This window comes from Microvirga sp. 2YAF29 (assembly GCF_052114605.1).
Classification (GTDB): domain Bacteria; phylum Pseudomonadota; class Alphaproteobacteria; order Rhizobiales; family Beijerinckiaceae; genus Microvirga.
Window position 1 is genome coordinate 1 of the sequence record NZ_JBFRFB010000012.1, and the last position, 57,671, is coordinate 57,671.

Consider the following 57,671-nt stretch of genomic DNA (forward strand, 5'->3'; position numbering starts at 1 on the left):
TCAAAGAGCAAGCGGGAACGGCCTCGCGGCGTGTGGCCCGAGGTTTGTTCAGTCGAGGGAGGGCGCGAGGAGGCGTCCGGCTCGTGTGTGTGTTTGTGTTGAGAACCTGACGGCTCCCCGCGCACGGCTTTTTTAGGCGTACACCGCGTCTTTCAGCGGAGGGCCTCCTGTCAGCGGGCTTGCGAAGCCCACAGCAGGACCGTGCCCGATCCCACAATCACGACGCCTCGCGAGCGCGCCCCTCGGTGGATCAGGCTGGGGAAGGGTATAGCCAAGGTTAGGACAGCTGTCAAGAACAAAGAGTGAACATAACGTTGCATGTCCCACTCGCACTCCTTGTCATCCCCGCGCAGGCGGGGACCCAAACCACAGTGGGTGCAGTTCCGGCCGTCGCGCTTTGTCTGGCCCCGTCGGGGGTCTCTGTCCGCTGAGTTCACGTTGGAAGTGCAACACCTGCTAAGGTGTTGCTGCGATGGGACAAACTTACGAGCACTTGAGCCTGCACGAGAGGGTGAAGATTGAGCTGTGGCTTACGGCGGGCCATTCGCTGCGCTGGATTGGCAGCAGACTAGGCCGCTCAGCTTCCACCATCAGCCGGGAGCTGCAGCGCAACGCCAGGCCCACCAAACAATGGCGCGCTTCCTATGATGGCGGACGCGCCCACACCCTGGCCTTGCTACGACGGCGCTGGAACGCCCGCTTCAAGCTGGCGCGTGATCAGGGTCATCAGCCATGAGTCCATCTATCGCTTCGTCTATCACCGCTCGGCCCAGAAGGATTACTGGCATCGCCTGCTGCCCCGTGCCAAAAGCCGACGGGGGCGCTTAGGCCTGCGCGGCGGATCGCCGGCAAGCTTCATCAAGCATCGCCTCGGCCTGGCGCACAGGCCTCAGGAGGCGGCCAGCCGTCAGGTGGAAGGCCATTGGGAGGCCGACCTCATGGCCTTCTCGCGCTATGGCCAATATGTTCTCGTCCTGCATGAGCGCCGGTCGCGGCTGCTGATCGTTGACCGGCTGCCCAACAAGACAGCGCTTGCCGTGCTGGAGCGGCTCCATCGCCATCTGAGACGATGGCCCAAAGCATTGCTTCAGTCCTTGACCTTCGACAATGGAACCGAGTTCGCCCTGCATTATCGGCTCACCGAACGGCTGAGCCTGCCCACCTTCTTTTGTGATCCGCATGCGCCCTGGCAGAAGGGCGGGATTGAGAATGCCATTGGACGGCTCAGGAAAACCCTGCCGCGCAAGGCCGATCTGGCCATGCTCTCGCAAGAAGAGCTGGCTTGGTTGGTGGAGGCCTACAACACCACACCGCGAAAATGTCTTGCCTTCGCCACCCCCAAGGAGATCTTCTCACAGGCTCTCAACCGTGTTGCGCTTCAACCGTGAATCCACCTTCCCGCCTGCGCGGGAATGACAGCGTTGAGATCCGGGTTTTTATTCTTCACGCGATCCCGGATCGGCTCTACCGTCCGGGATGATGCTTCGGCGGCGATGCTCACCGCCGTTACCGGCTTCATGCCGGTGATTGCGATCAGAGCACCCGATCTTCAACCCCGTCTTCAGGCTGCGACCGGCGAGAGCTTCTCCGTTACTTCCCGCGCCCTCCGCCGCTGCAGCCACCAGATCAGTCCCGCCAGCGCGAGTGCCGGGATGTAGACCCACATGGCGGAGGGCCGCCCCGGTGCGGGCTGGATGACGCTGACGATGGTGTGGCCGGGCTCCAGGCCGACGCGCTTGGCGTAAGATCCGAAACCGACATTGCTGATGGTCAGCTTGTCGCCAAGACCTGCCACCGTGATGCCGGCGGCGCGCAGGCGCTCCTGCGGCGTGGGCTTCTGCTCACCGAGATTGATGCTCACCGTCTTGCGCACGTCGTCGCCCTCGATGGTCATACCCTCCACCACGAAGGCGAGGCGCTGATCGGCGGGTGCGCGAGCGACCTGGTTCATCAGTTCGGTTGCAGGCAGCTCGAAGGTTGCCGGATGAACCTGGTTGACCCACCAGTCGGGACGGAACAGGGCAAAGCAGACGACCAGCAGAACGGCGCTTTCCCACAGGCGGCTTCTCGTTGCGAAATAGTTCATGGTCGCGGCCGAGAAGAGCAGCACCGCCGCCATGTTGGTCGCGATCACGATGCCCGCATCGAACCAGTTCTCGATACCGATGAGCAGCATGGCCGGGTTGAAGATGAATACGAAGGGCAGAACCGCGGTGCGCAGTGAATAGAGCGCACCCTGGAAACCTGTCGCGATGGGATCCTCGCGCGAGATCGCAGCCGCCGCGAAAGCCGCAAGGCCCACGGGTGGCGTGATATCGGCCATGATGCCGAAGTAGAACACAAACATGTGCACCGCGATCAGCGGAATCGCGAGCCCCGCCTGCGCGCCGAGCTCCACGACGACGGGCGCCATGAGGGTCGCCACCAGGATATAGTTCGCGGTGGTCGGAATACCCATGCCGAGCACGAGGCTGATGAGGGCGATCAGCATCAGCATCACGATCACGTTGCCGCCGGAGATGAACTCCACGAACTCGGTCATCATGAGTCCGAGGCCAGTGAGCGTCACCGTGCCGACGACGATGCCTGCCGTCGCCGTCGCGATGGCGATGCCGATCATGTTGCGCGCGCCGAGCGCGAAGCCGTCCATGAGATCGGCGGCGGCAGCACGCGCCGCCACCGGGATCGATTCCTTGCGGAACAGCGCGAGCAGCGGACGGCGCGTGGCCAGGATGCCGATGATCGAGACTGTCGCCCAGAAAGCCGAGAGACCCGGCGACATCTCCTCGACCATCAGGCACCACAGAAGGACGACCAGCGGAATGAGGAAGTCGAGGCCAGTGCGCGTCACGTCCCAGGCGCGCGGAAGCTTGATGATGGGAGTGTTGGGATCGTCGAGTTCGAGATCCGGGAAGCGTGCCGCATAAGCGACCGTGACGAGATAGATCACCACGCCCGCAGCCGCGAGGATCCACGGAGCGCTGGCACCGAACGCGGCCTGCGCGCCGAGCACGCCGTAATAGAGCAGGCAGAGCACGACCACGGACCCCGACAGGCCGAGACCCGTGCGCAGCAGACGGGTCTTCGCTGGAGTGGGCTCGCGCGGGATCGGCTTCGCGCCGATCTTCAGAGCTTCGAGATGCACGATGTAGAGCAGCGCCACATAGGATGCGATCGCGGGCAGGAAAGCATGCGTGACGATTTCCGAATAGGGAATGCCCACATACTCGACCATCAGGAACGCGGCTGCGCCCATCACAGGTGGCATGATCTGACCGTTGATGGAGGATGCGGCTTCGATGGCGCCGGCCTTCACGCCGGACAGGCCCGTGCGCTTCATCAGCGGAATCGTGAAGATGCCGCCCGACACCACGTTCGACACGGACGAGCCGGAAACGACGCCGTTGAGCGCGGATGACACAACAGCCACCTTCGCGGGGCCGCCGCGCAGGTGGCCGAGAAGCGCGATGGAGATCTGCATCATCCAGTTGCCCGCGCCCGCCTTGTCGAGCAGCGTGCCGAACAGGACAAAGAGGAACACAAAGCTGGTGGAGACGCCGAGCGCGATACCGAACACGCCTTCCGTCGTCAGCCATTGATGCTGGAGAAACTTCGATATCGAAGCGCCGCGATGCAGCAGCACGTCGGGCATGTAGGGGCCGCCGAAGGTGAAGCCGATGAAGACCAGTGCCACGATGACCATGGGCAGGCCGAGCGAACGGCGGGTGGCTTCGAGAAGCAGCAGGATGCCCGCGCCTGCCGTCACCAGATCCATCGTGGTCGGCTGACCGGGACGCGCGGCAAGCTCGCGATAGAAGAGAAAGAGATAGGCGCCCGCGAATGCGCCTGCGAGCGCCAGCACCCAATCGAGGGGCGGAACATAAGCGCGCGGCGAGCGCTTGAAGGCGGGATAGGCCATATAGGCCAGGAAGAGCCCGAGACCGAGATGGATGGCTCGCGCTTCCGTATCGTTGAGAATGCCGAAGCCCAGCGTGAACGGCAGCGGCGAGGCATACCAGAGCTGGAACAAGGACCATGCGATGGCAACCGTCGTGATCAATGCGGCTGTGAAACCGGTCGGCTTGCGGCCTCCCGTATCGGCTTCCGCGACGAGTTGTTCGAGCTCGGCGGAGGGGGCGAGTGAGGCTTTCTCGGTGGTCGACATGGTCATGTCCTCGGACTTCTCAATAAGGCAAAGGGGGCAGCATGCGCCGCCCCCGTTCTCAAAGGCTTCTCGTGAGCGCCGGCTTAGTTCAGCCAGCCCTTTTCCTTGTAGTATTTCGCAGCACCCGGATGGAGCGGAGCGGACAGGCCGTCCTTCACCATCTTGGCCGGGTCGAGACCGGCGAAGGCAGGATGCAGCGACTTGAACTCGTTGAAGTTCTCGAACACCGCCTTGGTCACATTGTAGACGGTCTCATCCGGCACCTTCGCCGAGGTCACGACGGTCGCGAGCACACCGTAGGTTTGCACGTCCTGCGGGTTGTTGCTGTAGAGCCCGCCCTTGATCGTGGCTTTGGCGTAATAAGGCTTGTCGGCAAGCAGCTTATCCACGGCCGGACCGGTGATCGACACGAGCTTCGCGCCGCAGGTAGTGGTCGGGTCCTGGATGTTCGCGGACGGGTGGCCCACGCCATAGAAGAAGGCGTCGATCTTGTTGTCGCAGAGCGCAGGGCCGTGCTCGTCGGCCTTCAGCTCGGAGGCGAGCGAAAAGTCGGAGAGCTTCCACTCCTTGGCGCCGAGCAGCTCTTCCATAGAGGCGCGGGTGCCGGAGCCCGGATTGCCCACGTTCACGCGCTTGCCCTTCAGATCGTCGAAGGTGGCGGCGTTGGCTTCCTTGCGGGCGAGCACCGTGAAGGGCTCGGGATGCACGGAGAAGACCGCGCGCATGTCGCCGAAGGCGTTGTCCTTGAACGCGCCCACGCCCTTCATCGAGTTGTACTGCACGTCGGACTGGGTGAGGCCGAAATCGAGTTCGCCCGCCTTGATGGTGTTGACGTTGTAGGCCGAGCCGCCGGTTGATTCCACCGAGCAGCGGATGCCGTGAGCCTTGCGGTCCTTGTTGACAAGGCGGCAGATCGCTCCGCCGACGGCATAATACACGCCGGTCACGCCGCCTGTGCCGATTGTGGCGAAGTTCTGCTGCGCCTGTGCCGGCAGGGCCGTGAAGGTCAATGCGGCCGCAGCGGCACCGAGCAGGGTCTTGTTCAACACTTTCATTCGTCTTCCCTCTTGTTGCGTCCGGCTTTGGGCCAGACTTGAAGTCAGTCCGGAGATCGGCTCCCCGTTGCCGCCCTTTCTCGAAAGAAATCAGGCGGCTTTCAATCTCGTGCCTTCGAGCGCCGCATCCACGGCGTCTCCCAGTCGCTCGACAATCGTATCGATGACAGCTTCATCGACGATGAAGGGCGGGGCAAGCAGAACGTGATCTCCCCGCGCTCCGTCGATGGTGCCGCCCATGGGATAGACCATGAGGCCGCGAGCCATCGCCTCGCGCTTGATGCGCGCATGAAGTTTCTGTTTAGGGTCAAAGGTCGCTTTGGTCGAGCGGTCCCCCACCAGCTCGATGGCCATGAAGAGCCCGCGCCCCCGGATATCCCCAACATGCGCGTGGTTTCCGAAGCGGTCGCCCAGCCGCTGCCGCAGGCGCGCGCCCATTATCCCAGCGTTAGCCAGCAGGCCGTCACGGCGGATCACGTCCTGCACGGCGAGCGCTGCGGCGCAGGCCATCGGATGGCCGAGATAGGTGTGGCCGTGCTGGAACAGGCCCGAGCCGTTCGCGAAGGAATCGAAAATATGCTGTCCCAGCAGCACGGCCCCGATGGGCTGGTAGCCGCCGCCGAGTCCCTTCGCGATCGTCATGATGTCCGGCGCAATGCCCTCCTGCTCGCAGGCATGGAGCTTGCCCGTGCGGCCCATGCCGCACATGACTTCATCCAGAATGAGAAGCACGCCGTAGCGGTCGCAGATCGCGCGGATGCGCTTGAAGTAATCCGCCACCGGCGGCACGGCCCCCGCCGTGGCGCCGACGACGGTCTCGGCCACGAAGGCCATCACCGTGTCCGGGCCGAGTTCCAGGATCTTGTCCTCCAGCGTCTGCGCGGCGCGGGCGGCATAGGCCTCGTCGCTTTCGCCGGCCTCCTGGTAGCGGTAGGCGAAGCACGGGTCGATGTGATGGGTCTCGACGAGAAGCGGCCTGAACTGGGCCCGTCGCCATTCGTTGCCGCCGGCGGCAAGCGCGCCGAGCGTGTTGCCGTGATAGCTCTGGCGGCGCGCGATGATGTTCCGGCGCTCCGGCTTTCCGCTTTCCACGAAATATTGCCGCGCCATTTTCAGCGCCGCCTCGACCGCCTCCGAACCGCCCGAGACGAAATAGACATGCGACAGACCGGCCGGCGCACCCTCGATCAGCCGATCCGCCAGTTCTTCCGCCGCTTGTGTGGTGAAGAAACTGGTATGCGCATAGGCGAGCTTATCGGCCTGCGCCTTCATGGCGGCGGTCACATCGGGATGGCCGTGCCCGAGACAGGAGACTGCTGCACCGCCGGATGCGTCGATATAGGAACGCCCTTCCGCATCGAAGATTTCGACACCTCGGCCCCCCACGGCAACCGGCAAGGTTCCATGAATTTGGCGATGAAGGATGCGGGTCATCGGTTTCTCCTGCCGTGCTGCGGCGACCAGTGAATGTTGAAGGCGGCGAGTTGGTCTTCCGTGCGCTTGAGCGCCTCCAGCGACCTGTCTCCGCCACGTCCGGCGATGAGGGCAGCCAGGACTTCGCTCACAACGAAGCAAGGCGTCATGGTGTGGAAGAACGACAGGCTGTCGGTGGGGATGAGGATTGTGGACCTCGCCGCCTGCGCCAGCGGCGACACGGGGCTGTCGGTCAGGGCGACGATGGGAATGCCCTGCGCATGCGCATAATGCACGGCCTCGACGGTCGCCCGCGAATAAGGCGCCACGCTCACCGCGAAGAGAACATCGTCGTTTGTCGCGTCCCGAATGGCATCGCTGCCGATACCCGCGACGGCATCGAGCATCACCGCCTTCTCACCGATGAGGGAGAGAACATAGCTCAGGTGCCACGCCACGGGATGCGCCGAGCGCAGGCCGAGACAGTAAATCCGGCGGGCATCGGCCAGAAGAACCGCCGCCTCCACCAGCCCATCGAGAGCAGGCCCCTCGCCGAGACGGGCGATCTGCTGTGAAAGGGAAGTCATCATCTCGGCGGCAAGCGCTCGCTCGCCCTTCATCTTCTGGGTCGCGACCTGGGCGCCTGCCCTGCCGGCAAATCCAGCTCCACCCGTCCGAATGGTTTGGGCATGGACCTCTTTGACGTCATCGTAGCCGCTGAAGCCGAGCTTCTGCGCCAGCCGGGTCATGGTGGCAGGCTGCACGCCCGCCTGCCGGGCCTGCTCGCGCATGGAGAGCAGGGCGACGTCGTCCGGATGATCCAACACGTAGCGCGCCGCCGCCTGCAATTGCACCGGCATGCTGGCGTAAGCATCGACGATCTGATCGGCCAAGGCGGCAATATCCATGAAAGGCAGAGTAGCGATCTTTACGCATGGCGCAACAAATGTTTTATTTGGTCTTAAGTTGAAACAATTGATCTACATGAGGGAGCCTATGGGGTACCCCGAGCGCTTGCCACCGGTTGCCATCGCGGTCGCTCCCAATGGGGGGCGCCGCACCAAGGCCGACCACCCTGCCCTGCCGATGACCCCGCGCGAACTGGCGGAGACCGCGTCCGCCTGCTTTGAGGCGGGAGCCTGCATGATCCATGTGCATGTTCGGAATGCCGAGGGCGGCCATCTTCTCGATGCGGCGGCCTATCGCGATGCCATCGCCGCAATCCGTCAGGCCGTCGGCGACCGTCTTCTCGTTCAGATCACGAGCGAAGCGCTCGGCATCTATGAGCCGGACACCCAGATGGACGTCGTGCGCGCGGTGAAGCCCGAGGCGGTATCCCTGGCTTTGCGCGAACTTGCTCCCGACGAGGCGTCGGAGCCGGCTTTCGCGGAATTCCTCACCTGGCTCCGCCGCGAGCGTGTTGTGCCTCAGATCATCCTGTACTCGCCCGATGAGGCCATGCGCCTTGCTGGCATGCAGCAGCGCGGGCTCGTGCCGTTCGCGCAAATTCCGGTGCTCTATGTTCTCGGCCGCTACACTGCGGGCCAGACATCCCATCCCGCCGACCTGCTCCCGTTCCTTGCTCCCGACATGCCAGGTTTCAAGGATTGGATGGTCTGCGCCTTCGGTGGCTATGAGACGGCCTGCGTGGCGACCGGCGCCTTGCTCGGCGGGCATATACGGGTCGGATTCGAGAACAACCTCGACCTTCCCGACGGCACGAGAGCCGGCTCGAATGCGGAGCTGGTTCGCAGCGTTGCGAGCGCGCTCAGCGCCTGCGGCCGTTCGCTCGCCAATGCCGACGAGTTGCGTCAGTCGTGGTTTGAATGCTTCCGATGAGGATCTTGCCTACTCACTGACAAGATTTCCTTCGTAATCGCAGAGCAGCGCTCATGCTGCCTGCCATTGCTCTCCATCTTCCCGAACCAGTCCTTCACCCTGCAACTTGAGAAGATGCGCGGCGACATTCCGTTCAGCGGCCTGACGCAGCCATGGATGGGTCTTGGAATAGAGGCGATCCACCAGATCCCAGGTTGAGGCGGGACCGTTGCGCAAGGCCTGAAGAATGGCCTTCTCACGCTTCACGCGATACGCGATAAGGTCCTCCACATACGGCTTCGGGTCCGCGAGCGGTGGCCCATGTCCCGGCAGATAGAGCCGGTCGTCGCGCGACAGCATGAGATGGAGACTCGCCACATACGCCGCCATGTCGCCACCTGGCGGAGAGACGATGCTGCTCGACCATGACATGATATGATCCGCAGTCAACACGGTCCCGCCGGGAAGGGCGAAGCACAAGTGATCGCTGGCATGTCCGGGCGTATGAAGCGCGGTCATTCCCAGAACGATGTCGCCGTGATGAATGGGGATGTCAGGCGTAAACGCGGGCTTCTCGCTGAGATGAAACCCATAGGTCGGCGCGCCCGTCCGATCCTTTAGACTGTTCGTTGCGCCGAAATGATCGGAATGGGTGTGGGTGAGGACGATGGCGGAGACCTGTCGGCGCGTCGCGCTCAGGATTGCGTCCACATGGCTCTCATCATCGGGGCCGGGATCGACCACGACGAAGCCGTCGTCGCGTTCAAGCAGGTAAGTGTTGGTGCCATGATAGGTCATCATGCTGGCATTGCTCGCGACGATGCGAGAAATCCCCGGCCCTATCGGCAACGCCACTCCCCGCATCGGTTCCGGCTCAGTGAGAAATGCCATCCGCCGCTACCTGCAAGAGTGTCGTCTGGAGGCCAGACGACGGAATGATCTAATGCTGCCGCGCAATGGCCTGTCCTATATCGGCAAGAAGTCCCGCACGTTGCGCCACCTGTCTGGCATTGGCGTCACTCGCGTTGCCCTGCAATGCACGCGCCATCACGCCATGAAGAATGGCCGACAGCCGGAAGAAGGACAAAGCCAGGAACACGTTCCAATCCGGCAAGCCTGAGCGGCCCATGGCCGTGCAGTATCGTTCGACGATCTCTTCTTCCTTCGGAATACCGAGCTCGTCGAGATCGAGGCCGAGAATGCCTCGGCTATTTGGAACGCCTGCATCGATGCGATACGACATGCACAGGTAAGCGAGATCGCTCAACGGATGCCCAAGCGTCGAAAGCTCCCAATCGAAGATGGCGGAGACCTTCGGCCTGTCGGCGACAAAACAGAGATTGCCGTGGCGGAAATCGCCATGGGCAATCGTGGTCTCGTCGGGCACGCCCTTGTGCTCACGAAGCCAATCGGCAAGCCATGTGAGCGCTGGCAACTCGCCCGCGCTCAACGATGATTGGTACTGGCGGCTCCAGCGTTCGACCTGTCGGGCGACGTAACCGCCCTTGGGACCGAAATCCCCGAGGCCCACTGCCTCGAAATCGACCGAGTGAAGTTTCGTGAGCGCATCCACGGATGCGAAATGCAGCTGCCTGCGCTCATCCGGCGCAACACCATCCATCGCGGCATTGTCGAAGATCCGCCCTTCGACGAACTCCATCACATAAAACGGAGTGCCTATCACCGCAGCATCGTCGCACAAGGCGACGACCCGCGCGACGGGAACATCAGTGGGTCCGAGGGCCGAGACAACCCGGAACTCCCGCTCGACATCGTGCGCCTTGTTCAGCAACTGCCCCGGCGGTTTCTTGCGCAGGACGAGCCGCTTTCCATCCGCTTCGATCAGGAAGGTCGGATTGGATTGGCCGCCCTGGAACTGACGGATGCTTAAGTCGCCGTGAAACTCCGGGACCGCACCGGTCAACCAAGCCTTAAGCGCATTCTCATCGAAGCGGTGCGCGGGAATGACGGGAGCGAGGCTCACCATGCTTTGCCCGTCCCTTAACTGATCGTCTCGCCGCCATCGGCGACGATCACTTGGCCCGTGATATACGCGGAAGCGGGAGAGGCCAGGAAATGCACGATGCCTGCGATGTCCTGCGGCTCGCCGAACCGCCTCAGCGGCGTGCGGCTTTCCATCTGCGCACGCCGGACGGGATCGTTGACCAGTTCCTTGGCGAAGTCGGTATTCACCACGCCCGGCGCGATCGCATTGACGCGAATGCCCTTCGGTCCCCATTCGACAGCGAGGTTTCGGGCAAGCGCCGCTTCTGCGGCTTTCGACATGCCGTAGGCGCCGATGGTCGCCGATCCGCGTAAAGAGGCGATGGAGGAGAGGATGACGACGGAGCCGCCGCCTCGTTCCGCCATTCGCGGCAGCACCATGTTGCAGAGCCAGACCGTGCTCTGCACGTTGACGGTCATGATCTTGGTGAACAGCTCGTCCGTCAGCAGGGCTGCAGGCCCATAGACCGGGTTCGTGGCGGCATTGCAGACAAGAATGTCGATGCCGCCCCAAACCTCGTTCACGTGAGCAATGAGGCCCTCGACCTGTGTGCGGTCGCCCACATGGCAGGCCTTGGCGATGGCCTCGCCTCCGAAAGCCCTGATCTCTTCGACGACCGCATCGCACGCATTCTGCTTGCGGCTCGAAATGACCACCTTGGCGCCGCTTTGGGCGAGCTGGATCGCGGTTGCCCGCCCGATCCCACGGGAAGCGCCGGTGATGAGGGCGACCTTGCCTCTGACGTCGAACATGGTTTCTTCCTGACTATCGGTAGGCATACAGTTCCATCTTCGCAATCGATTCACGATGAACCTCGTCCGGCCCATCGACGATGCGCAATGTGCGCGCCTTGGCATAGGCGAAGGCGAGGAACGTGTCCTGGGAGACACCCATCGCCCCATGGGCCTGGATCGCGCGGTCGATGATGTTGCAGGCCATCTCGGGGGCGACCACCTTGATCATGGCGATCTCGCGCCGCGCCGCCTTGTTGCCCACGGTGTCCATCATGTGCGCCGCCTTGAGCGTGAGCAGGCGCGTCGTCTCGATCTCGCAGCGCGAGCGCGCGATGAGCTGGCGCAGGTGCCCCTGGGCGGCCAGAGGCTTCCCGAAGGCCTCGCGCGATAGAACGCGGCGGCACATCGTCTCCAATGCACGTTCCGCCAATCCGATGGCGCGCATGCAATGGTGGATGCGGCCTGGGCCGAGGCGTCCTTGCGCGATCTCGAAACCGCGGCCTTCGCCCAGCAGCATGTTGGATGCCGGAACACGCACGTTCTCGAAGCTGATCTCGGCGTGCCCGTGGGGGGCGTCGTCATAACCGAATACGAGCAGGGGCCGCTCCACCTTGACGCCGGGCGTGTCGAGCGGCACCAGGATCATGGATTGCTGCTTGTGCTTCTCGGCATTGGAATCGGTTCGACCCATCACGATGGCGATCTTGCAGCGCTCGTCGATGGCGCCCGTGCTCCACCACTTCCTGCCGTTGATCACGTAATGATCGCCGTCACGCCGAATCTCGGTCTGGATATTCGTCGCATCGGATGATGCAACCGCCGGCTCCGTCATGGAGAAGCAGGAACGGATGCGGCCGTCGAGCAGCGGCTCGAGCCATTGCTTCTTCTGCTCTTCCGTGCCGTAGAGAATGAGCGTTTCCATGTTGCCCGTATCGGGCGCCGAGCAGTTGAACACCTCCGGTGCGAGCCCCGAGCGTCCCATGACCTCGCACAGATGGGCATAGTCAAGGTTCGTCAGGTTCCTGTCGCTTTCGTGCCCGACGAGAAAGAGATTCCAGAGACCCTGCTTCTTCGCCTTCTCTTTCAGCTCGCCCATGATCTCCGGCTCGGACCAGAGATTCTTCTGCGAGCGCAACTGGCGCTCATACACTTCCTCGTTGGGATAGATATGCTCGTCCATGAACTTCAGGAGTTCACGCATCAAGGGCTTGAGGTCTTCGCGGAGCTCGAACATTTTTAGCAACTATTCCCTGGTGGAGATCATCGATTGGGTGCCCGGCTGGCTGCCCGCCGGCCATTGGAAGCTTCCGATGCCATGCGCCACGAGGTCGCCGGCATCGTCGTAGATATGCGCCTCGGCGCTGTAGTTCTTGCGACCGGCGGAGAGCATACGCCCTTCCACCCGCAGCCGCCCATCGTTGACCGCCTTCGTGAATTGAGTCGTCAGGGACAGAGTCACGCCATAGCGCTTGGGCTCTCCCGGTTCGCTGTGGAGCCCCGCCGCACAGGCCGCGAAGTCGATCATGCTGCACAGCACGCCACCATGCACGTTCCCGGCGCGGTTGCGATGCTCCGAGCCGATCTTGAGGCCGCCCGTCACGCGGCCTTTCTCTGAATGAACAAGCTCGAGGCCGATCAATTCGAAGAAACCGATGCTTCGGTAACTGGAAGCGAGTTCCTGGCTCATGTGGTCAGCACGATCTTGCCGATGGCGCTGCGGCTGGTGAGAACGTTGAAGGCTTTCACCACCTCTGCCAGGTCCATCGTCTGGCTCACCAGCGGACGCAGCTTGCCTTCCTCATACCACTGGAAAAGCTCCGCGAAGTTCCGGCGGTTCGCCTCGGGATCGCGGTCGCGGAAGGTGCCGAAGAATACGCCCACCATCGCGCTTCCCTTCAGCAGAAGAAGATTGGCGGGCACCTTCGGGATCGTGCCGGATGCGAAACCGACAACGAGCACGCGCCCTTCCCACGCGGTCGCCCGTACGGCATCCTCCAGCAGATCGCCGCCGACCGGATCGTAGACGACATCGACGCCCTTTCCGCCCGTCAGCTCCTTGACGCGGTCCTTCAGGGACTCGGTCGAGTAATTCACCAGATGATCGGCGCCCGCATCCTTGGCGACCTGCAACTTCTCATCACTGCTCGCGGCGGCAATCACGGTGGCGCCCATCGCCTTGCCGATTTCCACGGCGGCAAGGCCGACGCCTCCACTCGCGCCGAGTACGAGAAGGGTTTCCCCCGGCTGCAGGTTCGCCCGCTGCCTGAGAGCATGCATGCTGGTACCATAGGTCATCGAGAAGCCTGCGGCCATCACGGCAGGCATGCTCGCCGGACGCGGCAGCAGGCGCGATGCCTTGGTGTTCGCGACTTCGGCAAATGCTCCCAGCCCGACCATGCCGATGACGGGCATGCCCGGCTCCAGCCCCGTCACGCCTTCGCCGACCGCCTCGATGATGCCGGCCAATTCGGTGCCGGGGACGAATGGACGATCCGGCTTCGCCTGATACTTGCCCTGCACCATCAGCGTATCGGGAAAGTTCACACCGGCAGCTTCCACGCGGACCCGCACCTGTCCCGGCCCCGGCGGCGGGAGATCGACATCCTCGACCACGAGCGACTCAATCGGGCCAAATTCCTTACAGACCACCTGACGCATGGCGCCCTCCCCAATCTTATTGAAATTCGATGAGCGCGGCGCAGCCCATGCCGCCGGCGACGCACATGGTCACGACGCCATACTTTGCGCGGCGGCGGCGTCCTTCGAGAAGGATGTGCCCGACCATGCGCGAACCGCTCATGCCGAACGGATGCCCGATGGAGATGGCGCCGCCATTCACGTTGAGACGCTCCGAGGGAATGCCGATCTTGTCACGGCAATAGACCACCTGACTCGCGAAAGCCTCGTTGAGCTCCCACAGATCGATGTCGTCGACGGTCAGACCGTGCCGCTCCAGCAGGCGCGGGATCGCGAAGACCGGGCCGATGCCCATCTCGTCGGGTTGACATCCAGCCGATGCGAAGCCGCGAAACACGCCCAGCACGTCGAGACCGCGCTTCTCGGCCTCCTTGGACGACATCAGCAGATTGACGGATGCTCCATCCGACAACTGGCTTGCATTGCCGGCGGTGATGAACTGGCCTTCGCGCACAGGCTTCAGCTTGGCCAGACCTTCGAGATTCGTATCCGGGCGATTGCCTTCGTCGAGGGTCAGCCGCACGGTTTCCTTACGGACCTCGCCTGTCTCTTTGTCAGTGACGAGTTTGATCGCCTCTGTCGCGACGATTTCATCGCGGAAGATTCCAGCCTGCTGCGCCGTCGCCGTCCGCCTCTGGCTCTCAAGCGAATACTCGTCCTGCTGTTCGCGGCTGATGCCGTAGCGAGCCGCCACGTTGTCCGCCGTCTCGATCATCGGCATGTAGATGCCGGGGATGTTCTGTTCCAGCCATTCGTTGCGCAGCCGGTTCTTGTTCGCGTTCGGCCCGACGAGGCTGATCGACTCGACACCGCCCGCAATCGAGACCGGCACGCCATCCACCATGATCCGGCGAGCGGCATAAGCGACAGCCTCGAGCCCCGATGCACAGAAGCGGCTCACCATGGCGCCGGTCGAGGAGACGGGAAATCCTGCGCGCAAAGCAGCTGCCCGCGCGACGTTTCCTCCGGTTGCTCCTTCGGGATATCCGCAACCCAGGACGACCTCCTCCACATCGCCGGCTTCAACCTTGGCACGGGACATCACCTCAGGCAGCAGCGGCGCTACGAGGTCCACACCGGCGGTGTCGTTGAAGGCACCACGCTGGGCCTTACCGATGGGAGTGCGGCAGGTTGCAACGATTACGGCTTCATTCATCATGTCTCTCCTGAACTTTAAACGGCCTTGCGCTCTTGCGAGCCCCAGGTCGCGCCCTCTCCTTCAGCGGCGAGCTTTTGCAGCAGCGGCGCCGGTGCGAGAGTTGTGTCTCCTGTGGATTTGGAAAGCGCCTCGAGCCTGCTGGCGACTTCAGCCAGCCCGCGCTGCTGCGCATAGAACATCGGCCCACCCCGCCAGTTCGGGAAGCCGTAGCCATTGAGCCAGATCACATCGATGTCGCTCGGACGATCCGCGATGCCTTCCTCGATGATGCGCGCACCTTCATTGACCATCGGCAGGATCAGGCGGTCGAGGATCTCGTCTTTAGAAATCTCGCGGCGCTTGACACCGTGTGCCCCCGCAACGCTTTCGATCAGTTCCCTCACGGCGGGGTCGCTGTTCTTCGTGCGGCCATTATCCGCATAGACGTAATAGCCGCGCCCCGACTTCTGACCGAGCCTGCCCGCCTCGACGAGAGCGTCGGCGACCGGCGCGGTCTTACCCGTGGCACGGCGCATCCGCCAACTGATGTCGAGGCCCGCCAGGTCGCCCATGGCGCAGGGTCCGAGTTTGAAGCCGAATTCGGTCAACACCGCATCGACATCCTCCGGCGAGGCTCCTTCGAGGAGAAGGCGGTCAACCTGTTCGCTGCGCCGTGCGAGCATGCGGTTGCCGACGAAGCCATGACAATTGCCGACAATGACCGGTACCTTGCCGAGGCGCCGCGCTGCCTTGACGACGGTCGCGATGGCTTCCGGACTGCTTTGCGTGCCACGAACCACTTCGACCAGCCGCATGACATTGGCCGGGCTGAAGAAGTGCATCCCGACGACCCGCTCCGGATGGCCGCTGGATTCGGCAATCTTGTCGACGTCGAGATAGGATGTATTGGTGGCGAGAATGGCCTGGGGCTTCGTCGCAACTGCCAGCGCCTCGAAGATCTGACGCTTGATGTCCATTTCCTCGAACGCCGCCTCGATCACGAGATCGGCGTCCGCCAAGGCATCATAAGAAACGGCGGACTTGATGCGGCCCATGATTTCCGCGCGCGTCGCCTCCGATATGCGGCCCCGCTTCAGGGACTGCTCATAATTGCCGGCGATCCTTTCGACAGCCCGGTTCGCCGCATCCGCATCTGTCTCGATGATAGTCACATGGACGCCGCTGCTGGCGAAAGCCATGGCGATGCCGGTTCCCATGGTGCCGCCGCCGATAACGCCGACGGACTTCACGTTCAGCGCCTTGGACGAATCGACACCTTCCGGCAGCTGGCCGCTCTGGCGCTCGGCGAAGAAGGCATAACGGAGAGCCTGCGACCGCTCACTAGCCATCAACTGCTCGAAGTGCTCACGCTCGCGCTTCAGGCCATCGGTGAAAGTGCCGCCGTAACCGGAGCGAACCGAGTCGATCAGTGCCTCGATCTGCGGTTCGTCGTGACGCGCCTTCTTCAACTCGGCCGCAGCTTTGTCGAATGCCTCTATACCCGCTTCCCCAACTTTCGCATCGCGCAGGAGCCGACGCTGGCCTTGGCGGGCGAGCGCCTGGCATTTCGAGATCGCGGCGTCGATCAGGCGGTCTGATTCCGTGATCTCATCGGCAAGGCCGAGGGCCAGCGACTGATCGCCGGTCTTCGGCGCTCCGTCCGCCATCATCTTCAAGGCTTCAGCCGCGTCGATCAGGCGCGGCAGACGCTGAGTGCCGCCGGCGCCAGGAATGAGACCGAGCTTCACCTCCGGCAGACCGAGGCGCGCCGTAGGCGTTACGATCCGCGCATCGCAGGCCAGGGCAATTTCAAGCCCACCACCAAAGGCGACACCATTGATCGCGGCGACGAGAGGCTTCTGCGAGGCATCGAAGATGTCGATGACATCCCGCAGCGTCGGACTGACCGGTGGGCGGCCGAATTCTTTGATGTCCGCTCCGGCAACGAAGTTCAGTATGCGCGAAGCCAGAACAATGCCGAGAATGGACGGATCGGCGTTGGCTGCTTCAACGGCCTGGACCAATTCCGTCCGGACTTGGGTGTTCAGCGCGTTGACGGGCGGGTTATTGATCCAGAGGATCGAAATACCATCGACGCGCTCTGTTTGGACAACGGACATGGATGCGTACTCTCAGGTCGTTTCTTGAGTCGATATTTACTGCCGCGCGGCGCGCGCCATGTTTCGGGCGATGACGAGCTGCTGAATCTGCGTCGTTCCTTCATAGATTCGAAACAGACGGACATCGCGATAGAAGCGCTCGATTCCGTGATCGGCCACATAGCCGGCACCGCCGTGGATCTGCACTGCCTTGTCGGCGACGCGCCCCACCATCTCGGATGCGAACATCTTGCAGCACGCAGCCTCGGCGGGGATCGGCTCTCCCGCATCGTAGCGGCGAGCCGTCTCCTCGATCATGCAGCGCGCGGCATAGCTCTCCGCCCGCATATCGGCGAGCATCGCCTGAACGAGCTGAAACTCCACGATGGGACGGCCGAATTGCTTGCGCTCCATGGCATAGGCCAGGCTGTCGGCGATCAGGCGCTCAGAGATTCCGACGCAGACCGAGCCGATGGTCAGGCGGCCGCGATCGAGAACCTTCATCGCAGTCGCAAAACCCTTTCCGACATTCGCCTCGCCGCCGATGATGGCGCTTGCCGGCACTTTGACATTGTCGAAGATGACGTCGCAGGTATGTGCGCCCTGCTGACCCATCTTGTGGTCTTTCTTGCCGAGAGAGATTCCAGGCAGGTTCGCATCGACCAGGAAAGCCGTCACGCCCGAGGCGTTCGTGCTCTTCGGATCGGTGCGGGCGAACACGGTAAAGACACCGGCCTGCGGCGCATTCGTGATGAAGCGCTTCGTGCCGTTGATGATGTAATGGTCGCCTTCCCGCGTTGCGGAGGTCCGCAGAGAACCGGCATCCGATCCAGCCTCCGGCTCGGTCAGGCAGAAGGAACCGATAAGCTCGCCGCTTGCCAGGCGCGGCAGGTAATAGGCTTTTTGCTCGGGCGTACCGTCGATGATGATGCCTTGCGATCCGATGCCGTTATTGGTGCCGATCACGGAGCGGAAAGCGGGCGAGGTCCCACCGAGACGGAAAGCAACGCGCACCTCTTCCGATACGGTCAATGCAAGGCCGCCATATTCCTCTGGAATCGTGAGACCGAACAGGCCCAGATCCCGCATCTCCTGAACGATCTCGGCTGGGACCTGGTCATTCAGTGCAACCTCGGCCTCACGCGGCCTCAGTCTCTCACGCACGAAACGCTCCACGGTCTCAAGGAGCTGTTCAAACACATCGCTGTCCATTGACAATTCCGTTCCTCGGAATTAAATTTCACTTTTGTAATTATTCCCTTGTCCTCCCCTTTGGTCAAGGGCAGATAGAGCATTCTTTTCCAACGAGGCGCAAAATGCGGACCCGTCAAAACACTCTCGTAGCCGAGCCGGATATGGAGCGCGAAGACGACCCGCGCTTCGTCGTCGCTCTGGCGCGCGGGTTGAGCATCCTCAAGGCTTTCAAGCGCGGCGACGCAGGCCTCAGCAACCAACAGCTGGCGGCGCGGACAGGGCTCGCGAAAGCGACGATCTCGCGACTCACCTACACGCTCACGCGCCTCGGCTATCTCGACTATTCCACCATTACTGGTCGCTATTCCCTGTCGGTCTCGGCACTGGCATTGGGCTTCACGGCGCTCGGCGGCCTCGCCGTGCGGGATATCGCCAGACCGTTGATGCAATCGCTTGCGGACCGCGTGGGATGTTCGGTCGCGATCGGCGTGCCCGACAAGCGGACGATGGTGTATATCGAGCATTGCCGGGGCCAGAGCCCGCTTCACATCGGCATTGAGGTCGGTTCGCATATCCGCATGGCTACCTCCGCCATGGGGAGGGCCTATCTTGCAAGCCTCGATCCTGTTGCACGCGAGGCTCTTTTGAACGAACTCTGCCCTCCCGATGAGACCGGCGTTGCCATGAGGGCGGGCGTGCAGGTCGCGGTCGAGCAATATCAGAGATATGGCTATGTCACTTCGGTCGGAGAGTGGAAGCAGGAGATCAATTCCGTCGGTGTTCCGCTCACCTTCCACGGATCGCAGCCCTATGCCTTGAATTGCGGCGGCTCCGCCTTGCTTCTGAAAACCGAGATGCTGGATTCTGTCGGGCGTGAACTTGCCGATCTGGCGGCGCGCATCCGACGCTCGCTCGAGAACACCGCGTAATAAAGGCCGCTCCAGCCTGGAGCGGCCCTCAATGACCCCGGCTCAGAAACTGGGAGTTCTCTTTTCCACGAAGGCACGCGAACCTTCAGCCATGTCGCTTCCGCTCATTAGTTCCTTGATGGCGGATGCCTCATACTGATCGAATGCCTCGCGTCCCTCCCGGTCGTAGACCTTCAATCCGGCCTTGATGGCCTGGATCGCGTTGGTAGAATTCCGCGCGATCCGCTCGGCGAGTTCGAGAGCAGCCTCGCGAGCCTGTCCTTTCGGGACGAGGCGGTTCGCCAAGCCCCAATCATAGGCATCCTTCGCGGAAAGGTACTCCGCCGTCATCATCATTTCCATGGCGCGAACGCGCGGGATTGCCTGCGAGAGGCGCCAGATTTGCCCGCCCGCCGGCAACTGGCCCAGCTTCGCGCCGGGCTGACCGAACACGGCGTTCTCGCTGACGATCCTGAGATCGCAGCACAGAGCGAGCATCAAGCCGGCCGCATGACAATGTCCGTTCACAGCTGCGATGACAGGCTTTTTCATGCGATCCGGGTGCGCCATCGGATCAGGCTTCATCAGCTTGATATCCTTGCGCCCGACCTCCGTCAGATCGTGCCCGCTGCAGAAAGCGATCTCGCCCGCTCCAGTGATCACGACCACGCGGATCTCGTCATCCTGCTCGGCTTCGACGAGTGCGTTGAAGAAGGGCTCTTCCATCGATTTGTTGAGAGCGTTGCGCTTGGCCTCATTCGCGATCGTAACGACCATGACGCGCCCGAGGCGCTCAGTCAGAATCTCGCCCATCGTTCGTTTTCCATCCCTTGCTTGCTGTCGATTCGAATATGCTAACGGCCGCTGGCGATAGCCTGGCTCGCGCCCGAGGATTGCTCGTTGTGGCATGCCGCTACCCTGCCCTCCGGTCCGACGGATAACAGATCGGGCGTGATCATCTCGCAGGGAGCAATCGCGTGCCTGCAGCGTGGGCGGTATAAGCAGCCTTCAGACGGCTGAGTGGTTCCTGGCGCGGCTTCGACAGCCGCCGCCCTCACCCGGTTCTTTTCGATTCGAGGATCGGGAACGAAGGCGCTTTCGATCAGAACCTTCGTGTAAGGATGAGCAGGATCGGACAGGATGGTGTTTGCCGGCCCTTCCTCGACGATCTGCCCCATATACATCACGGCGATCTCGTCAGCGATGCTCGCGACGACGCTCAAATCGTGGGAGATGAAGATGTAGGAGACGCCGCTGTCCTTCTGGATGTCGAGAAGCAGATTGATGATCTGCGCCTGAACCGACACATCAAGGGCGGACACGGCCTCATCGCAAATTACCACCTTCGGATTGGTGATCAGCGCCCTGGCAATACCCACGCGCTGCTGCTGACCGCCGGACAACTGATGCGGATAACGTTCGAGAAAGGAATCGTTCAGTCCGACCCGCGCCATGATCTCGGATACGAGCCTGCGCTTCTCCGCGGAAGAGAGATCGGTCCGGTGGATGTCGAGCGGCTCTGCCACGATGGCGCCGATGCGCATTCTCGGATCGAGAGACCCCGCCGGAGACTGAAACACCATCTGCACGTCGCGCAGGCGCTTTCTCTGCTCTCGCGTACTGCCGTCGATGACAGGTTCGCCCTCAAGATAGACATTCCCTGAAGTCGGCGGCGTGATGCCTGAGATGATGCGCGAGAGCGTCGATTTTCCGCATCCGGATTCGCCGACGATCCCAAGCGTCTGCCCCCGCTTCAGGTTGAGATCGACTCCGCGGACCGCAATCGCCTTGCTGTTGCCTCCGAACATGCTCGCCCGGCCATAGACCTTGGTGATCCCTTGGATACTGAGGAGCGCAGTCTCCTGAGGCGGCATCCCTATTGCGCGCTGTCTGCCGTTCATCATACTCACCTAGTTCGGAACATTGCAGCGGGTGACGTGATCGTTTGCCGCGAACTCGTTCACTGTAGTACTGCACAACGGGATTGCCTTCTCACAGCGAGGCTTGTAAGGGCACCCCTTGATATCGAAGGGTGGAGCCGGCGGCGCTCCCGGAATATTCTTGAGCCGCATCTTCCAGGCATTGATGCTCGGAACCGCCGCGATCAAGGCGGCGGTATAGGGGTGCCGAGGGTTCGCGAACAATTCCTCGACCGGCCCGCTCTCGACTGCCTGGCCCGCATACATGACAATCATATAGTCAGCCAAAGCAGCGACGATGCCCATGTCGTGCGTGATCAGGAGAACCGACAGGTCGAGCTCGCGGCGCAAGCCATCCAGAAGCTTGACGACCTGGAGCTTCACAGTTGCGTCGAGAGCCGTCGTCGGCTCGTCCGCGAGGAGCAGCTTCGGTCCCAATGCGATGGATGTGGCGATCAATGCGCGCTGCCGCATGCCACCGGAAAATTCATGCGGATAGAACTGCGCACGCTTTTCCGCTTCGGGAATACCGGTGCGCCGCAGCAGCTCCACGGCGTGATCGAAAGCGTCTCGCTTGGATACGCCACGATGCACCATCAACATCTCGGCGATCTGATAGCCAACCGTCGTTGCCGGGTTGAGGGAGTTCAATGCGTCCTGGCTGATCAGAGACACGAGGTTCCCGTTTAGCTTCCTTCGAGCCGCAGGGCGCAGGTTGTCCAGCCGCATGCCTGCGACCTCGATGGTTCCCTGCTGCCGGGCATTCCCCGGCAGCAGGCCCATGATACTCTTCACCAGCGTCGACTTCCCGCATCCCGATTCACCCACCACGGCGGTGACTTGCCCGGGCAGAACGGAAAGGTTGACGTTGTGAAGCACGGTCGCGTCGCCGTTCTGCCCTGAGTATTGAACACTCAGATCCTTGACGGAAAGCACATGCGAATCGACGCGATCGTTCATCTTCAATACAGCCCTCAGTTCTGGATCTTGATATCGGTAAGTGAGATGTTGTCGCCGAAATTCGCATCCCACTTGACCTCCTTGCGCGCCCCGAAGATCGAGGCGGCCTGCCAGGTCCCAGCGATCATGTAGGAATCCTTCATGGCGCGCTGGGCGGTCTTCCACAATTCGGTGCGCTTCTCGTCATTGAGTTCGATCATCGCCTTACCGGCAGCGGCGTCGTATTCAGGGACCTTGCAGAGCGCGGTCGAGCGACTGGAATTGCCGAAGGCGTGCATCTTACTCGCGTCACCCTCACTGTAATCCCAGCCAACGATGTAGAACGGGCCGGCGGTCGCACCCGTGATCATGGAGATCATACGGCCCCACTCCATGATCCGCGGCGTTATCTTGAAGCCTACGGCTCCCGCTTGAGCGTTGATCGACTGATAGATCTCCCGGTCGGCGACATAGCGTCCGTCCGACGTATTCGTCGAAATGGGTGTGGGTTTCTTCTCCTGCACGACCTTCATCGCGGCTTCAGGATTGTATTTGTACGGCTCCAGAGTCTTGTCGTACTGCACGACGTTCGGGGGAAGCGGACCGGGAAGAACGCGGCCGTACTCGCCGAGCAGGCTGCTGACGATGCCTTCGAGATCAAGGCTTTCGGAAAAGGCCTTCCTGACCGCGATGTCATTGAATGGCGCACTGCGGCAATCCAGATTGATGTTATGGACGAGACCGTTGGGCGTCGAGATGACGGACAGGTCCTTGTTGCCTTTCACACGCTCTATATCGGCGATCGGCAGACGCTGAATGAGATCGACTTCCTTCTGGATGAGCGCATTCACCCGGGTGGAGTTCTCAGGAATGAAGGTAAAGGTCGCCTTGGTCACATCGGCGGCAGGCCCCCAGTAATTCGGGTTCTTGTCAAGCACGATGCGCTGGCCCTTGTTCCACTCGACCAGCTTGTAGGGGCCGCTTCCCATGGGCTTGTCGGAGACGGACTCAGGCGTGTTGGCCTCGAAATACTTTTTCGACACGATGAAGACGCGGCCCGTCCCGCCATATGCCTGCATCCGTCGAGGCAGCTGCGGGTCGGGTCCCGTCGTGACGACATCGATGGTGTGATCGTCGACCAACACCACGTCCTTGATCGTGCTCAGCTGGCTGGCATGGGTGGACGCCATCTGCTTGTCCAGGATCCGCATGATGGAGTATTTCACGTCCTCCCCCGTCAGAGGCGTGCCGTCGCTGAACTTCACGTCCTTGCGCAGATTGAAGCGCCAGGTATTGTCCGCTGTTGACTTCCAGGACTCCGCCACATTGGGCTCAAGCTCGCCGCTCGGGCTCATTTTCAGCAGCGTGTCGTAGATCTGGCCGAGGATCATAAGATCGGGCCCGTTCGACGTCTTCGCAGGATCGAGGCGATCAAGGCCACCGCTCAGCGCGATGGTGATGTTGCCATCCTTCAGCTGCGCGAAGCTTTGCGTCGCTGATACCGCGCTCAGGGCAACGCCCAGGCTCAGTACCGTTGTCAAATGCTTAAGAACTCGTTTCATGGTTCTCTCCCTCTGTTAGTTCGTTCGTGGATCAAGAATAATTCGAAGGCGCTCGCCGATGATGTTGATCGACAGGACGAGCAGAAAGACGGCGAGACCCGGGAACACCGTCAGCCACCATGCCGTTGAGGCATAGTCACGGCCTTCGCTGAGCATCCGCCCCCAAGTCGGGCTGACTGATGGCATGCCCAAGCCAAGGAAGCTGAGTGCAGCCTCCGCGATGATGGCATTGGCCAGGGCGAAGGTCGCAACGATGATCACGTTCGGCAATACGTTCGGGATCAGGTGACGCAGAATTATTCTGGCCTGCGAGCCGCGCATGACCTTGACGGCATCGATGAATTCGAGATGCACCAGCTCACGCGAGCTGTTGTAGCTGATGCGCGCGAAGGGCACCCACAACCCGACCGCGATAACACCGATTACGAGCGCACTCGATGGCTGCATCATTCCGATGATGGCAACGGCCACCAGGAAGAAGGGAAATGACAGCTGAACGTTGGAGAACAGGATCAGGGAGGACGCGAAACGCCCGCCCACGAGCCCGGCCCATGTTCCGATCACCGTGCCGAAGGCAGCCGCGATGCTGACGGAGATGACGGAAACCATGAACGCCGTCCTGCTTCCGAGAACGATCAACGACAGGATATCGCGCCCCAGGCCATCCGTGCCCAGCAAGTGCATCCCAGCAGGAACCTCCGTACCGGGAGGCAGAAGTCTGCCGCGCAAGTTCAGGAAAGCCGTATTGAACGGCACGATATATTGCCCGAACAGAGCAGCGAGAACCCCGACGATCAGAAGGGTGATCGCAATGATCTCCAGGATGTTGCGCTTATTGAAGCGGGAAACGAGCCACTGGGTCATACGCCACCCCGCAGGCGGGGGCTGGCCAGCCGGATGAGGAGCTCATTGAGAATGGTGATCATCACGAAAATAATGGACACGTAAACGACGACGCCCTGCACGATGGGAAAGTCGCGGCGCTGGAGGGACACGACCGTGAGATGGCCGATGCCTGGCCAGGAGAAAACGGTTTCCGTCACCACGGCGCCTCCGAGCAGCGCTCCGATCTCAAGGGTGAGGAGCGTAATGATCGGAACGAGCGCATTCCTCAGGACAACCCGACCGATGACACGCTTCTCCGGCATTCCCTTCGCGCGCGATGCCTGGACGTAGTTCAGAGGAAGAACCTCGAGGAGAGACGATCTCGTCAGGCGTGCCAGGCTCGGCACACTGATCAAAGTCAGAGTTGCGGCAGGTAATATGAGATGGCGCCAGGATCCGGTTCCGTATGTCGGCAGCCAGTTGAGATAAAGGGCAAAGAGCTGAACCAGCAGCAACGCCAGCCAGAAGGCCGGAATCGAGGAGAAGACGACCGCGGACATTTGCAGCAGCCGGTCTCCCAGCGATCCGGGAAAGACGGCAGCGTAGATTCCTGTCGGAATGGCGATGAGAACGGAGGCAACGAACGCAACGCTTGCCAGAAGCAATGTGTTGCCCATGTGCCGGCCGATGACGTCACCGACGGAGGAACCCTCGAAATAGGATTGCCCCATGTCGCCGGTGATCGCAGACGCCAGGAAGTTCAGATACTGCACATGGATCGGGCGATCGAGCCCGAGCTTCGCATTGAGCAGAGTAATAGCCTCCTGTGGCGCATCTTCCGGCAGAAGAATCGCCACAGGATCGCCGCTGAGACGGACGAGGACGAAAGTAGCCGACAAGACGATCCAGATGACGATAATCCCCTGCAAGATCTGACGGAATGCTACACGGATCATATTCTTCTCACTCACCGGATCGTCATTGACGGCTTTCGCCTCGCTCGGTTGTCGGTATCAGGAGGATTGCTCACCCTCGTAATGGGCCGTGCGCCACTTGATGCCGGCGCTTGCGCCCTGCTCCTGCACCTGCTTCTTGAACTCATCACGGGTCGGATCGGGAATCTGGCCGAGGATGGCGACCGTTTCGACCCAGCTGTTGATGTGCGGAATCATGCCGGCCGTTTCATAGGCACGGTTGACGCCCTGCTTGTTCATCCACACTGCGCCGCGCGGCATGCGGAGCAGTTGCTGGACGCACTTCTCCGTCTCTTCCGCCAGCTTGTCGTCGGGAACGACCTTCGATACCAGCCCGGCATCGTAAGCTTCAGCCGCGCTGAATTTTTCCCCGAGTAGAAGGATCGATTTCGCCTTCTTGTGGCTCATCATCCAGGGGAACATATTGAAGGCCGGTCCTGCGCCGAACAGGATCTCAGGCACGCCGAAGCGGCAGCTCTCGCTCGAGATCGTTAGATCGGTCGGGAGCACGAGCTCCAGCGCTCCGCCGATGCAGTAACCGTGAACGGATGCGACGACAGGCTTGCGGCAGTTCCAGATGGCCCAGCGCGCCCTGTTGGCCGTGAGGTGGATGCTGTTGAGTTTTTCCTCGACGGTGCGATTGGACGTCTGAAGCTTCAGGTCGAAGCCCGACGAAAACGCCCGTCCGTTTCCTTTCAGGACGATGACCTTGACGTTCTCGTCAGTGCTCGCCTCGTTCATCTTGTCGCCGACATAGCGGTAGATGTCCGAGGTCAGGGCGTTCAACCGCTCAGGCCGGTTGAAGGTCAGTGTCAGCACGCCATCGTTGAGTTCCGTGATGGGCAGATCGTTCGACATCGTTTTATTCCTCAGAGTATTCGAATGCGGCGTCTACGGCGATCAGATCATGGCCAACGACCATCACCGGATTACACTCGATCGCGGTGCAACCTTCCTGCGAGTTCAGCGCGCCTGCGAGCTGGTTCAGCAGTTTCGCAACCTCGCTCCGGTCCAGCTCCGGGTCGCCTCGGAACTCGTCCCACATGTGGTGGCTGCGGAGCTTGCTGAGACAAGCGGAAACGGATTGTGCCGTCGCAGGCAGAATGCAAACGCTCGTATCGCCGATAGCTTCGGCATAGACGCCGCCTACGCCAAGGACGCCGATGCTTCCGAACGTGTGGTCGTTCCGCACGCCGACGAAGAGCTCGCGCCTGCGGCCGAGATCCTGGGTGACGAGATAACCGGTCAGCGCGTCGGCTCCGAGTTTGCTCGCAACCTGCTTTTCCATCTTCTGAGCGGCTACCGCTACGGACTCACGATCACCAAGACCGACCGCGACGCCGCCGACATCCGATTTGTGCAGCACGCCCGGCATGACGCCTTTCAGAACGACAGGGAAACCAACCTCCTCTGCCGCCGCGACCGCCGCATGTGGGGATTTCGCTTCGGCTGCGCGGGGGAATTTGACGCCATAGGCAGCGAGGTACTGCGATGCCTCGGCTTCCGTACGCGGGCGGCCGCTTGCGCCGTTCGCACCAGCCGGCGATGCCGAATTGACCGGCTCGGACGAAGCGCGATCGAGGAATTTCTGCCGCTTGCGCAGGGCAGCCATTCCAAGCGCGGCCAGATTCAAGTCGGCGTAGCAGGGAATGCCGGCCTCACGCAAAGCCGTGAACGAGCTGTGCTTCTGATAGGCATATGGCGTGTAGAAGATGATCGGAAGGCCGGTCTTCTCCTGAATAGCACCCAGGATCGGCGCGGCACTTTCATAAGTGTGGACGTGGCCCTCATCGAGACGTCCATCACGATACAGGCCGTAGAGCCCGTAATTGATGAAACCATCATAATTCCCGTCGATGTCGATCACCATCTGGTTGAACTGCGCGAAGAGACTCGGGTCCTTCGTAAATCCACCCGTCATGTCGATGGGGTTGCGCTTGGGCGCGTAGACAGGAAGCTTCTTGCTGGCAGCCTGTTGGAGTTCTTGGCTGAACTCGGGCACCTCAAGGCCAACCATCTCGACCTCGTCGGTGCAGACGGTCGAATGTCCGCCGCCGGAACCGACGATGGCGACACGATCACCTTTCATCGGCGGGCAGCGATAGAGAACTTCCGCGAGCGGCAGCAGATGCTCCAGATGCTCGATCTCGATGATTCCGCATTCATCGAACAGGGCGGAATACACCTGCGATTCCGAGGAGAGCGACGCGGTGTGAGACTGAGCCGCTCGCATGCCGGCATTCGTCCTGCCGCCCTTGAGAGCGACGATCGGCTTCTTGCGGCTGACCTTTTTGCAGATTTCGAGGAAGGCCTGGCCCTGCCCGGCGGGCAGCCCTTCGATATAGAGAGCGATCACCTTCGTGTTGTCGTCATCGCCCAGATACGCGATGTGATCGTGAAGCGGGATGTCGGATTGGTTGCCCACGCCGATGAAGGCCGTGAAGCCGATATCCAGCATCTTGGACTGGTCCCACAGGGTGATGCCCACGTTGCCGCTCTGCGAAATCAGCGCGACGGGACCCTGCTTCAATCCTATCTGAGCGGTAAGATTGACGTTGTTCGGGAAGTAGAAATAGCCGGGGCAGTTGGGGCCGACGAGACGCATGCCGTTCTCGCGACACGCCTTCACCAGCTGCTGCTGCGCATCGACGGCATCGCCGCCCTGTTCCGCGAAGCCGGAGGTGAAGACGACCGCAACCGGAACGCCTCGCGCTGCAACGCGCGGAAGAACATCGAGCGTGATGTTCGCCGGATACATGTTGAAAGCGAGATCGATGCCGTCGGGCAATGCGTCGACGCTGTCGTAGATCTTGAGACCTTCGAACTCACCCGCACTGCGGCCGAGCAGTGAGATCTCACCGGAATAGCCCTGGGCCTGCAGCCCAGCGACAAAGCGTGCGCCCGCCTTTTTTGGATCGGCCGAAAAGCCGGTCACCAGGATATGGCGCGGCGCATATAGCGATTTCAGGTAACTCACGTCGTCCACAGTGCTTCCCTACCTGTGTTTCTGTCCAAGACCGAACCGCTTCACCCGGGCATTTCTGTCGTCTGAACTGCTGTTTTAGAGGCGCGTGCGATGTGCCTCGACCCTCGCTGCCTCGCGATGCGTCCAGGCCGGTCCAACAAACTTGTTTCGTCCAGTGGAATTAAATTCCACAGATAGTCTTGCGCATGACGTAAGGTCAGTCAAGCACACTTTCCTTAATCTGCTTGGGAATACGACCTAAGTAGACTGGTCCGCATGAGGTATGCCCGGATGCCGCCGCGACGGTGCCGCGTGTCGATCCGCAGGTAAATGCGAGTGAATTCAGGACACTTTGCAATGTTGGCAGACGCACGAACAAAGCGTTTTGGAGCGGGCCGCAGGTGTCCGCGCGACAATACCGAGGCGACTGGAATTCAACTGGCCAAGGGGATCCGAGCGTATGGGATGCCTTCCACTGCATATCGTCATTAGACGGAAATGCATGAGCAGCGAAAAACATTCAGCCTTCCAGAGATTCTGCACATTGGTGAATGATATAAAGCGAGCGAGACAGCATCGCTCGCGGGACGCGAGGCGATGAACGTCGTCATTCGCGAGAGTGGCTCCTGATCTCTCCAGTCGTTTTTCATGCCAGATGAAAATGGGACAGGCGCGCTACCATGACACGCGGAAGACGAACGATCTGAAGGCGTATGAACCCGATTGCCAGAGCCGAGCCCAGCATCGGGCCAAAGACATATATCCACTGCTCGTTCCAGGTCCCTGCGATCAAGGCGGGGCCGATGGAGCGCGCGGGATTTGCGCTGGCGCCTGAAACAGGCCCTTCGCACCATGCCATGGTGCTGAAGAGAAAGGGCATGGTCCACGGGGTGAAGCGGCGGGTCCGCACATGAGCTGCCGTTACGAAGATCGTGAGGATAAGGATGAAGGTGATTGCGGCCTCACCGGCCAACGCGCCCCACACGGGCACCTCATCTCCCGGCTCGGTGGCACCGAACGCCATGCTTCGGCCAGTCTGTCCCCATGCAAGCAGGCATAGGGCTCCCAGTATTCCGCCGCCGATCTGAGAAAGCATGAAAAGGACAGCATCCTGCCAAACCAGCTTCCCCTCGAGCCAGAAGGCCAGGGAAACCGCTGGGTTGATGTGAGCGCCGCTGACTCGGCCTATGGGTGAAACAGTGATCAGGCTTCCGACCAAACCGAATAACCCACCGGCCAGGAAGCGGCGGGCCGCCTCGCTAGGTAGCAGAGATTGAAAAGGGCTGCCCTGCGTGAATATGGCAATGACACAGGAAACGCCGATGGCAACGAGCAAGGCTGTGCCGGCAAATTCTGCCAGGTAAAGTTTCGGATGCAGCCTGCCTGGAGGAAACGGGGCGCCATGAAGAGGTCGATCAGGCCAGGACGACCATCTCGGCCCCTTATGCCTCATTGTCAGGCACCGGAGGTACTGCGGAGGGCTGGCGCAACTCACGGGTCGCAGCCTCCTGCAGATCCGAATGAGAACCGCCGAATTGGCTTGGCCTGACCACAGGAACGGTCAAGCAGACGCTTTGCGTGGGTAAAACCTTGCGCCAGTTCTGAACCAGTTTCTGATACGCCTTGCCGACTGGGCGGATATTTCGGTTCAGGTCATAGAGGCCAAGCGGGTTTACGTGACCGTTCTCTTCGCGTAGCGCGGTATCCCAATCGACCTGATCGGTCAGCGAGTACCATGTGAAGCCGACGATCGGCACACCGCTGTTGCGGACGCGCAGAACATTGGCCCATTCCTTTCGCAGCCAATCTACCGCTTCCTCACCTGACGGACCCTGCGCCAAGTTCGTTTCCGTATGCATGACAGGCAACTTGTAGCGATCATAGTATTGTCGGGTAATTTCAGAATACCCGAAGATTTCGCCCGAGCCCCAGGTCCTGCCGTCGATGGCCACACGATGCTCGTTCGTGATGTAGTAATCGTTCCCCATGATGCAGTGCTGGCGCAGATGGTTCGTGAGGAAGAAATGATACTCCTCACGAGTCATTCCATTATCCATGAGGAATTCGTACATACCGGAATCGACCCGGTGGCCATAGTTTAGATCGAGCGAGAGAAACCGCCTCGAGTTCAGAACCTCGGCCCTTCCAATCGCGTCGGGCTCGTCAGCGTGGAAATACTCCGAGGACTCGCTTTGAATGAAGATCGCATCCGACCGGACCTCGAGGATGGCCGCCATCGCGAGCACATTGGCCTTGACGATGTTCTTGAGGGCGGTGACGAAAGCTTGATCGCTGGAGAGCTGCTCATTCCACCAGCCGTATGCCGCCGAGAATGTGGCGCAGATGAACATCTCGTTGACGGGCGTATAGAGTTGAACCCAGGGGAACCGCTGAGCGAAGGCTCTCGCGTAGACCGCGAAGAGCGCGGGAAAATCGGAGTTCTGGAAATTTCCGATCCAGTCTGGAACACCGAAATGGCAGAGATCCACGATTGGTACGGTATCTTGATCCTTGAGGACGCAGAATGTCTCGTCCGCGAAGCTCCAATCATACCGCTCCGGCCCGAGCCATGTGCGATGGATAGGCGGTCCATACCGCAAGTAACGAATGTCGAGTTCCTTCAGAAGCTCGAAATCGGTGCGCCAATGTTCATAATGTCCGCACTTTTCCATCTCGTCGATACGGCGACGCCCGCCGTCGACGGTTGGATAGCTGTTCTCGATGCCGGTCGCGAACATGAACCAGGGCGCGGTCATCGTTCATCTCCAAGTAAGCGGTCGTGCGGAAACGGGAGCAATCTTCTCATCGAGAAGGCTGTCCCGCGAATGCTTGTATGGCGCCTGCAAGCTCTTGCGGCGCCTCGAATGGCACCAGATGACCCGCGCCGCTGATCTGAACATATCTCGCTGCCGGCATTCTCGATGTGACCTGCGTGGTGATCACATGCGGTGGAATGACCGGGTCAAGCGTTCCGCCAAGCACGAGAACCGGACACGTGATTTGAGCGATTTCAGGCGCGATGTTCTCTCGGCTGCCGGAGGCCAGCCACCAATGCCATGCGAGAGCGGATGTCCGAAGATTGTCGTCAATGCAGATCGCCTTGTCTTCCTCACTCAAAGGGCGTCGTGCGATGGATTGCAGGGTTCTCTCGGCGGAGGCGAGGTCCCCATGCGTTGTGAGAAGGCGATCTCGCTCATATTCCTCCATCGGCTCTGGCGTTGGAGGAGACGGCGCGACAAGAACCAATCCCGCCAGCCCCGGCGGCTTTTGAGCAGCGCAGGCCATCGCTAGCTTCCCGCCCATGGAATGTCCGATGAGGATGTATTGTCCAAGATCGCAGCTGAGAATGAATGCGGCAATGGCTTCGGCCATGGCCTGCACACTGAAATCCGGTAATGGCGGCGTGCTGCCGAAACCGGGCAGATCGACCGTCCCGCAGCGGTGTCCCGCAGCCAGAGAGCGGACTACATGGTTCCAGGATCGAGCAGAGCCTGCAAAGTAATGCAGGAAAACAAGAGCAGGTGATCCGGCTCCCTGGTCCTGGTGGTGAAGCTCAAGTGCGTCCATGGGCCCGCTCACCTGATGCTCCTTGATAGGAGCGTTGAAATGCAGCGCCGTACCAAGATCTAAAAGTAATGTTTGTGGAATAGACCGGCAAGCAGGCTTTATCTCGATCCTCCTAAAGCGCCGATCCAGTTCGGGTGCAGCGTTGTCCGCTCACATGATGGACTCTTGATGTTGCCGTTTGCCTCTTCGCCAGCCTTGGTCAATATTGAAGCTATGCCAGCCGAAGAAAATTTGATGGACTTCTTGTCTGGCTCGACCTCGTATCAAGAACGTCATTATCCCGCATAAGCCACCAAAAGGCTGGTTCAATGCCTGAATGCCTTACGTTCCATATTGGTGCGCTATGACGATCATCCATGATCTGCTGTCCGGGATAGAGCCCGCCATCAAAGCATATGGCGTGTCCGCTCTGTTTCTGACGATCTATCTTGAATCCTTTGGCGTACCTCTGCCGGGTGAGAGTGGCCTGATCGCGGCTTCACTGCTGGCTGCGCGCGGAGACCTCAACATCATCCATGTTTTCCTGGTAGCCTTGCTCGGCGGCGTGCTGGGAGACAGCACCGGTTATCTCATCGGCCGTTTCGGTGGGCGCGCATTCATCCAGCGGTTCGGCTGGATCGTGAAGCTGACGCCTGAGCGTCTTGCCAGCTTGGAAAAAGTGGCACGCGAAAAGGGGTTCTTCATGGTTCTCTCGGCCCGGTTCGTTGTGGTGCTCCGTCAGCTCAATGGCGTCTTGGCCGGTTCCATCGGCATGCCATGGCACGAGTTTGTCTTGGCCAACGTCATCGGGGCGATAGCCTGGGCCGGATTATGGACTTTTGGACCCTACTATTTCACTGACTTCTTTCAGAAGATGCTCTGACCCTAAGATAACTCAGTCTGCGAGAGTTCTGGCAAGGAATGCCCCTGAACCTGAAGGCTTAGGAATCGAGCTGCGTTCCGCATAGCCTACTCGCTTGTGCCCATCCGCAAGCATTCGAGAACATCCACATAACTTGGACTCCCGCCGACCTGTGTCTCATTGATGCATCGATCCCGAAGCCCGGCCGAGAATTGCGCCCATCGCGTCTCGATTTCCGCCCGGGCGCTGTTCTCATCCGCGATGCATTTCTGGAGCGTTTGTCCCTGCGAGCTGCCTACAGCCTTGACTTCCGCTTCACAATTTCGCGCTGTTTCGAAAGTGGGAAGCCGTTCCGCGACGGGGAGGGAAAGCGATACAAACAGGGACAGGACAGGCGAAGTGACAAACATCAGATTGCCCTCTTGAGCGAGATACCTTCGATGTACGCCGCACCAACATCGCCATCCTGCCATTCACGAATCCGATATTCAATCAGGCTCCTTCGGAATAGCAGGCGGGATTTTCATCAATCCATTGCCGACAGGCGGGCGTTCTTGAGGGTTCATCCTCAAGGCCGGACGAATGTCAACGAGGGTCGAGGATGCTAAGATCGTAGCCTTCCAGGCTCTCGCAAAGACCGCGCTTGATCAGCCTTAACAATCGACAATCGATCCCGGCCGCGGCCTTCCGCTGCCGGTCTTTCACAGCCGCTCGAGCGAGTCTCATCGCCGATTTGGATCGAAGTGCTTCTGGAGCTGGTGGCCATAGGCGCCATAGTCCTTTTGCAAGGCCTCAGTTTGAGCCGCGAATGCGGTCACGCGCTGCGGGAAGCGCGTCTCGAGCATGAACGCCAATGTGCCTTCCAGCTTGTGAGGCTTCAGCTCGACATTGCTCGCCTTCTCGAAAGCTTCAATGTCGGGACCATGCGGCAGCATCATATTGTGCAGGGAGATGCCGCCGGGAACAAAGCCTTGAGGCTTGGCGTCGTACTGACCATAAACCAGCCCCATGAACTCGCTCATCACGTTCATGTGGTACCAGGGCGGTCGGAAAGTATTTTCCGCCACCAGCCAGCGGTCCGAGAAAATCACGAAGTCGATATTGGCGGTGCCCGGCGTCTCGGAAGGCGAGGTCAGCACGCTGAAGATCGACGGATCGGCATGGTCATAAAGCACCGGTCCGACAGGCGAGTAACGCCGCAGATCGTACTTGTAGGGCGCGTAATTGCCGTGCCAGGCCACCACATCGAGCGGCGAGCGTTCGATCTCTGTGACCCAGAGGCTTCCGCCCCACTTCACATACATGCTGGACGGCGCATCCCGATCCTCGAAGGCGGCGACGGGCGTGTGAAAATCGCGCGGATTGGCGAGGCAGTTCGCGCCGATGGGGCCGCGCTCCGGCAGGGTGAAGGCGCCGCCGTAATTTTCGCAGAGATAGCCGCGCGCCGGCCCGTCAGGCAACTCGACACGGATCTTGACGCCACGCGGGATGATGGCGATCTCCCCTGGCTCGATATCGATGATGCCGAACTCGGTCCAGAGCCGCAAAGCACCCTGCTGCGGCACGAACATCATCTCGCCATCCGCATTGTAGAAATACTCGTCAACCATCGAACGCGTGATGAGATAAACATGCGCGCCCATGCCCGCATGCGCACCGGCATCGCCCGCGGTCGTGACCGTGTGAATGCCCTCAATGAATGACACCGGCCCGGTAGGGATCGGCAGAGGGTCCCAGCGCATCGGCGCAATCGGCGTGTCCACCTCGATGGCGGGTGCGGTTCGCCACAGCCCGATATCGGCTTTCCTGAACTGTCCCCAATGGGCCACTGTCGGGCGGATGCGGTAGAGCCAGGAGCGCTCGTTCGTAGTGCGAGGAGCCGTGAAGGGCGATCCGCTCAGCTGCTCGGCGTAAAGTCCGTAGGCGCACTTCTGAGGCGAGTTGCGTCCGATCGGCAGGGCGCCGGGCAATGCTTCGGTCTCGAAGCCGTTGCCGAAGCCCGACATGTAGCCCGATTGGATGGCGCTTTCCTGAGGATTGCCGGCACTTCCCCGAAGAGACGGGTTCTGGACATTCATGACCATGACCTCCACATTTAGTTACAGATGTAACCATCATTTTGTAACTAACAAGATCAGGACAAGGCCCTGCCATGACGAAGCTCGACCTTGAGGCGTTCCTGCCCTACCGGCTCAACCGAATCGGGAGCGCCATCTCGCAGGAGTTTCGCTCCGTCTATGGCCCGCACCATGATCTGACGATTCCCGAATGGCGTGTCCTGGCAACTCTTGGGCAATTCGATGAGATGGGAGCGAAGGCCATCGGCCGGCACTCATCCATGCACAAGACCAAGGTCAGCCGTGCCGTCCGAGCTCTCGAAGAGCGTCGCTGGCTCAAGCGCAGGGAAAGCGAGGCGGATCGCCGTGAAGAAGTCCTAACCCTGACCTCGTTGGGACGAAGAGCCTATGCAGACATCGTTCCCCGAGCGCTTGCCTTTGAGAAGCGCATCATGAGCGCCTTGGAGTCACAAGCAGCGCCTTTCATGTCGGCACTGCAACGGCTCGAAGAGATTTTGGAGGCGAAGAGAGAAGTCTGAAACGCTGAAGACATTCGGATCGCCCCATCGAGCGCGATCCAAGAGGCAGAAGCCGCTGGGATCATGCTCAATGAGACGAAATGAATGCTTCGCAGCGTTAAACGGTATCACTGATGCAGACGAGAAGCTGATCAGAGAAGCAGCCTAAAGCCCTCCCGGGTTGCCGCCATAACGGACCGCATTCGTCCAGGCTTGTTCGAGCCGCTTCAAGGTGCGATGCGTGACTTGAAGCTCCTTGAGCTCATCATCCGTCCCCGCGATGAGCTGGTGGTAGGTCTCATCGATCTGTTTGATCATGTCACAAAGCTTATGCCCCTTCTCGGAGAGGCGGATGCAGGCCGAGCGCCTGTCGCGCTCCGATGTCGTTCTGTCCACGTAACCGGTCTCGACGAGACGCTTGAGGCTATAGGACGCATTCGAGCCGAGGTAATAACCCCGGTCGATCAGATCGCGGACCGAAAGCTCTTCGGAACCGATCGTCAAAAGCATCATGACCTGAGAGGGGCTCAGATCGTTGATGCCGTTTCGTGTCAGCTCGACGCGGACCAAGTCGAGATAGCGGCGATGAAGACGCTCGATCATCCGGACAATGTCCAGATGCGCAATGCCGCCCGCTTCGATCATCGCGCCCCCGCGCCTTGCCGGTGCCAACAGTGTTTCAATCTCCGCTGTATCGAGAGTAATGCCCGCTCGTTCTTTCAGATCTTCATGCATGAGAGATCCCCGTCCATTCCTGGATCATACTTAAAATGTTGAGTATTTCGTCAGCAAATTTAGCTCTAAATTCGAACTAAATTTACGTAAAACTTGTTGCCGCCTTCATATTCAAGAAATCGACTCGAAACCAAATTACAAATGGATAGCACTTATCATTTTCTAATATACCGGATCCTACTTTAGGGGTAGACAGCATGCCATACTCGACTACCATATTCTTTGATTAAACTTTAAGCATAAGATTTCTTTTACGTTTCATAATGCCCTTTCAGGAGCCTTTGTTGCATGAGTGATCCCGTCAACTCGGAAACGGCAGAGCTTATTCACCAAGGGCGGAAAGCCTTTGTTTCCGGACTTGTTTATGCCGGAATGCTCAGCGCCTTCATCAATGGCCTTCAACTGACCGTTCCTTTGTTCATGCTTCAGGTTCATGACCGTGTCGTGAACAGCCAAAGCACCGATACGTTGACGATGCTGATCATCATCGCCGTCATTGCCCTCGTGCTTTATTGTATCCTCGACTATGTGCGTGCCTTCACGTACCAGGTCATGGCAAGCAAACTTGTCAGAAAATTGAACCTGCCCATTTTGCAGGCCGCCATCTCGGCATCCGTGGTCAAAGGCGTCTCCCGGTCGGGACAAACCCTTCGCGATCTCAACGACATCCGATCCTTCATCACCGGCAATGCGATCAGCATGCCGCTCGAAGCACTGTGGTCGCCTATTTTCCTAGCGGTCCTGTTTGCTCTGCATTGGATGTACGGACTCGTTGCCGTTCTTTCGGCGACCATCATCGTGTGCCTGAGCCTCCTGTCCGATCTCCTCACGCGGCGCGCGACAAAACACGCCAACGAATCGACGATTCAGAACCTCGGGCAGATCAGCGGCAGCCTGCGCCATGCCGAAGCCATCGAAGCCATGGGCATGCTGCCGGCGCTCGCACGGCGCTGGCGCCGGGCGCAATTCCAGACGCAGGACCTGATGGATATGGCGAACCTGCGCGGCCGCGCCCTTTCGTCCACATCGCGCACCTGTCGCTACATCATGCAGATCGCGGTTCTCTCCGTCGGCGCAGTCCTCGTGATCAAGCAGGAAGTGAGCCCAGGCTCCATGGCGGCGGCCAGCATCATCATGGGCCGCATGCTGCTACCCTTCGACTCCATGATCGACAGCTGGCGGCAATGGGTCCTGGCCTTTACAGCCTGGAAGAAGGTCTGCGATCTTCTCGAGAACCAGGCCCCGCAACGCGAAACCCAACCGACACCCCGCACACAAGGCGACCTGATCGTCGATCGTCTGGTTTACGCCCTGCCGGGTTCCGACGTGCCCATTCTGAAGGGCCTTTCCTTCTCTATTTCACCAGGCGAAGTCCTTGGCATTGCCGGACCGTCCGCAGCAGGCAAGTCGACCTTGGCCCGCCTCCTGATCGGCGTATCGAAGCCGACAACCGGCGGCGTGTTTCTGGATGGCAACAATGTCTATCTGTGGGAGCGGGGCTCCTTTGGCGACATGGTCGGCTACCTCCCGCAGAGCGTATCCCTGCTCGATGGCTCGATCCGGGAGAACATCGCCCGCATGCGCGATGCGGATCCGCGCCTCGTTCTGGAGGCCGCCCGCCTCGCGGACATTCACGACATGATCGGGCGTATGCCTCTTGGCTACGACACTCGGGTGGGCGACGGCACATACACGCTCTCCGGCGGGCAGCGCCAGCGCATCGGCCTGGCGCGTGCCATTTACGGAAAGCCCCGCCTCATCGTTCTCGACGAGCCCAATTCAAATCTCGATACGGACGGTGAGCGAGCGCTCGTCCGCGCCATCGAGCGCATGAAGGCGGATGGCGCCATCGTCATCCTCATCGCCCATCGCCCGTCGATCATGCAGACCGCGGACAAGCTCATGGTTCTGCAGGAGGGCAGAATCGTCCAATTCGGCACACGCCAAGCCATCGCCGGCACCATCGTTCCCGGCGAAAAGCATCTCGCCGTCGGAAAGGGCAGCGCATGAAGAACCTCGTCCGCCTCCCTTCCCGCACACAGGAAGTAGCAACGATTCAGCCGCCCGACGTCCAACATTCATGGATGCATCAGGTGGAGAACGACGGGCATCGTGCTCCCTCCTATCGCGGTCCAGTTCTCGCAGGCCTCGCAACGATCATCCTCGGCCTTGGCAGCATGACGGCTTGGGCCTATTCGGCCCACCTGGACAGCGCCGCAATCGCAACGGCAACGGTCGTTGTCGATTCGAAGCGCAAGACAATCAGTCACCTGGAAGGCGGCATCCTCAAGATGCTCCTGGCCCGGGAAGGCGAGGTCGTGAAAGCGGGTCAGCCCCTGCTTCGTCTCGACAACACGCGCGCGAAGGCAGAGCTCGACCAGCTGCACGCCAGAAGGATCGGCCTTGAGGCCCGCCTCGTGCGTCTTCGCGCGGAGCAATCGGGTTCGTCCGAGCTCAGCTTTCCGACCGACCTTCTGGCATCCAGCAGCCCCGTGACTGCGGAAATCATCCGAGCTGAGCGAAAATTCTTCACGGCGCGCCGGAACATGTTCGACCGGAAGGTCGAAATTCATCAAAAGACGATTGAGCAGCAGGTCGCGGAGCTCGCGGCGGTCGAAGCGCAGACGAACGCGAATACCCGCCAGACGGAGTTGAACGATCGCGAACTCAAAGCCATCGAAAGTCTGGTTGAAAAGGGTTACGCCCCGCGTCCACGCCTCACCGAGATGCAGACGCGGGAAAGTCAGTTGTTGGGCATGGCCGGCGAACTTGCATCGCGCAAAGCCAAGGCTGAGCAGGCGAGGGCTGCGGCCGAACTGGAAATTCTATCGCTCGGGACCGATCTCCAGCAGCAGGTTGCGGCAGAAATTCAGACCGCACAGCTGGAACTTGCCGACACGGTGGAACGCATGACCGCTGCGACGGATGTTTTGAAACGCGTAGAAGTGCTCTCCCCTGAGAACGGTGTGATCATGAACATCCGTTCCCACACTCCTGGAAGCGTCATCACGGCAGGCCAACCGATCTTGGATATCGTTCCTGAGAATGAACCTCTCCTCGTAGAAGCGAAGGTTCAGTTGCGCGACGTCGATTCGGCCCGTGTCGGCGCGCAGGTCCAGATCCGCCTCACCGCCTATAACAACAGAACGACGCCTCCCCTCGCGGGCAAACTCGTTTATCTGTCCGCGGACCAGCAGATCGATGATCGGACGAACAATCCGTATTACGTTGCCCGCGCGGAAATCCTTCCCGAGAGCATGGCCGCCAACCCGTCAACGGTTCTTTATCCCGGCATGCCGGCAGAAATTCTGATCCTGAACAAGTCACGGCGTGCAGTCGATTATCTGCTGGCCCCATTGACGGACAGCTTTGAGCGCGCCTTCCGCGAAGAATGACCCTCATCGACTTCCTGAAGCCGATATCGATTTCGTCAACGGGCGCCGCAAACATCGCGATGCCCGAGTGTATTAATTTAGACTGAAATTCGAAATAAATTGAAAGATACAACCAACTAAATCGACAGCAATAATAGGGTAAAACTATTGTCTTTTACCTACATATAATCACGAAATAAAAATACGTCCGTAAGATTTACATTCTACTACTTCAGATATACCACTTATGCGCTGGGCATACTGTGCACGTTTAAATAATCCGCCCAGTTTCAACATTGGCGCGCACGTGGCGCTTCAATTCATTTGATCATTGCACCCGGCCGGCCTTGGCCGTCCGGTGCTGACAGCAAGGATGACAGCAATGGCAACAATTGGAGGCGGGGCACTGGACGATACCCTGCGAGGAACCCCACATTCGGACGTAATCTTCGGCCATGACGGCGACGATCTGATCTTCGGCGGCAACGGAAGCGATGCACTGTTCGGAGGCGACGGCGACGACATCTTCTTCGGCGGCAATGGTGACGATTGGATCTCAGGCGGCGACGGCGATGACATCATGTTCGGCGGCGCTGGAGCCGATGTGCAGCAGGGCGGCGCTGGCGATGACATTCTCTTCGGCGGCAACGGCAACGACATCCAGATGGGTGGCGATGGCGACGATTACCTTCGCGGCGGCAACGGCGACGATATCCAGATCGGAGGGGCCGGCGACGACATTCTAGAAGGCGGCGCCGGGGATGATATTCTCCGCGGCGGCGACGGTGATGACATCCTTCGCGGCGGTTCCGGCGACGACATTCTTGAGGGTGGCGCAGGCGACGATCTGCTCGCCGGCGGCTCTGGCCGCGATACGTTCGTCTTCACGGGCGGCGGCGGCAATGACGTGGTCCTCGACTTCAAGGCCGGTCAGGACATCCTCCAGATCTCCCGTGGCATCAACGGCACCGACATTCAAAGCGCCAATGATCTTGCCGGACGTGTCCATCAGGTTGGAGGCAACACGCTCGTCGATCTCGGAAACGGCGATACCGTGACGCTCGTCAATGTGGACGCCGACGACGTGAACAACAACCTCGGCGATTACTTCACCATTCACTAAGTCCATGAGTGCTGCGGCCGTCCGGCTGCGGCACTCACTTTTCTGGAACCCGGCCTTTCATGTCAGCTTCCATTTCCCATTCCGTCTCAGACCTCAACCAGCCTGAAGCATTCCTTCTCGGCCGCGACGTCGTGTTGCTCGTGTGGGACGTGCCTGATGCGGTTGAAGACGCCCGCCCTTCCCTCTCTGTCAGCGATCTCGTCATGGCGCCGCTTGCGTCTCTACGGCTCGCGCGACGTGACGGCGGCGCTCGCCTTCTCTGGGCGCTTCGCCGTACAGAGATTAATGTCGATATCGCATTAAGTGGCGGTCCCACCGGACCGGCTTTCAACTTCCGTCTTCAGACCGATACGGTTCTCTCGTCGCCGCCCGTTGGATTCCTGCTGGATGGAATCGATGAGGCAGCGCGGCTCACATTGATTTCGGCCCTCTTCAATGTTTGGGGTCCTCTGTTTCAGCTTCAGCGCAACATCACCTTCGTCCAGACGCTTCGAGCCCTCATCCAGGCGCTCGTTCCGGCGCCGAAGCCCGCCGCGCTGGTTGCTCAGGCTCCTGACAACATTCTTCTCGTTAACACAATGGTCTCCGCGAAGCTCGGCAAGATCGACGCCCTTTACGCCATCGGTCCGAGCGGTATCACACGCCTTATCGGCCAGCCTCACATCTCGAAAGCGACTGAGAGCCAAAGCATTCTTCATTTTCTAGCCGATGGCAGCCTCATTGCCCGCGATGTCGAACGACTCATACTGGTCGGGACGCACGGATTGTCGGTGCGCAAAATCCGTCACGGCGGCGCGGCACTTCCATCGTTCGAGCGCTGGCTCCGGGAGCACGCAAAGAACGCACCGGGTTTGCGCGAAAACCTGCTGGTCGATCTGGCGGAGCGCTCTCCGACTGGACTTGCGGGCGCCGTCGAGGCACAGCTGCGCTCTCCTCTGAAGCCCAGGGCCATCGCAAGCAGTGCTGCAACGCCGTCGGCTGAGATCGTCACTGCGCTATCGACCTCCGCCGGAACCCTTGTCACGGGCTGGTACAGGGACCCGCTCAACCTTCTTGCAAGCCTTGAGGCTTTAGGCCTGCAAGATGCGCGCCATGACCTGACATGTGATCTTTATCGTTTCCCCGTCGAGGTCACGGGCGCGTCGAAAGGCGCACGCCTTCCCGCAACCGGTTTCGTCGTTCTCGCGCCCGCTCTCTCAAAAGCGGTCGCCATTGCGCAGCCTCGCTTTCAGATCAGTTCGAAATCCGGGTCCACGCATAGCCTCGTTCCCAAGGTTCAACCCGTAGATCCGGTTGCCGCCCGCGCGGCGGCTCTGCGCTCGGTACCGGCGCATCATGTGGACGAGCGCCTCCTTCAGAACGTTCTCTCGCCTGTCATCGAAAACCTGCACCTTCAGGCCAGGGACATGATCGGACAACCGGCTGTTCAGCGTATCGGAACCCCGGTCGGGCGTCCGAAGGTCTCCGTCATCGTCCCGCTCTACAGGGCCCTCGACTTCCTGCGCTTCCAGATCGCATCCTTCGCGCTGGACCCCTGGTTCCGAGCCAATGCGGAACTGATCTACGTTCTGGACTCACCGGAGCAGGCCGCGGAAGTCGAGCATTTGCTGAACGGGCTCTACCTTGTCTATGCCCTTCCTATGGCGCTTGCCGTCATGGAACGAAACGGCGGCTATGCACGAGCCAACAATGTCGGCGTGTCGATCAGCCGGGGGGACACGCTCGCGCTGGTCAACTCCGACATCATCCCGACCCGCTCCGGATGGCTCGAGCCGATGATCGCCCGGCTCAATGGCCGTCAGCGCATCGGCGCCGTTGGTCCGAAGCTCCTCTTCGAGGATGGTTCGATCCAGCACGCCGGAATGTATTTCGGTCGCGATCACCGCAATCGCTGGCTCAATCAGCATTTTCACAAGGGCATGCCGAGGGATTATGCGCCCGCATGCGGCGAGCGGATCGTTCCAGCCGTCACAGGCGCCTGTCTCGTCACGACCCGAGCGATATTCCAGAGCGTAGGAGGTTTCACCGAGGATTATGTGATCGGTGATTACGAAGACAGCGATCTCTGCCTCAAAGTTACCGCCACAGGGCGCAAGATCACCTACACGCCGGATGTCGAGCTCTACCACTTGGAGCGCAAGTCGATGTCCCTGAACGCCGAGTACATGCGCGGCATTGCATGGCAATACAATTGTTCCCTTCATTCCTCGCGCTGGAATGACCTCATGACGGCCATCATGCAGCCGTCTTCCCGTCCCCGCAGAGCAAGGAACGTTCTCGCATGAACGCCCATCTTTCTCACGATCACATTCACCCCCAAACATCGCGTGAAGATAATTTCAAATTGGAATGGTTGCTGCAATCGATCGAACGCAATCGCTTCCTGCCGGAGCCCGACCCTGAGAAAGTTTTCGTCGGAGATGGAAACTATCGCGCCATCGGCGCCGAGTATCTCGGCCATTTCGTCCGTATCGGCGGCCTCAAGCCCACTGACCGCGTGCTCGATATCGGCTGCGGGATCGGGCGTATGGCTGTTCCGCTGACGCAGTATCTCGATCCTGATACCGCATCTTACGAAGGCATCGACCCGGTCAAGGATGGAATCGAATGGTGCGTGCAGAACATCACGCCGATCTATCGGAACTTTCGTTTCTGTCAGGTCGACATCGCCCACGAGCTTTATAATCCCCAAGGTGCGATGGCAGGGGACGAGGTGGTTCTTCCCTTCTGCCACGCGAGCTTCGATTTCGTGAGCCTCGTGTCGGTCGCAACGCACCTGCCTCACCGAGAAATCGTTGCCTATGCTCACGAGGTCTCCCGCCTGCTTGCTCGCGGCGGGCGCGTTTTCCTGACCGCTTTCATTGTCTCTCCGGAGGACATCGAGCGGGCGGAGGCGCGGCCGAACTTCATCCCCGGTGAAGAGCAAGGCAGTTGGATCGCAGATCCCGTCGCTCCTCTGGGAGCGATCGGCTTTGATCGGGGTATGATCGAGTCGGCTCTGGAAGGAGCCGGTTTGAAGGTCGATCTGGTCAGCCTCGGGCATTGGCGCGGAACATCCAGCAGCCATTATCAGGACGTGATCGTCGCCTCAAAGCCGGGAGGCCCCGCATGAGCCTGCGGGTCCTTGTCATCGCTCACAATCATCCGGACTTTCACCCGGGCGGAACGGAGATCTTCGCCCATGATCTCTTCAAGGAGCTGCAGTCCCGACGGAATGTGGAAGCGTTGTTCCTTGCCGCGACGAACCGGATCTATCGCGAGCCTCGGCCAGGAACCGCCTTCCAATCCGTTGGCGATGCACCGGATGAAGTCATCATGTGGAGCGGGAATTTCGACCGCTTCTATCTGAGCCAGACCGATACCTACGGGACCGTGCCTCACATGGTGAGCCTGCTCGAGGATTTCCGGCCGGATGTCGTCCACATCCATCATCTCCTACTAATCGGTGTCGAGACGATTGCACTGATCCGCCGGATTCTGCCGCATGCACGCATCGTCATGACCCTTCATGATTATTATGGCATCTGTCATCACGACGGCCTGATGATGCGCACGAAGGAACGCGAGCGGTGCAGCAAGGCTTCTCCGAGCCGGTGCAACACATGCTTCCCGGACATCGCCGCAGACCGCTTCCTGCTGCGCGAGCAGTTCATCAAGACTCTGTTCGGCCAGATCGACCGATTCATCGCACCGAGCCACTTCATCAAGGATCGCTATATGGCATGGGGGCTCGATGCAGATTCCATCGACGTAATCGCCAATGGACGCCCCGCTGTTCAGCCTGCTCCCTACCGGGATGCACCTGATGGACGGCGAGTGGTCTTTGGCTATTTCGGAAACATCAACCCATGGAAGGGTGTGCCGACGCTTTTGAAGGCGGCCCGGCAGATTGTTTCCGCCGGTCTTGAGGGTTTCGAGCTGCGCCTGCATGGCAGCGCCCTGTTCCAAACCGACCAGTTCGTGGATGAGGTGCAGGAACTGACGAAGGAGGTCGAGCCTCACGTCGTCTCTTTAGGCTCCTACAAGCGCGATGAGATTCCGCAACTCATGGCAGCAGTCGATTGGGTCGTCATGCCCTCGATCTGGTGGGAGAACGCACCTCTCGTCATTCAAGAGGCTTTCCTCCACCGGCGTCCGGTGATCGTCAGCAATATCGGCGGCATGGCCGAGGCGGTTCGTGACGGCGTGAACGGACTTCATGTCCGCGCGGATGATCCAACCGCCTTGGCAGCCACAATTCGTAAGGCCGCGAATACCCCCGGCCTTTGGGAAACCCTGGTCAGCGGCATCGATACCCCTCCCCATATCGGTGAAGTCGCTGACCGGCATCTCGGCCTCTACCGCTCCCTCAACGGTAAGGCCGAGGTCATCGCATTCAAGGCGAGTGCAGCATGAGCCAGGCAAAGACATCCATTAAAGCGGTAAGTGAGCAGATTTCGTCTCCCCGTATTCAAGGGCGTCTCGACGCCATCGAGGACCGCCGTCTCTATGGCTGGGTGTGGGACTCGGGCCTTCCCACCGAGCGGTTGCTGGTTCGCATCTTGCTCGAAGGGCGCATGGTGGCCTCTGCAACGGCGGACCTTCCCCGTGTCGACCTAAGGCGCAACGGCATTGGTGACGGCGGTTATGCCTTCGAAGTCGAGCTTGCCGAGGCATTGGCGAATGTTTCGGACAGCCTGACGGTCGTCGCCGTTTCGCCTTCGACAGGCGAGGAGATCATTCTTCAGTCTCCCAACCAGAGCGAGCGCGCGGCAGAAGCCGCCATCACCGTGCCACTGAACCGTGTTCTGGACCGGATGGACATGCTGATCGAGGCGCAGCGACGGTCCCAGCTGATGCAGCGGGAAGCATCGGAAACCCTGCGCAGCACGGCGAAGCAGGTCGAGGAAATCACCTCCCAGGAGAGCGAAATCAATGCCGCGCTTGAGACCGTCACCTCAACACAGGCCGAGCTATCCCGAAGGGTAGCCGATATCGAGGTCTTTCATCTACGCTTCGATCAGGTTCTGGCGGATTTCGGCAAGCGGATCGATGAACTCAGCAAGGCAGCCGATCGGCCCTTCCGAAGAGCTGTTGCTTTGCTCGTCGCTCTTGGCGGGCTCTCTGCGGCCAGCGCCGTCGTCACCCTTCTCGTCGTCATGCGCTATCTCCTCGCACGATGAACAGGTGGCGCGCAGAACATTGAAGACAGAAAGCAGGGGCAAGAACGTGAAAGAGAAGGCCTATCTCCCGGTCGATGGCGAAACGGCGCTCGCCACTCCGATCAGCGACGAGCTCGTGCTGATCTGCGGCGTGGCGGATGCGCTGCCGAAAGCCGTCCCGGTTCTCCTCAACGGCGATCCGTCCATGACCATGACCGCTCGCGTGGTCACTTGGAACAGAATTGGTGCGCCGGCAGAGGCCGCCATCGGCTTCATTGCCATTCTGCCGATCAAGCTCGCCGATAAAGTGCGCCTCCGTTCGATCGTCATCAGGCACGACGGCCATCCGATGCGCAGAACGCTGATCCGTCCGGCTGCTTCATTGAACAACCTGATGCATATCGTTGCCGAGGATGCCGCCGCAGCGTTCGGCCAGGTGTCGGATGGCGTCGTCCAAGTGCTTCTGTCCAGCAAGATGGCTCAGAAGCACTCGGAGACGGCTCTTTCCATCCTGCGGACAGCCGCCCGCAACGATGGCTGGATCGAGGTCATGGGTTCTCTCGATACCGGCGAAGTCTTCCTGCAAGGCTGGTCACTGAGCTTCCCCGCCGACGAAGTCGACGTCCTCGTCACTCATGAAGGTGGGCTTGCCGCCGCCCCGCTCTTCTCTGCCACCGTTCATCGCGCGGATCTGGGAGGAAACGGAAACGGGTTCATCGGCATCCTCGATGCAAGAAGCGCCATCGATCCTGCTTCGATCGAAAAGGTGCTCTTCAATTCCGGCGACGGCTGGAAGGCTTTGGATGTTTATCAGCAATGCGTGCATCTGGCCTCGACGGATGTTCCGGCTCACATTCGCGAAGGGCTCACGCGCGTTGTCGGGAAGCCTAAATCCTTGAAGACGCTTCGCAGCGCCGGCGAACGGTTCGATGGTCGCGACACTGTCTCATGCCTTCAAGAGCCTGTGCGCATCGGGATGGATATGGCTGTCGAACTGCCGGACGGCGGCATTCTTCTGGCAGGTTGGATGCTCGACCCGGACCATCTGGTCTCGTCGGTCAATATCCGATTTGGGCAGGCATCCGCCCGTGTCGATGAGACATGGACGCGTCTCTCGCGTCCGGACGTCACTACGGCCTTCGAACGCAATCCCCTCTTCGAGGGACGCCTTGATCTGCAGCGTAGCAACCACGGCTTCCTCGCCTTCGTCCCTGGGCTCCCGAAAATAGACGACCTGCCGGTCTATTTTGAGTTCATGATCGGCGACGACATTGTTGCATTCTATCCTCTGAAACCTGTCAGGGGGTTGTCACGCCGGACGCTCGAGCGTCTTGTCGCTCCACTCGATCATCGCAGCGCTGCCGCTTCCGTAGCAATTGATCGCCATATCGGTCCGATGATGCAATCGCTCGCTCAGGCATCTCCCGAGATCGTCGAAATCCGTGATTACGGATTTGACGATCAGGCAACCGGCAGGGTCCTGGTTCTTGCAGCCGGTCTCGATGTGGAAGAGGCAAGCGTATCCCTCTCCCTGCTTGCTCTCGATCCGGAGGCAAGCGAAATGCCGATCATTGTCGCGGCTCCTGTCGAGAGCTTCGGAGCCATCGCTTCCGAGGTTGAGCGCCTTGCCCGCTTCTATGGCATCGGCGTTCGGCTCGTTGGGGCCGAAGGGGTTCACGATACTTGCGATGCCTATGAAGCAGCCGCGCAGGCAACGCGCGCGGAAACGTTGGTTCTTCTGTCCGCGGGTGTCTTGCCTCGGCAACAGGGCTGGGTCTCGGCGCTCGAACGTGCCTATCGCAAGCGGCAAGGCAAGGCTCTCGTCAGCCCGACGATCCTGTATGAAGATAATTCCATCTGTTTTGCCGGATCATGGCTCGACGAAGATGAGCACGGGATCATCGACAAGTATATCGGCTATCCGCGCGATGTGATCGGCGATCATCAGGTAACGGAAGTGATGGCTGGATCGACATCTTGCTGCATCGTCTCCCGCTCGGCCTTCCAGACCGCCGGCGGCTTCAGTAAATCCTATCTGAGCGCCAGTGAAAAAGGCCGCGACCTCTGCCTCAAGCTTCGACTCGGCGGCACGCCATCCGTGTGGTTGCCCGATGTGGAAATGATCTCGGCCGATGAGGGCAACGGGCCCACGAGCATGCCCTGGCGACGCCTGGCCCAGAATATCGACCGCTGGAGCTTCGACCGTCGGTGGTCTCTTCTGATCAACAATATGCGGGGATGATGATGACCAAAGCTCCTGAAAGTGTCCTGGTCGTTTCGCATGGCCACCCAAGCTATTCTCTCGGCGGCGCGGAAATCGCAGCCTATAACCTGCATAAGGGACTTAATCGTCACGCAGGAACCCAATCCCGCTTCCTCGCCCGCGTCGGTTACCCGGTTGTCAGGCACAGCGGCACGGCACTCATGAGCCTTCGCCAGAAGGACGGCGAGATCCTCTATCATGCCGATGAATACGATCACTTCCTGATCTCGAACAGGAATACCCAGGAACTCGAACAGGATTTCATTCGCGTTCTTAGGGATTTGAGGCCGGACGTCGTCCACTTCCATCACTTCATCGGGCTCGGGCTCGAATGCCTTCACGCCGTTCGCCGGACATTTCCGGATTGCATCATCGTGGTCACGTTCCACGAACTGCTCTCCATCTGTCACCACCATGGCCAGATGGTGAAGACGGGCGGCAGCAAGCTTTGCCATCGCGCCTCGCCGTCCGATTGTAATGCCTGCTTCCCGGAGATCGCACCGGCCCGCTTCCTGCGCCGGGAGCATTTCGTTCGCAGCCTGCTCAAGGTCGCGGATTTCTTCGTTTCCCCCAGTGAGTTTCTGGTCGACCGCTATGTGGAATGGGGGCTCGATCGCTCCCGCTTCGTGGTCATCGAGAACGGCCTCGATATCGCGCAGCCCACTCCTCCTCGGGCTTTGCCATCCCCAACCGCACGTCGCTCTCGCTTTGCCTATTTTGGGCAAATCACGCAGTTCAAGGGTGTGGATGTACTTCTCGATGCGGTTACCCGCATTCCGGAAAATGTGTGGGGCGACGATGCACAATTGATGATCTTCGGCGGCAATCTCGAACGGCAGCCCAAGGCGTTCCAGGAGAAAATCGAGGCGCTGGTTGAGCGCGCCGGAAATCGTGTGCGCTTCTATGGCTCCTACCAGAACAGTGAGATGCCGCGCCTCATGCGTTCCATCGACTGGACGATCATTCCCTCGATCTGGTGGGAGAACTCGCCCATCGTCATTCAGGAATCATTCTTCCACGGCCGGCCTATGATCTGCAGCAATATCGGCGGGATGGCCGAGAAAATTACGGATGGCGTCGATGGCCTCCATTTCCGGGTCGGCTCATCCGAGGACCTCGTCGACCGCATGGTCGAGGTCCTGTCCGATCCTGGTCTCTGGGATCGCCTGAGCGCCGGGATCACGCGTCCCACCACTTACGAAGAATGCGCGCAGGCGCATCTCGACCTTTACCGTGACATCGCAACTTCAAAGGCAAGGCCTGCTCAAGCCGCAGCTCTTTCAGCCTGAGGCCCATTCCGCACCAATGACGGAGACAAAAGATATGAAACGCATTCTCGTCATCAGCCCTTCGGGCGAGGTCTACAACCACGACAACGTCAGGTGGTACAATTACCAGGACGTTCAACGCAGCATCAACCATTACCACAACATCGGCGACGCCTTCGTCTTTGATTCGTCCCTGAAGCTCCTCAACTTCGACAAACTCGATGCGCTTGAAATCGCCAATCCCAATATGGCCGATATCGACCGCATCAATGCCGAATATGACTATGTGTTCCTCAGAGGCTCCAACTATATCCATAAGGACATGCAGTGGGAGCGGGCCGTCGAGGTTCTCAAGAAGCTCAAGATACCTGTGATCGCCTGGGGCATTGGTGCGCAGGCGCCGGTCAAGGGTAAGCTGGAACTCTCGGACCAGACGAAGACCATGCTACGTCTGATGGCGGATTCGACGACGTCGATCGGCGTTCGCGGCACCTACTCGGCTCAGATCCTGTGGGATCTCGGCATCAAGAATGTGAGGATCGTCGGATGCCCGACGGCCTTCCGCCGCAACAATCCTGACCTCAACATCAAATTGCCGCCGCTTGGCAAGATCAAGACGGCCGGAATCACACTTCGTCGTGAGGTCTCGCCCACCTATGCTCAGAATATCAAGCAATATCTCACCTTCCACCGCGATCTCGTGAAGGATCTGGCAGCCCGGTTCGATGTGGTCCTGATGGCGCAGGGCGAGGTGGAGGAGAAGAAAATCGTCTTCGGAACTCCCGAGCAGCGGGAAGAAGCCTTTGCCGAGCTTCGGGCCAACAAATGGGTGAACGACTGGTACCTAGACGAGACAATCGAAAAGCTGCATCGGGAGCGCCTGTTCTACTCCGATGTCGTCGCGGATTACGAGAACCTCGTACAACAGAAGGATCTCGTCATCGGATACCGCCTGCACGGCAACTTGATGGCACTCGCGAACGGCACGCCCTCCATCTACTTCACCTATGACAGCAGAACGGTCGAGTTTGCCGAGACATACCAAATTCCGAGCTTCGATGTATTCTCCGGCAAGGAATTCAACCTCGAGCAATATTGGGATCAATCGCTCTTCGACAAGTTCAACCGAGCCTACAGGTCGACCTATCGCGAGATGCATCAATTCCTGGTCGAGAATGGTGTCGATACGAAAATGGTCGATGTCATGAAACGTCCGGCAAACAGGCAGCTGAAGGCTGCCTAGATAGATCCGCGCGACAATCCGGTTGTTATTTCAGGATAATGGTATGAGCGTTCTCGTCACCGGCGGAGCCGGATATATCGGCAGCCATATGGTTCTTGCTCTCATCGATTCCGGACAGAATGTTGTCGTCCTCGACGATCTTTCAACCGGATTCGAGTGGATGGTTCATCCGTCAGCGCATTTCATCCAAGGTGATTGCGGCGACGAAACTCTCATCGCGGACATCGTCAAAGGACATGGCGTCGAGGCGATCGCGCATTTCGCCGGCTCCATCGTGGTTCCGGATTCGGTCTCCGATCCGCTCGGCTATTATCTCAACAACACCGTCAAGTCGCGCAATCTGATCGGCGCAGCCGTCGCGAGCGGCGTGACCCAATTCATGTTTTCGTCCACGGCGGCCGTCTATGGCAACACGACCGAGGTGCCGATCACGGAGACAACGCCGCTCAACCCCGTCTCGCCCTATGGCACATCGAAGCTGATGACTGAGTTGATGCTGCGGGATGTTGCCGCAGCCCATCCCTTCAATTACGTGGCGCTCCGCTATTTCAATGTCGCGGGAGCAGACCCTCTCGGTCGCAGTGGCCAGTCAAGCCGCCGGGCGACACACCTGATCAAGGTCGCGACGCAGACGGCGCTCGGCGAGCGCGATCATGTCGAGATCTATGGCACGGATTATTCCACCCCAGACGGCACTTGCCTTCGAGATTACATCCATGTCTCCGACCTCGCCGATGCTCACCTTCTCGCGCTTGACTACCTTCGCGGTAGTGGAAGCAGCCTTTCGCTGAACTGCGGCTATGGGAAGGGCTATTCTGTGCTGGAGGTCGTCGAAGCCGTGAAGAAGGTTTCAGGCATCGATTTCGACGCTCTCCTAGCTCCTCGCAGAGCCGGAGATCCTTCTGCGCTGATCGCAGGCGCAACCAAGATCCGCAACCTTCTCGGTTGGACGCCAAAGCATGACGACCTCGAGACGATCATCTCGCATGCACTCACCTGGGAGCGGAGTCTGCAGCAGCGCGCGGCTGCATAGCTCTCGCATCGTCTTGCTCTGACGCTGAGAAAGCGACATCTCCACTTTTTGCATTGGCACGTTCAATAGGCATTTCGATTTTCAATATGTATTCAAATATAATTGCGGATATAGCGCAACCAAAGGACACGCAAATACTTATGTTGACTAGCGAATACCATCGCAGCCATAATTTATGAAAATCGCGCGTGTGTTTTGTAAAGCGCGCCAAATAAATATTTTCATCAGTCACAAGCTTTGAGGAATTGGAATGCGCGCGGCGATTCTATGGCAGAAAGAAAGTCTCGGGTTGTACTCGAATATGGGCTTCGAGGATCTGTACAAAGGGGTTGGACATAACAATGGGAACTTAGCCTTTGTTCATGCTATCGCATCTCATGTCGGCAATGAAACAAAGTTCTTCCCATGGCATGCATCACCTGACACGTTGAAACGCGAGGCCGATATCATCGTCATTCCATGCGCAAACCAGCTCGGTCCGCATACGGATCTCGGCAGCATGGCCGATCGGCTGGCAAGCGCAGACCTGCCTATCGTCGCTATCGGCTTGGGAGCGCAGGCGGACAACACCGCTGTAGACATTCAGGTGTCCGAGGGGACGCTGCGATGGGCTCAACTCCTGCGGAAGCAGGCAGCCTCCAGCGCGCCCAACATCTACACGCGCGGAACCTATACCACGGAGCAGCTTGAAAAGCTCGGCATCGCCGAGACCATTCCGGGCGGGTGCCCCTCATTCTTCATCAACCAGCAGCCCAAGCTGGGCGAAAAGATCTGGAAAAACTGGAATGCGAACCCTCTGCCGCGCCTGATTTCCGTGGCCGGTGGGCACCAGGCCTGGGGCCGCACCCGCGATATCGAGCATCAGCTCATTTCCATGATGATGGATCCCATGTCGCCAGGGCAATACGTCGTTCAATCCATGGGCGACATGATCAAGATTTCACGCGGTGATTTCGACACCATCGAAGAGAAGGTTCTCGCCAATATTCACGCGCACACTGTTCCTCATTATACGCGTGAAGAGTTCAAGAACTGGTGCATCAATTATGCCCGCTCGTTTTACGATGTTCCGTCCTGGATGGATTCCCTGCGCCGCTTCGACCTGACGATCGGTTCCCGCTACCATGGCGTCGCCCTCGCTCTACAAGCGGAGAAAATGGGTCTGACGGTTGCCATCGACTCGCGAACAGAGGAGCTTTGCCAGAACACCGGCGTGCCGTTCATTCGCGCGGCGGAATGCACTGCTCCCTTAACCCGGGCGAAGCTGAAGAAGCTGATCAATTTCGATCCGGTTGCCTATGATAGGATCAGAAGCGAGCGGGCCGCCCTCTACATCGATTTCCTCAAGAATAACCATATCAAGCCAGCCGTCTTCCTGCAGAAAATCGTCGAAGGCTGAAGGACGTGTTCTTGAAGGCATTCTGGAGCACGGCGCTTGCGCTCACCATGGGCGCAAGCGCCAACGCTCAAGTTCTGGAACGTGCGCCACAGCGGGCTCAGACGGTTCTGTACGACTCACGCCGCGATGCCTGCGACGGATCGGACCTGCCCGACGCACCGGCTCGGGCCGTTCGAAACTCCGATGGGAATCTCGTTCTGTTTGCACCGAACTTCAAGGCACGTGCCTTCGAGGGACCCTCCCTCTCGGCCTTGAACAAGGATTGCCGCATTCGGTTCTCGGCGTCTGGCGATCCTGATCCCAATCAGCTGGATGACAGGACATGGATCCATTCCATGATGAGGTTGGCCGACGGCCGAATCTTTGCCCTCGCCAGCGCAAGCTACATGCCTTATCGCCACAACCAATCCTGCACCGCCGGCAAGGGCCGCACGGCATGCTGGTATAACGGGATTGCCGCCCTGATCTCTACAGATGGCGGTAAGAGCTTCAGCTATCTGGGCAATCCGCCTCATCACCTCGTTCTTCGTCCGCCCGAGCCTTATAGCGGCAACTCTCGCAACCCGCCCGGCTTCATTACGGCAACGAACTTCGTCAAGCACGAAGGCCATGCCTACAGCATCGTGTGGTATCGTGGCCGAAAGGCGCCTGAGCGTTATAACTGCCTGCTCCGCGCTTCGGTCTCCAATCCTCTCGAATGGGAAGTTTGGACGGGAGCAGCCTATGAAAGCGTAGCCCGGTTCGAGGACAACCAATGGACGACGAGCAGCAGGACTTGCGCCGCCATCGGCGACGGCGTCCTGGGAAATGTTCGCTCGATCATTTTCCACGAACCCTCAAGAACCTTCTTTGCCGTCTACTCGAAGTCATCGAAACCACCGAATGGCACGTCCGGGTTCTATTACAGCACGTCCAAGAACCTGCATGATTGGTCTCCTGGAAAGCTGATCTATCAGGGCAGGAGCCCGTCGCGCGAGCAATTGGACGATCCGACAGACCTGGAAGTATCGATCACCTATCCGGCATTTCTGGACGAGAACAGCATTGATCCTGACTTCGGGACGGCATCCGACCAGTTCGATCTGATCTTCGTTCGCCTGGCCAAGTCGGCATCCGGCGGCCGTATTTCCTCTTATCGGCAACTGGTCCGCGTGCCTTTGAAGGTTCGCTCCGATCACGGCGTCGAAAGGACAGGCTCGTCCTTGATTGAACGAACCGAGCACCAGTCATCTCCATGAATGACGGCACGGACCGTCACATCACCGGCCCGTCGATGTTGTAAATGGGAACCGGGCGGCTCAAGCCCTTGAGCTGCATCTCGCCGAGAGCCGAGGATACGGCAACTTCCTGACATTCCGATGCAACCCTCTGCGTGACGAGGATCTGCCCATTGCGCGCCTCGGAGCAGAGCCGGGCCGCGAGGTTCGTGACGGTTCCGATCGCCGCGTAATCGAACCGCCCCTCGAAGCCTATCCGTCCCATGGTCGCATAGCCCTGGGCGATGCCGATGCCGAAGCCGATGGAATAGCCCCGAAGCTGCCAGTTCATGGACAACTCATGCGCGGAGTTGCGCATGGCAATCGCCAACCGAACAGCCCGGGCGGCAGGATCGGGCATCGGGAGGGGGTCGTTGAAGAAGATCATCATGCCGTCTCCGGTGAATCTCTCAAGCGTTCCTTCGGCTTCGTAAATCAGAGGTCCGAGCGATTGGTGGTAGGCCTTGACGAGGTTCATCACCTCCTCCGGCGCTGCAATCTCGGCGAAACTCGTGAAGCCACGCAGATCACAGAAGAGGACGACGATCTCCCGGCGGTGATGTTCCAGGATTTCGGCACGCCCTCCGCCCGATACGATCATGTTGGCGACTTGCGGCGGAAGAAAGCGGCGCAACTCGCGCACGCGGCCGAGCTCATCGACCTGTGCAGCGACCCGCGCCTCCAGATCCTTGTTCAAGCTCGCAAGCTGTTCCGCCTGTGCCTGAACAGTATCGTAGAGAGCCTTGATGCGCAGAAGGGACCTGACCCTGGCCACGAGCGTATTGGGCTCGAACGGTTTGGTAAGATAATCGTCGCCGCCTGCATCAAGCCCGGTAACCACATCCTCGACACTCGCTTTGGCGGTCAGCAGGATGATCGGGATGGAACGGAGACCCTCATCCGCCTTGAGGCGGCGCGTGACCTCAATGCCATCGATGCCGGGCATCATGATGTCGAGCAATATGAGGTCGGGAAGGAATTGCCGGGTTTTGTCGAGCGCCTCGAGGCCATTCTTCGCGGTCTCGATCTCATAGCCTTGAGCTTCGAGGCGGACCGTGACGATCTCAAGGTTTTCCTCCACGTCGTCGACCACCAGAATGAGAGGACGTTCACGCATGGAGAAACTCAAGCCTCCAACAAATCGCGCACGGTGGCGAGGAGCTGGCGCGGGCTGAACGGCTTGGCAACATATCCATCACACCCTGCCGCCCGCGCCTTCTCCTTGTCTTCGGACAAGGCATAGGATGTCACCGCGATGATCGGGATGGGCTGCAGCTTCGCGTCGGACTTGATGCGGCGGATCGCTTCATATCCGTTCATGATTGGCAGTTGGATATCCATCAGGATCAAGTCGGGATGATGTTTGGACGCTGCTTCCACTGCCGCCTCCCCATCATGGGCCTCGACGATGTCAAAGCCGGCATTGGTCAGAAGATCGCGCAAGATCTGCCGATTATCTTCCGTATCCTCCACGATCAGGATGCGCTTGAGACTCATGCCGCCTCCGTCGCGGAACCGATGTCGAGGGGAAGGTCGATGATGAAGGTCGATCCCATGCCGACAATCGAACGGACCATGATCGTTCCGCCATGGAGATCGACGATTCGCTTGGAAATGGCGAGGCCGAGGCCGGTGCCGTTATTGCCGTGGGCGACAGCATTCGCGCCCTGCTGGAAGGCTTCGAAGATCAACTCCTGATCCTTGGACGAGATACCGATGCCAGTATCGGTGATCTCGATCTGAAGCCTGCAATCGTTGAGCCTCGCAACGATTTCCACCGAGCCTTCATCGGTGAACTTGATAGCGTTCCCGACAAGGTTGACGAGAACCTGCGTCAGGCGCCGCTCGTCACCAAGGCCGCTAGGCAAGCCGTCTTCGATCGAGGTCTTCAGAGAGAGCCCCTTCGCTTTGGCGAGGGATTCTGTCGTGGAAACGACCGAATGAATCAGGCCGGCCACGGGATAGGATTCGGATGCCACCTTGAGTTCCCCGGCCTCGATCTTCGAGAGATCGAGGATGTCATTGATCAGCGAGAGCAGATGCCTTCCATTCACCTGCACGCGTGTCAGGACACCATGGGCCTTGTTGGGCAGCGAACCGTAGAGACCATCGATCAGCAGTTCCGTGTAGCCCAGAACCGCATTGAGCGGAGTGCGCAATTCATGGCTGACATTAGCGAGGAACCGAGATTTTGCTTGGCTCGCATCCTCCGCGTGCTCCTTGGCCAGCCGTAAAACTTCGTCGCGTGCATGCCGCTCGGTGATGTCGCGAACGACGCAGATGAGACCGCCATTGCCGATCAAAGTCAGTGAGACGTCCTGCGGGAAAGTGGATCCATCACGCTTGAGGCCGACGGCTTCGCCACTCCACCGCCCGGTCCTGTACACCTGCGGAATGGCATCCGTTTCAAGGCGCTCCCGCTCGCTATCGGCATAGAGATTGCGCCAGCTCTTGCCTTTGAGTTCGGAAGGATCGTCATAGCCGAAGATTTTGACGTGAGCCGCGTTCATATACTGATATGTCGAATCCGGATCGAGGATTGCCATGCCGTCCATGGCCGATTCCATTGCCGCGAGATGGCGGCCGAGAACCTCTTCGAAGCGCTTGATCTCCGTGATGTCGAAATAGGTCAACATCCGCCCGCCATCGGGAAGGCCGATGCAGCGGTACTGGATGATCCGGCCGTTCTTCAGCCGCATCTCGCGCGGCTCGATATTCCCTTCGCGGATCTCTGCTAGACGCCCGGCTTTGTAAATCTCCCACTCGTCCTCGGACACGTCGTAGGCGCCGATAATCCTGCTTTCTTCCATATCCTCGTCGAGCGAGCGGATCCGATTGTAGAAATCGTCGGGGATCTGCCAGATCTCGCGATAGGCCCGATTGGCGAGGCGAACCTTGAAATCCGGGTCAAGGAACAGGATACCATACTGAATCGTCTCCAAGACTGCATTGAGGTCGCGAAGGGCTGATTCCGTTTCGCGCTTGGCCTGCCGCAACTGTTCTTCGCGCTGCTTCAGATCGGAGATGTCGTTGAACGAGAAGAGCAGCGACGGCGTCGAGCCGTAATCGGCCACCGAAGCATTCACCAAGGCCCAGAAGCGCTCACCGTTCGGGCGCTGCAACAGAACCTCAATGTCACGGACGCGGCCTTCCTGAGAAAGCCATTCGAGAATTCTGTCCCGATCATTTGGATTGGCATAATAATTCGGCGCCAACGTTCCTTGCATGTCCTCCTGGCCCACTCCGATAGTGTCGGCACTGCGAGCATTTGCGTAAAGAATGCGTCCCTCGTCGCGGCTCGTCACAACGAGCGGGAAGGGAGCGAGTTCAAGAAGTCGGCGTTGGCGCTGCTCGGCCGCGGCAAGAGCTTCGAGCGCATGCTTCTGCTCGCTGATATCCACATAGGTCAGCATCCGGCCGCCATCGGGAAGCGAGACGCAATG

Annotated in this window: 46 protein-coding genes and 1 pseudogene (1 of these 47 running past the window's edge); 18 read left to right on the forward strand and 29 right to left on the reverse strand. The window is 59.8% G+C overall.

The features are described from left to right. Positions 1-472: 472 nt before the first annotated feature. Positions 473-1,388 (forward strand): annotated as a pseudogene (locus AB4Y85_RS15380) (IS30 family transposase). A gap of 173 nt (positions 1,389-1,561) precedes the next feature. On the opposite strand, the gene AB4Y85_RS15385 reads toward AB4Y85_RS15380, so the two are convergent. The 4 genes from AB4Y85_RS15385 to AB4Y85_RS15400 form a co-directional block, all read right to left on the reverse strand. After that, a complete protein-coding gene (locus AB4Y85_RS15385; RefSeq protein WP_441985790.1) occupies positions 1,562-4,171 on the reverse strand; it encodes a TRAP transporter permease in 2,610 nt (869 codons plus the stop codon). A gap of 77 nt (positions 4,172-4,248) precedes the next feature. Then, positions 4,249-5,220, reverse strand: a complete 972-nt coding sequence (locus AB4Y85_RS15390) for a TAXI family TRAP transporter solute-binding subunit (protein ID WP_441985791.1) — start codon at positions 5,218-5,220, stop codon at positions 4,249-4,251. Positions 5,221-5,310: 90 nt separating this feature from the next. Continuing rightward, positions 5,311-6,654, reverse strand: coding sequence for an aspartate aminotransferase family protein (locus AB4Y85_RS15395; RefSeq protein WP_441985792.1), 1,344 nt, complete (start codon positions 6,652-6,654; stop codon positions 5,311-5,313). Then, on the reverse strand, positions 6,651-7,541 hold the full coding sequence (locus tag AB4Y85_RS15400) for a MurR/RpiR family transcriptional regulator (RefSeq protein ID WP_441985793.1): 891 nt from the start codon (positions 7,539-7,541) through the stop codon (positions 6,651-6,653). The genes AB4Y85_RS15395 and AB4Y85_RS15400 overlap by 4 nt, the downstream gene beginning before the upstream one ends. 88 nt (positions 7,542-7,629) lie before the next feature. On the opposite strand from AB4Y85_RS15400, the gene AB4Y85_RS15405 reads away from it, so the two are divergent. Continuing rightward, positions 7,630-8,472 (forward strand): 3-keto-5-aminohexanoate cleavage protein, encoded by an 843-nt coding sequence (locus AB4Y85_RS15405; protein WP_441985794.1) that lies wholly within the window; start codon positions 7,630-7,632, stop codon positions 8,470-8,472. Between the two features lie 51 nt (positions 8,473-8,523). Here the strand turns inward: AB4Y85_RS15405 and AB4Y85_RS15410 are convergent, their stop codons facing one another. From AB4Y85_RS15410 to AB4Y85_RS15450, 9 genes are all read right to left on the reverse strand, one after another. Continuing rightward, positions 8,524-9,252: an MBL fold metallo-hydrolase gene (locus AB4Y85_RS15410; protein ID WP_441985795.1), complete on the reverse strand. Its 729-nt coding sequence runs from the start codon at positions 9,250-9,252 to the stop codon at positions 8,524-8,526. Between the two features lie 139 nt (positions 9,253-9,391). Continuing rightward, positions 9,392-10,438: a phosphotransferase gene (locus AB4Y85_RS15415; RefSeq protein WP_441985796.1), complete on the reverse strand. Its 1,047-nt coding sequence runs from the start codon at positions 10,436-10,438 to the stop codon at positions 9,392-9,394. A gap of 14 nt (positions 10,439-10,452) precedes the next feature. Beyond that, positions 10,453-11,208, reverse strand: a complete 756-nt coding sequence (locus tag AB4Y85_RS15420; RefSeq protein ID WP_441985797.1) for an SDR family NAD(P)-dependent oxidoreductase — start codon at positions 11,206-11,208, stop codon at positions 10,453-10,455. Positions 11,209-11,221: 13 nt separating this feature from the next. Further along, positions 11,222-12,424: an acyl-CoA dehydrogenase family protein gene (locus AB4Y85_RS15425; protein WP_441985798.1), complete on the reverse strand. Its 1,203-nt coding sequence runs from the start codon at positions 12,422-12,424 to the stop codon at positions 11,222-11,224. Between the two features lie 9 nt (positions 12,425-12,433). Beyond that, on the reverse strand, positions 12,434-12,877 hold the full coding sequence (locus AB4Y85_RS15430) for a PaaI family thioesterase (RefSeq protein ID WP_441985799.1): 444 nt from the start codon (positions 12,875-12,877) through the stop codon (positions 12,434-12,436). Continuing rightward, entirely contained in the window at positions 12,874-13,848 is a 975-nt protein-coding gene (locus tag AB4Y85_RS15435) for an NADPH:quinone oxidoreductase family protein (protein ID WP_441985800.1), read from the reverse strand. Before AB4Y85_RS15435 ends, AB4Y85_RS15430 begins: the two co-directional genes overlap by 4 nt. Before the next feature lie 16 nt (positions 13,849-13,864). Then, complete coding sequence (locus AB4Y85_RS15440) at positions 13,865-15,043, reverse strand: acetyl-CoA C-acyltransferase (protein ID WP_441985801.1); 1,179 nt, start codon at positions 15,041-15,043, stop codon at positions 13,865-13,867. Between the two features lie 17 nt (positions 15,044-15,060). Continuing rightward, positions 15,061-17,145: a 3-hydroxyacyl-CoA dehydrogenase NAD-binding domain-containing protein gene (locus AB4Y85_RS15445; RefSeq protein WP_441985802.1), complete on the reverse strand. Its 2,085-nt coding sequence runs from the start codon at positions 17,143-17,145 to the stop codon at positions 15,061-15,063. Positions 17,146-17,181: 36 nt separating this feature from the next. Continuing rightward, positions 17,182-18,342 (reverse strand): acyl-CoA dehydrogenase family protein, encoded by a 1,161-nt coding sequence (locus AB4Y85_RS15450; RefSeq protein ID WP_441985803.1) that lies wholly within the window; start codon positions 18,340-18,342, stop codon positions 17,182-17,184. Positions 18,343-18,440: 98 nt separating this feature from the next. On the opposite strand from AB4Y85_RS15450, the gene AB4Y85_RS15455 reads away from it, so the two are divergent. Continuing rightward, positions 18,441-19,247 carry an IclR family transcriptional regulator gene (locus AB4Y85_RS15455; protein ID WP_441985804.1) on the forward strand — a complete coding sequence of 269 codons (807 nt, stop codon included), beginning with the start codon at positions 18,441-18,443 and terminating at the stop codon, positions 19,245-19,247. A gap of 42 nt (positions 19,248-19,289) precedes the next feature. Here AB4Y85_RS15455 and AB4Y85_RS15460 read toward each other — a convergent pair whose 3' ends face one another. The 11 genes from AB4Y85_RS15460 to AB4Y85_RS15510 all read right to left on the reverse strand — a co-directional run bounded on the left by AB4Y85_RS15460 (position 19,290) and on the right by AB4Y85_RS15510 (position 31,989). Next, positions 19,290-20,039, reverse strand: coding sequence for an enoyl-CoA hydratase/isomerase family protein (locus AB4Y85_RS15460; protein ID WP_441985805.1), 750 nt, complete (start codon positions 20,037-20,039; stop codon positions 19,290-19,292). A gap of 41 nt (positions 20,040-20,080) precedes the next feature. After that, complete coding sequence (locus AB4Y85_RS15465) at positions 20,081-21,127, reverse strand: oligopeptide/dipeptide ABC transporter ATP-binding protein (RefSeq protein ID WP_441985806.1); 1,047 nt, start codon at positions 21,125-21,127, stop codon at positions 20,081-20,083. Between the two features lie 9 nt (positions 21,128-21,136). Then, complete coding sequence (locus AB4Y85_RS15470) at positions 21,137-22,105, reverse strand: ABC transporter ATP-binding protein (RefSeq protein WP_441985807.1); 969 nt, start codon at positions 22,103-22,105, stop codon at positions 21,137-21,139. Positions 22,106-22,119: 14 nt separating this feature from the next. Further along, entirely contained in the window at positions 22,120-23,646 is a 1,527-nt protein-coding gene (locus tag AB4Y85_RS15475) for an ABC transporter substrate-binding protein (protein WP_441985808.1), read from the reverse strand. A 15-nt stretch (positions 23,647-23,661) separates the two neighbouring features. Further along, positions 23,662-24,510: an ABC transporter permease gene (locus AB4Y85_RS15480; RefSeq protein WP_441985809.1), complete on the reverse strand. Its 849-nt coding sequence runs from the start codon at positions 24,508-24,510 to the stop codon at positions 23,662-23,664. Further along, positions 24,507-25,427: an ABC transporter permease gene (locus AB4Y85_RS15485; RefSeq protein WP_441985810.1), complete on the reverse strand. Its 921-nt coding sequence runs from the start codon at positions 25,425-25,427 to the stop codon at positions 24,507-24,509. The genes AB4Y85_RS15480 and AB4Y85_RS15485 overlap by 4 nt, the downstream gene beginning before the upstream one ends. Before the next feature lie 57 nt (positions 25,428-25,484). Next, complete coding sequence (locus AB4Y85_RS15490) at positions 25,485-26,303, reverse strand: enoyl-CoA hydratase/isomerase family protein (RefSeq protein ID WP_441985811.1); 819 nt, start codon at positions 26,301-26,303, stop codon at positions 25,485-25,487. A gap of 4 nt (positions 26,304-26,307) precedes the next feature. After that, entirely contained in the window at positions 26,308-28,431 is a 2,124-nt protein-coding gene (locus tag AB4Y85_RS15495) for an acetate--CoA ligase family protein (RefSeq protein ID WP_441985812.1), read from the reverse strand. Between the two features lie 625 nt (positions 28,432-29,056). Continuing rightward, positions 29,057-29,863: an MIP/aquaporin family protein gene (locus tag AB4Y85_RS15500; RefSeq protein WP_441985813.1), complete on the reverse strand. Its 807-nt coding sequence runs from the start codon at positions 29,861-29,863 to the stop codon at positions 29,057-29,059. Next, on the reverse strand, positions 29,853-31,166 hold the full coding sequence (locus AB4Y85_RS15505) for a family 1 glycosylhydrolase (protein ID WP_441985814.1): 1,314 nt from the start codon (positions 31,164-31,166) through the stop codon (positions 29,853-29,855). The genes AB4Y85_RS15500 and AB4Y85_RS15505 overlap by 11 nt, the downstream gene beginning before the upstream one ends. Positions 31,167-31,212: 46 nt before the next feature. Continuing rightward, entirely contained in the window at positions 31,213-31,989 is a 777-nt protein-coding gene (locus AB4Y85_RS15510; protein ID WP_441985815.1) for an alpha/beta fold hydrolase, read from the reverse strand. A 352-nt stretch (positions 31,990-32,341) separates the two neighbouring features. Here AB4Y85_RS15510 and AB4Y85_RS15515 point away from each other — a divergent pair, with 352 nt between their 5' ends. Continuing rightward, complete coding sequence (locus AB4Y85_RS15515; RefSeq protein ID WP_441985908.1) at positions 32,342-32,839, forward strand: DedA family protein; 498 nt, start codon at positions 32,342-32,344, stop codon at positions 32,837-32,839. A 701-nt stretch (positions 32,840-33,540) separates the two neighbouring features. Here the strand turns inward: AB4Y85_RS15515 and hmgA are convergent. Further along, positions 33,541-34,896, reverse strand: coding sequence for a homogentisate 1,2-dioxygenase (gene hmgA, locus AB4Y85_RS15520; protein ID WP_441985816.1), 1,356 nt, complete (start codon positions 34,894-34,896; stop codon positions 33,541-33,543). A gap of 74 nt (positions 34,897-34,970) precedes the next feature. On the opposite strand from hmgA, the gene AB4Y85_RS15525 reads away from it, so the two are divergent. Next, positions 34,971-35,414 (forward strand): MarR family winged helix-turn-helix transcriptional regulator, encoded by a 444-nt coding sequence (locus AB4Y85_RS15525; protein WP_441985817.1) that lies wholly within the window; start codon positions 34,971-34,973, stop codon positions 35,412-35,414. 144 nt (positions 35,415-35,558) lie between these two features. Here the strand turns inward: AB4Y85_RS15525 and AB4Y85_RS15530 are convergent, their stop codons facing one another. Further along, positions 35,559-36,128 (reverse strand): MarR family transcriptional regulator, encoded by a 570-nt coding sequence (locus tag AB4Y85_RS15530; RefSeq protein ID WP_441985818.1) that lies wholly within the window; start codon positions 36,126-36,128, stop codon positions 35,559-35,561. 288 nt (positions 36,129-36,416) lie between these two features. Between AB4Y85_RS15530 and AB4Y85_RS15535 the strand changes: the two genes are divergently transcribed. The 13 genes from AB4Y85_RS15535 (at position 36,417) to AB4Y85_RS15595 (ending at position 54,210) form a co-directional block, all read left to right on the forward strand. Next, positions 36,417-38,138, forward strand: coding sequence for a type I secretion system permease/ATPase (locus AB4Y85_RS15535; RefSeq protein ID WP_441985819.1), 1,722 nt, complete (start codon positions 36,417-36,419; stop codon positions 38,136-38,138). After that, complete coding sequence (locus AB4Y85_RS15540) at positions 38,135-39,523, forward strand: HlyD family type I secretion periplasmic adaptor subunit (RefSeq protein ID WP_441985820.1); 1,389 nt, start codon at positions 38,135-38,137, stop codon at positions 39,521-39,523. Before AB4Y85_RS15535 ends, AB4Y85_RS15540 begins: the two co-directional genes overlap by 4 nt. Positions 39,524-39,884: 361 nt before the next feature. Next, positions 39,885-40,625, forward strand: coding sequence for a calcium-binding protein (locus tag AB4Y85_RS15545; protein WP_441985821.1), 741 nt, complete (start codon positions 39,885-39,887; stop codon positions 40,623-40,625). A gap of 59 nt (positions 40,626-40,684) precedes the next feature. Next, positions 40,685-42,910: a glycosyltransferase gene (locus AB4Y85_RS15550; RefSeq protein ID WP_441985822.1), complete on the forward strand. Its 2,226-nt coding sequence runs from the start codon at positions 40,685-40,687 to the stop codon at positions 42,908-42,910. Continuing rightward, entirely contained in the window at positions 42,907-43,737 is an 831-nt protein-coding gene (locus AB4Y85_RS15555; protein WP_441985823.1) for a class I SAM-dependent methyltransferase, read from the forward strand. The genes AB4Y85_RS15550 and AB4Y85_RS15555 overlap by 4 nt, the downstream gene beginning before the upstream one ends. Beyond that, positions 43,734-45,020, forward strand: a complete 1,287-nt coding sequence (locus AB4Y85_RS15560) for a glycosyltransferase family 4 protein (RefSeq protein WP_441985824.1) — start codon at positions 43,734-43,736, stop codon at positions 45,018-45,020. The genes AB4Y85_RS15555 and AB4Y85_RS15560 overlap by 4 nt, the downstream gene beginning before the upstream one ends. Further along, positions 45,017-45,787, forward strand: coding sequence for a hypothetical protein (locus tag AB4Y85_RS15565; protein WP_441985825.1), 771 nt, complete (start codon positions 45,017-45,019; stop codon positions 45,785-45,787). The genes AB4Y85_RS15560 and AB4Y85_RS15565 overlap by 4 nt, the downstream gene beginning before the upstream one ends. Before the next feature lie 46 nt (positions 45,788-45,833). Next, positions 45,834-48,008 carry a glycosyltransferase family 2 protein gene (locus tag AB4Y85_RS15570; protein WP_441985826.1) on the forward strand — a complete coding sequence of 725 codons (2,175 nt, stop codon included), beginning with the start codon at positions 45,834-45,836 and terminating at the stop codon, positions 48,006-48,008. A 2-nt stretch (positions 48,009-48,010) separates the two neighbouring features. Then, a complete protein-coding gene (locus tag AB4Y85_RS15575) occupies positions 48,011-49,318 on the forward strand; it encodes a glycosyltransferase family 4 protein (protein WP_441985827.1) in 1,308 nt (435 codons plus the stop codon). A 34-nt stretch (positions 49,319-49,352) separates the two neighbouring features. Continuing rightward, entirely contained in the window at positions 49,353-50,540 is a 1,188-nt protein-coding gene (locus AB4Y85_RS15580) for a polysaccharide pyruvyl transferase family protein (protein WP_441985828.1), read from the forward strand. 43 nt (positions 50,541-50,583) lie between these two features. Next, on the forward strand, positions 50,584-51,573 hold the full coding sequence (gene galE / locus AB4Y85_RS15585) for a UDP-glucose 4-epimerase GalE (protein ID WP_441985829.1): 990 nt from the start codon (positions 50,584-50,586) through the stop codon (positions 51,571-51,573). 301 nt (positions 51,574-51,874) lie between these two features. Then, entirely contained in the window at positions 51,875-52,972 is a 1,098-nt protein-coding gene (locus AB4Y85_RS15590; RefSeq protein WP_441985909.1) for a polysaccharide pyruvyl transferase family protein, read from the forward strand. A gap of 5 nt (positions 52,973-52,977) precedes the next feature. Beyond that, entirely contained in the window at positions 52,978-54,210 is a 1,233-nt protein-coding gene (locus tag AB4Y85_RS15595) for a hypothetical protein (RefSeq protein ID WP_441985830.1), read from the forward strand. 16 nt (positions 54,211-54,226) lie between these two features. Here the strand turns inward: AB4Y85_RS15595 and AB4Y85_RS15600 are convergent, their stop codons facing one another. The 3 genes in view from AB4Y85_RS15600 to AB4Y85_RS15610 are tightly spaced (at most 8 nt apart) and all read right to left on the reverse strand, a layout consistent with a single transcriptional unit that may run on beyond the window. Beyond that, positions 54,227-55,345, reverse strand: a complete 1,119-nt coding sequence (locus AB4Y85_RS15600) for a response regulator (protein WP_441985831.1) — start codon at positions 55,343-55,345, stop codon at positions 54,227-54,229. A gap of 8 nt (positions 55,346-55,353) precedes the next feature. Further along, positions 55,354-55,725, reverse strand: coding sequence for a response regulator (locus tag AB4Y85_RS15605; protein ID WP_441985832.1), 372 nt, complete (start codon positions 55,723-55,725; stop codon positions 55,354-55,356). Next, positions 55,722-57,671, reverse strand: the 3' portion of a protein-coding gene (locus tag AB4Y85_RS15610) for a PAS-domain containing protein (RefSeq protein WP_441985833.1). Its footprint extends 1,710 nt past the window's final position; only the last 1,950 of its 3,660 coding nucleotides appear in the window; the start codon falls outside the window, past its right edge; the stop codon is at positions 55,722-55,724. The genes AB4Y85_RS15605 and AB4Y85_RS15610 overlap by 4 nt, the downstream gene beginning before the upstream one ends.

Excerpts from the sequence above, each read along its gene's own strand:
- AB4Y85_RS15385 (WP_441985790.1), bottom strand. The coding sequence starts at position 4,171 with ATGACCATGTCGACCACCGAGAAAGCCTCACTCGCCCCCTCCGCCGAG.
- AB4Y85_RS15390 (WP_441985791.1), bottom strand. The coding sequence starts at position 5,220 with ATGAAAGTGTTGAACAAGACCCTGCTCGGTGCCGCTGCGGCCGCATTG.
- AB4Y85_RS15395 (WP_441985792.1), bottom strand. The coding sequence starts at position 6,654 with ATGACCCGCATCCTTCATCGCCAAATTCATGGAACCTTGCCGGTTGCC.
- AB4Y85_RS15400 (WP_441985793.1), bottom strand. The coding sequence starts at position 7,541 with ATGGATATTGCCGCCTTGGCCGATCAGATCGTCGATGCTTACGCCAGC.
- AB4Y85_RS15405 (WP_441985794.1), top strand. The coding sequence starts at position 7,630 with ATGGGGTACCCCGAGCGCTTGCCACCGGTTGCCATCGCGGTCGCTCCC.
- AB4Y85_RS15410 (WP_441985795.1), bottom strand. The coding sequence starts at position 9,252 with ATGATGACCTATCATGGCACCAACACTTACCTGCTTGAACGCGACGAC.
- AB4Y85_RS15415 (WP_441985796.1), bottom strand. The coding sequence starts at position 10,438 with ATGGTGAGCCTCGCTCCCGTCATTCCCGCGCACCGCTTCGATGAGAAT.
- AB4Y85_RS15420 (WP_441985797.1), bottom strand. The coding sequence starts at position 11,208 with ATGTTCGACGTCAGAGGCAAGGTCGCCCTCATCACCGGCGCTTCCCGT.
- AB4Y85_RS15425 (WP_441985798.1), bottom strand. The coding sequence starts at position 12,424 with ATGTTCGAGCTCCGCGAAGACCTCAAGCCCTTGATGCGTGAACTCCTG.
- AB4Y85_RS15430 (WP_441985799.1), bottom strand. The coding sequence starts at position 12,877 with ATGAGCCAGGAACTCGCTTCCAGTTACCGAAGCATCGGTTTCTTCGAA.
- AB4Y85_RS15435 (WP_441985800.1), bottom strand. The coding sequence starts at position 13,848 with ATGCGTCAGGTGGTCTGTAAGGAATTTGGCCCGATTGAGTCGCTCGTG.
- AB4Y85_RS15440 (WP_441985801.1), bottom strand. The coding sequence starts at position 15,043 with ATGAATGAAGCCGTAATCGTTGCAACCTGCCGCACTCCCATCGGTAAG.
- AB4Y85_RS15445 (WP_441985802.1), bottom strand. The coding sequence starts at position 17,145 with ATGTCCGTTGTCCAAACAGAGCGCGTCGATGGTATTTCGATCCTCTGG.
- AB4Y85_RS15455 (WP_441985804.1), top strand. The coding sequence starts at position 18,441 with ATGCGGACCCGTCAAAACACTCTCGTAGCCGAGCCGGATATGGAGCGC.
- AB4Y85_RS15460 (WP_441985805.1), bottom strand. The coding sequence starts at position 20,039 with ATGGGCGAGATTCTGACTGAGCGCCTCGGGCGCGTCATGGTCGTTACG.
- AB4Y85_RS15465 (WP_441985806.1), bottom strand. The coding sequence starts at position 21,127 with ATGAACGGCAGACAGCGCGCAATAGGGATGCCGCCTCAGGAGACTGCG.
- AB4Y85_RS15470 (WP_441985807.1), bottom strand. The coding sequence starts at position 22,105 with ATGAACGATCGCGTCGATTCGCATGTGCTTTCCGTCAAGGATCTGAGT.
- AB4Y85_RS15475 (WP_441985808.1), bottom strand. The coding sequence starts at position 23,646 with ATGAAACGAGTTCTTAAGCATTTGACAACGGTACTGAGCCTGGGCGTT.
- AB4Y85_RS15480 (WP_441985809.1), bottom strand. The coding sequence starts at position 24,510 with ATGACCCAGTGGCTCGTTTCCCGCTTCAATAAGCGCAACATCCTGGAG.
- AB4Y85_RS15485 (WP_441985810.1), bottom strand. The coding sequence starts at position 25,427 with ATGATCCGTGTAGCATTCCGTCAGATCTTGCAGGGGATTATCGTCATC.
- AB4Y85_RS15490 (WP_441985811.1), bottom strand. The coding sequence starts at position 26,303 with ATGTCGAACGATCTGCCCATCACGGAACTCAACGATGGCGTGCTGACA.
- AB4Y85_RS15500 (WP_441985813.1), bottom strand. The coding sequence starts at position 29,863 with ATGAGGCATAAGGGGCCGAGATGGTCGTCCTGGCCTGATCGACCTCTT.
- AB4Y85_RS15505 (WP_441985814.1), bottom strand. The coding sequence starts at position 31,166 with ATGACCGCGCCCTGGTTCATGTTCGCGACCGGCATCGAGAACAGCTAT.
- hmgA (WP_441985816.1), bottom strand. The coding sequence starts at position 34,896 with ATGAATGTCCAGAACCCGTCTCTTCGGGGAAGTGCCGGCAATCCTCAG.
- AB4Y85_RS15525 (WP_441985817.1), top strand. The coding sequence starts at position 34,971 with ATGACGAAGCTCGACCTTGAGGCGTTCCTGCCCTACCGGCTCAACCGA.
- AB4Y85_RS15530 (WP_441985818.1), bottom strand. The coding sequence starts at position 36,128 with ATGCATGAAGATCTGAAAGAACGAGCGGGCATTACTCTCGATACAGCG.
- AB4Y85_RS15535 (WP_441985819.1), top strand. The coding sequence starts at position 36,417 with ATGAGTGATCCCGTCAACTCGGAAACGGCAGAGCTTATTCACCAAGGG.
- AB4Y85_RS15540 (WP_441985820.1), top strand. The coding sequence starts at position 38,135 with ATGAAGAACCTCGTCCGCCTCCCTTCCCGCACACAGGAAGTAGCAACG.
- AB4Y85_RS15545 (WP_441985821.1), top strand. The coding sequence starts at position 39,885 with ATGGCAACAATTGGAGGCGGGGCACTGGACGATACCCTGCGAGGAACC.
- AB4Y85_RS15550 (WP_441985822.1), top strand. The coding sequence starts at position 40,685 with ATGTCAGCTTCCATTTCCCATTCCGTCTCAGACCTCAACCAGCCTGAA.
- AB4Y85_RS15555 (WP_441985823.1), top strand. The coding sequence starts at position 42,907 with ATGAACGCCCATCTTTCTCACGATCACATTCACCCCCAAACATCGCGT.
- AB4Y85_RS15560 (WP_441985824.1), top strand. The coding sequence starts at position 43,734 with ATGAGCCTGCGGGTCCTTGTCATCGCTCACAATCATCCGGACTTTCAC.
- AB4Y85_RS15565 (WP_441985825.1), top strand. The coding sequence starts at position 45,017 with ATGAGCCAGGCAAAGACATCCATTAAAGCGGTAAGTGAGCAGATTTCG.
- AB4Y85_RS15575 (WP_441985827.1), top strand. The coding sequence starts at position 48,011 with ATGACCAAAGCTCCTGAAAGTGTCCTGGTCGTTTCGCATGGCCACCCA.
- AB4Y85_RS15580 (WP_441985828.1), top strand. The coding sequence starts at position 49,353 with ATGAAACGCATTCTCGTCATCAGCCCTTCGGGCGAGGTCTACAACCAC.
- galE (WP_441985829.1), top strand. The coding sequence starts at position 50,584 with ATGAGCGTTCTCGTCACCGGCGGAGCCGGATATATCGGCAGCCATATG.
- AB4Y85_RS15590 (WP_441985909.1), top strand. The coding sequence starts at position 51,875 with ATGGGCTTCGAGGATCTGTACAAAGGGGTTGGACATAACAATGGGAAC.
- AB4Y85_RS15600 (WP_441985831.1), bottom strand. The coding sequence starts at position 55,345 with ATGCGTGAACGTCCTCTCATTCTGGTGGTCGACGACGTGGAGGAAAAC.
- AB4Y85_RS15605 (WP_441985832.1), bottom strand. The coding sequence starts at position 55,725 with ATGAGTCTCAAGCGCATCCTGATCGTGGAGGATACGGAAGATAATCGG.